Genomic DNA, 45,635 nt, shown 5'->3' with positions numbered 1-45,635 from the left:
TGGCACGACCAACAAACTAAAAAACTATAACCATAAACTATCAAACCATAACCAAAAACTAACAACCAAAAACTAAAGATCATGGCACAAATATTAACAAAACCAGTAATTCAAAAAAAACGATATACTATTAAAGATTATCAATTGCTTGACGAAGGAGCGCCCTATCAACTCATAAACGGAGAATTAATTATGACACCATCACCCACTACACCACATCAGGAAAGATCTGTAGATATAATATATCAGATCAGGCATTTCCTGAAAGCAAATCCAATTGGAAAAGTATTTAGCGCACCTACAGATGTCTATTTTGATGAGCATAATGCACTTCAACCTGATATTATTTATATTTCCAGGGAAAGAATAGATATTATTAAAAAGGCTGGTATTTATGGCGCACCAGATATGATTATTGAAATCCAATCCCCTTCTACCGGCTATTATGATACCAATTCAAAGAAAAAAATATATGAAAGATATGGAGTAAAGGAATACTGGCTCATTGATCCTGCCGATAATGAAGTGATTGGATATGAACTGGTAAAAGGAAAATATAAGGAATTTTACAGAGGTACAGGTAAATTTACCTCTAAAGTATTAAAACTTGATATTTCTGTTAATTTGTAATAAAACAACATAAAAATCATGCCACTAACAACTACAAAACCACCCATCAATAAAACAGTTGCAGATCCAAATGGGTTGGACAAAAGACAGCGGTTGAATGTCCGGAAAACCTATAAGATTTACATTGGCGGAAAATTTCCCCGAACCGAATCAGGCAGATATTATACCTTGAAATCAGGAACCGGCCAGCCGCTTACAAATATCTGCAGGTGCAGCCGCAAAGATTTTAGGGAGGCAGTTGTTGCAGCCAGGACTGCTTTCAAAGACTGGTCTGGCAGGACTGCTTTTAACAGGGGCCAGATATTATACCGAATGGCTGAAATGCTGGAAAGCAGGAGAGCGCAATTTCTTGCCGAAATTACCTGGCAGGGAGCTACTTCATATCAAGCTGAAAAAGAGGTGAATGCAGCCATTGACCGCCTGGTCTATTATGCTGGCTGGTGCGATAAATTTCAACAGATTTTCAGCAGTGTAAATCCGGTAAGTGATCCTTATTTTAATTTTTCTGTACCCGAACCAACGGGAATAGTCTCCATCATTGCCCCCGAAGACAGCTCTTTGATCGGTTTGGTATCGTCCATTGCACCGGTGATCGCGGGCGGAAACAGTTGTGTTGTCCTGGCTTCCGGATCAAAACCGCTGTGTGCTGTTACTTTTGCCGAGGCGCTCAACTCCTCAGACCTGCCGGGAGGCGTTGTGAATATCTTAACAGGATATAAAAAAGAACTGATCGCTCATTTTTCTTCCCACATGGATGTAAATGCTGTGATGTATTGGGATGATGATACAAAAACAATTCAGGAAATTCAATCCAACGCTACGGTGAATGTAAAACGGGTTATATTACACAAAGGAAAAGACTGGATGAGTAAAAATGCGCAGAGTCCTTATATGATCATGGATACACAGGAGATCAAGACTACGTGGCATCCAGTAGGAATATAAAAAATTGTAACTATGAAAAATCTTATAATAATAACTTGTATATCCGCTTTGATGATAAAAGCGAATGTTTCATTTTCTCAGAGGAACCTGAATCAAAAGGATTTTAAAAGTAAGTCCAGTGTTGATTATAGAGAACAAAAACAATCAAATTATAACGAATTGAATGCACAACATTTATTTGATATGGATAAGAGTTATCAACGAACTGATCTTCTGGGAATCAAACAATATGTCAGAAACAACGAGATGATTTTTGAAGTGCGCACTCTCATGAATGTAAAAGCAGACCGTTTTTTGGTTGTTTTCAATTTAACCCAGATTGGTGAAACCGCTGCTGGAACAGACGAACTTATCAATTCCAGAATTGAGGGTTTTACTAATGCTATCAAACAGTTAGGAATTACTGATAAAGATATTTATATTGACATGATCTATCTGATCCCAACCTTTGAATTTGAAGTTGAGAAAAAGCTTTTCAGTAAAACCTTTAACGAGGTACCCACTGGATTTGAAATGCAAAAGAATATTCACATCTCGTTTGCAGACATTGATAAAGTTGATGACTTGGTTACACTCGCTGCAAAGAATGAGATCTACGATCTCGTTAAGCTCGATTTTTTTGTGGATAATACCGGAACCGTGAATGATAGCATAAGAAATAAGTCTGTAGAATATTTGAATAAAAAGCTGGCGTCATTTAAAAAACTCAATTTGACCTTGAAAGACAAATACCACGTTGTTCGGGAAGCATCACATGCCATATATCCTGAAACACAGTACTCGGATTATGATGCTTTTGTAAGTCAATCTATCGATGCCGTGAGGATGAAATCAGGAGTGACTAAGATAAGAAAACCAAAAACAGTAGCTTACGATCAAATACCTTACAATGAGTTTAGTATTATTATTAATCCGGTTATACTGGAACCGGTTGTACAATATGTTTACATACTACAAGTAAAATACACACTCGATAAACCAGAAGAAAAAAACAAGAACAATTATATGTTAATCACTCCAAATGGAGACATCAAAAAACTTGATATTCAAGAGTAAATGTAATTATTATTTAGCCGTTAAGGGTTCTACTGTTACAAATGATCTGTTTTTCCTCCCTTTTTTAAATTGTACGGTACCATCAATCAAGGCAAAGAGTGTATGGTCTTTGCCCAAACCAACATTTTGAGCTGGATTGTGTTTGGTACCTCTTTGACGTACAATAATATTCCCGGCTTTGGCAAATTGTCCACCAAATATTTTCACACCTAATCGTTTACTGTGTGATTCTCTTCCGTTGTCGGAACTGCCGGCTCCTTTTTTGTGTGCCATGATTTATTTAGTGATTTATTGTCTAGTACTAAGTTTCATAATAAAGAGTATTTAAACAATAATTCAGTTAATATTGGTTAATATTGGTTAATAGACGATTAATAACGGTTACTTTTTGAAACGGGTTTTCCATAATACTATTTTTTTATCTCTTTGATAATTTCATTTATAGATATGGCATAAACTTCTGTTTTTACCATAGAGTCAGCAGGAAGTCCAAAAGACATTAATCCAATTAGTTTATTTTGAGAAATTAGTGGCCCTCCCGACATCCCAACATTAGCAATAAAGGATGGTTGAATGAAGGTTTTATCTGTAATTCTGAGGTCATTAGAGTTGACAGTAACTTTTTTAACAGACAATATTTGTCCTTTTTTATCAGACTTGCTACTTTTTAAACTATAATCATCAATTATTAATTTGCTTCCCCAATGAGCTTTTGTAATTGGCATATTAATAATATGTCCATAATTAAAAACTAAGTCATTTATTTTTATTACTTGTTCAGTTACTTTAAAATCGCATTTTATCTTCTCATACAATTTTATGAGAGTTGTTTCAATATTCTGCAATGGTTTTAAATCCTCTTTTTTTAGCTCTATGATTTTTTTTGTTCCACGTTTCACTAACCAAAATTGTACATGCTTGAATCCTGGATTTGGTAAATAATTGGTATTATTTAAAACATGATTTGCAGTTATTGCTGTTGAATCATTTATAAGAAAAGCGGTGCCACATATTCCTCCTTCTACAGGAGTTTCGCCCACTTTATTATATGAAATTTTCACAATTGCAAAAACTGAATTCTCTAACTTTAGTTGACAGTCTTGCATGTATATTCCACATGCTTGTGTCAAAATAAATAATATTAGAGAAGAAAGTAAAATAGTTAATTTGGAAATCATCTCTTTAGAAGTGTTAAATAATTGCCACCAACAGTCGGTAATAAAAATGCCAGCTTGCACATAACAAAAAGATAACACCAGTTAACAGTCGGTTAATATCGGTTGCGGCAGCATCATTCATTTGAAAATGTCATGTTTTTATTTTAGTATCTTTTTTAGCTACTTTTTTCTTAGTGCCGCTTTGTTTAGCTTGTGATTTAGTCTCTGCTTTTGTTGGTATTTTCTTTGCAGCTGCTTTATCTACTTGTACTTCTTTGGTTTCAGCCTTCTCCTTAGCATCTGCTTTAGACATTCCATCAGCTTTCAACTGTATTTTTTCAATTAATATTTTTGTGAAATCCTGACGATGTCCATTCTTTACCTGGTAACCCTTTCTTCTCTTTTTCTTAAAAACGATTATCTTATCACCTTTTTCATGGGATAATACTTTAGCCGATACCAGCGCACCCTTAATAATGGGCTGCCCTATCGTAACTTTTCCTTTATCGTCTATTAAAAGGATTTGATCAAACTCAACCTTTGCTCCTTCTTTTTCCTGGAGCTTGTTGGTATAAATAGATTTGTCTTTTTCTACTTTATATTGTTTGCCTGCTATTTCTGCTATTGCGTACATAGTAATTAATTTATTGCTGTTTAACGGCTCTATGAATGTAGGGCTTTAGAACTTCGTCAGTGTCCACCATCAAGAAGTTTATTGAAAGCAACAAACTCTCTGCAACCCTTGTCAGCCCTATGTTTTTTATATTTTGTTGTGAGCAGGCTGTTTTCTACTTCTTTTAAACTCATCTGCAATAGCCTTTAAGTCTGCAAAGTACTTTTCTTTATTTTTATGATACTGATCTGTCATTTTTTTTCGAACAGTTCTCATAAATTCAACAGCCTTGAAATTGTCAATTGTCGTTATCTTCATATGTGATTTCTTTTGGTGTTCTGATATCTATTGTTGAATATCCGTATTTTAGATTTATTGAGTTATACTGTCTTATTTTAAAAAAGTTTACCATATGCCTGAAGTTCCAGCTAACCAGAGAATCTACTTTTAAAATTGTTGCTATAGCAATATGTTGTGCATCTGTATAGGATTTTTCTGTCAGGGCACCTTCTGCAATATATTTGTTTGCTAACTCATCTTGCTCTTTTGTTATTTCAATAAAGTCTAAAAAGTCAACAGGAATTTCATTGGGTAGTTCTCTGACTTTTTCCGGAGCGTCTTGAAGTTCCCCTAAAGTAATGTTTGATAAAATCGCAGTAAATCTACCTTCTTTAATTTGAGTGATAAATGGTACTGTCCATTCGCTGAATTCCTTATCATAATATCCACCCCAAACAGAGGTGTCAACATAAAATTTCATTTTTCAAATTTACAATATAATTTTAAACTTTTTAGATTGCACATAGATTAGGTTTCCTCATTACTTTTTCGTAACACAGAATATGCAAATTTAATTAAAGTGCAAAATTACCATCTTTTCCATTAAAAACAAATAACAGGCTCAAAAATATATTGGTCATTTATTATAAAAGATTGAGTCAATTTTTAATGCAAGGTCAATATCATCTGTTTGAATAAAATCAGGATTAATTGATATTGCTTCTAAAAGATCATCTTCTGAATTTACCGTCCACAATTGGATTTTGAGTCCTTTTTTTCTAAGCAAACTGATATGATCAGAACTGATTTCCTCATTGAATTTGTATTTAAAAGATATGCCTGAATAACCTTTCTGTAAAGCTATGCCCATACCTCTTTCAAAATCACCGAAAGTTGCTAAATAGGATTCAATCCCATTACTATTCTTTTTCAAATAGCTCAAAAATGTGGCGGTTTCAGATTCAACCATTACATTATTTATCTTATACATGTCAACAAGGTCAATAATTTCATCAGCAATATCATTTAATATTCCTAATGCTGATAAACTATTCTCTGAAGCCTTTACATCTAATGAAATATATTTTTCAGGGTAATATTCAGCGATATACTGAAAAATGTCTTTAAGCATTGAGTAATCCAGACTGTCTCCCTTACAACTATCTATTTCAATTATTACCATGTCAGTTGTTTCTGCAAATAAACCAGGATCAATAATACCACATTTTTCTAAGCTGGCGCTATGAGATAACCATATAGTTCCGTCTTTACTTAATTGAATATCTACTTCTACTCCATTAAGTTTATTTAAACCATATTTCACAGCATTTAAGGTATTTTCGGGCTGAATTGAACTACCTCCACCCTTATGAGCTAAAAACATTGTCTTAACATCTTTATAAGGTTTATCCGGATGGTAATTTATTTTTTTACATCCGGATAATAAAAGTAATAATATCAATACCTTTATATATTTCATTTTATATTATAAAATAATTCTATTCTAAAGTTAGGCATAATTTTATAAGGCCAACCTACTTCTTCAAAGGTTTTTCTTTTATTGTAAAGAACAAGATTAAATAATGGTCCTATATCAATTAGACTACCAATTTTATCAGTAAAATAAATGTATTTACCTAAACATGGAGACCATGATAAAACTTTCCAGAGGTAGTATTTATCCTCTAAGTTCCAATATATTATTTTATTAATAAAAAACCAATTATTTATCTTATTATTGTTATTAAATATTGATCTATCATATTCTAATTCTATTGCATAATATTTTTCATTATTAAGTAAATGAAAGTTTGAACCAATTGATAGACCAATTATATTATGTTGATCAATGATATGTTTCATTCCAATATTAATTGCTTCATAAAATCCATATCCAAAATAGATTTGTTTATTTTTTAATACTTGAGCATTACCTAAATTAATGCTAAAAAGAATGATTACTATATACAATAGAATTTTCATGTTGAATAATTTTTTATAAGTCATCAAAAAAGATCACGAATTTACTACCAGTTATATTAAAAAGCAAATTATCCCCTATCAGATTTTTATAAAGGTCAAAATAAATTTTATTATAAAAAAGATTATTAGGTTTCAAATAAATTGTTGTATATTTGTGCCCCATATAATGCAGTATAAATTCCAACAGCCTCTTGCAATTTTCTGCATTAGTTTTTACAATATCATCCCAACCCCGGGTACTCGGGGGGACAGGGCAGACAAGTTCTTTTTTTAACCCTAAAAATAACTAAGAATTATGAGCACAGAAACCATGACCCTTGTTGAAGAACCATTGTTAAAGGAAAACCCGAACAGGTTCGTATTATTTCCCATAGAACATAATGACATCTGGGAAATGTATAAAAAAGAAGAAGCAAGCTTCTGGACAGCAGAAGAAATAGACCTCAACCAGGATATTTCTGACTGGAAAAAGCTAAATGACGGTGAAAAACACTTTATTTCACACGTACTTGCTTTTTTTGCTGCCAGTGATGGCATTGTGAATGAAAACCTTGCTGTGAATTTTATGAAAGAAGTACAGTACCCCGAAGCAAAATGCTTCTACGGGTTTCAGATCATGATGGAAAATATCCATTCTGAGACCTATTCTCTATTAATTGATACCTACATTAAAGACCCAAAGGAAAAAAACAGGTTATTAAACGCGCTGGAAACCGTACCCTGCGTCAAGAAAAAAGGGGAATGGGCTATCAGGTGGATCGAAAGCGGTGACTTTATAGAAAGACTTATTGCCTTTGCAGTCGTTGAGGGTATCTTCTTTTCGGGCAGTTTCTGTTCTATTTTCTGGCTCAAAAAAAGAGGGTTAATGCCGGGTTTGAGCTTCTCCAATGAATTAATATCCCGCGATGAAGGTATGCATTGTGATTTTGCCTGCCTGCTTTATACCAAATACATTAAAAATAAACTTTCTAAAGAAAGAGTTTATCAACTTATTGAAGACGCAGTAAAAATTGAACAAGAGTTCGTAGTTGATGCACTTCCCGTTAAACTGATTGGTATGAACTCAAAATTGATGTCACAGTATATTGAGTTTGTAGCTGACAGGCTGCTGGTTGCGTTGGGTTATCCAAAAATATATAATTCAACCAACCCATTTGACTTTATGGAAATGATCTCGCTGCAGGGTAAAACCAATTTCTTTGAAAAAAGAGTAGGAGAGTACCAAAAAGCAGGCGTGATTGGTGAAAAAGAAAGTCAGAAGTTTAGCTTGAATGAGGAGTTTTGAACTCAGTAGGCAGTTGACAGTAGACAATGAAATTCAAAAAAAAAATTATAACTTGCAAAAAAGTTTTAAAACCATAGGGCATCTCTAAAAACTACATATTTTTTAAAACACACCCCTTGCCCCTCTTGATAGAGGGGAATGTATGGTGTAGTTTTTAGAGATGCCCTATAGATACTTAAGGTGTGCGTGCTAAGACTTGAATTATTTTATCTAAATACTAAAATATCAATACTCAATACTTTTAAACCATGTACGTAATCAAAAGAGACGGCAGACATGAATCTGTCAAATTCGACAAGATCACAGCACGGATTGAGAAGCTGTGCTATGGGTTGAACATGGAATATGTTGAATCCGTTGATATCGCTAAAAAAGTCATTGAAGGCATCTATGAGGGGGTAACTACCGTAGAGCTTGACCAGCTTGCTGCCGAAACTGCCGCTTCTTTGACCACCAGGCATCCTGATTATGCTAAATTGTCCGCCAGGATCGCTGTCTCTAACCTGCATAAACGCACCAGTAAGTCCTTTTCAAACACGATGAAAAGGCTCTATACCCATGTAAATCCTGAAACCGGTGAAAATGCGCCTATGATCGCTAAAGATGTCTATGAAGTTATACGCAAAAATGCCGCCTTGCTTGATTCTACTATCATTTACGACAGAGATTTTCATTATGATTATTTTGGCTTCAAAACTTTAGAACGATCTTACCTCTTAAGAATGGATGGCAAAGTTGTAGAACGTCCCCAGCACATGCTCATGCGTGTGGCTCTGGGTATTCATAAGGCTGATATTGATACTGCTATTGAGACTTATGAATTGCTATCTGAAAAATGGTTTACGCATGCTACGCCTACCTTATTCAATGCAGGTACTCCTAAATCTCAGCTCTCTTCGTGCTTCCTGCTTACGATGAAAGAAGACAGTATTGAAGGTATTTATGACACGCTGAAACAATGCGCCAAAATCTCGCAATCTGCTGGCGGCATCGGGTTGAGTGTTCATAATATCAGGGCAACCGGATCATATATCAAGGGTACGGGGGGCACATCGGATGGCTTGGTGCCAATGCTAAAAGTGTTTAATGATACGGCAAGATATGTTGACCAGGGCGGTGGAAAAAGAAAGGGCGCTTTTGCCATATACCTGGAGCCATGGCATTCTGATATTTTTGAATTCCTGGATCTGAGAAAAAATGTAGGCAAAGAAGAGCTCAGAGCAAGAGACCTGTTTTATGCTCTCTGGATTCCTGACCTCTTCATGAAAAGAGTTGAAGATAATGAAGAATGGTCATTGTTTTGCCCTAATGAAGCGCCAGGACTGACAGAATGCTATGGTGAAAAGTTTGAAAAGCTGTATGAAAAATATGAGCGCGAAGGCAAACCGAGAAAAGTTGTGAAAGCACAGGAACTCTGGTTTGAAATATTGCAAGCTCAAATCGAAACCGGTACTCCTTACATGCTCTATAAAGATGCGTGTAATCTAAAATCAAATCAAAAGAACCTGGGTACTATTAAATCCAGCAATCTTTGCACTGAAATTGTAGAATATACCTCACCTGATGAAGTTGCTGTCTGTAATTTGGCTTCCATTTCATTACCAAAATATGTGATTGATGGCAAATTTGATCATCAGAAATTATATGATGTGACTTATATAGTTACTAAAAACCTCAACAAGATCATCGATATTAATTATTACCCTGTTGAAGAAGCCAGGCGGTCAAATCTGCGTCACAGACCCATCGGTATCGGTGTTCAGGGGCTGGCTGATACTTTCATCATGCTCAAAATGCCCTTTGATTCAGAGGAGTCAAGGGGGATAAACAAAGACATATTTGAAACAATGTACTTTGCTGCAATGACAGCATCCAATGACCTGGCAAAAAAAGATGGCTCCTACGAAACTTACGAAGGTTCTCCTGTTTCACAAGGTATTTTCCAGTTTGATATGTGGGATGTTAAACCAGCTTCCGGAAGGTGGGATTGGGATAAGCTTAAAAAACAAGTTAAGAAGTATGGTGTAAGAAACTCACTTCTCTTAGCGCCAATGCCTACTGCCTCAACTTCCCAGATCATGGGGAATAATGAATGTTTTGAACCCTACACCTCAAACATCTATACAAGAAGAGTGCTTTCCGGTGAGTTTGTGGTAGTAAATAAACACCTGCTAAAAGATCTGATCAACTTGAATGTCTGGAATAATGAGATGAAGAATAAGATCATTGAGTTAAACGGGTCTATCCAGGATATTAAGGAAATCCCTCAAAATATCAAAGACCTTTATAAGACAGTCTGGGAGATCAAACAAAAAGCGATCATAGATATGGCTGCCGACAGAGGCGCCTATATTTGTCAAAGCCAGAGCCTGAATATCCACATTCAAGACCCTAATTTTGGCAAGCTTACTTCAATGCACTTCTATGCCTGGAAAAAAGGACTTAAAACAGGCATGTATTACCTGAGATCCAAATCAGCGGTGGATGCGATCAAATTTACTGTGGAGAAACAACCTGAAGCAGTATTAGAGACTGTTGAAACCAATAAAGAGAACCGGTCTGTCAATCCTCAGAAATCCTCCGGAACCAAATCAGCAAAGTTGAAGCTTCATAAAGAGTCAGTGAAAGTGAAAATCAGCGATATGCAATGCTCATTGGATGATCCTGATGAGTGTGAATCTTGTGGAAGCTAATCCAGTTGACAGTAGACAATTGACAGTTGACAATATTGCCTACTGTCAATTGTTAACTCTTGAATATAATTGCAGATTTCTTCTTGAGGGGAAATTTCATATCATAATCCACTTCCACATTCCCTTTGCTGATATTTAATAGCTTGCTTTTCAATACCCGCTTCTGCAAACCGGACAGGTGGTCGGTAAATAAGACCCCTTCAAGATGGTCGTATTCATGAAGAATGATCCTTGCTTTTACCCCTTCAAATTCTTCTTCATGCTCATTCCAGTTTTCATCAAAGTAATGTACTCTCACAATTCTTTGCCTGGTAATTTCCTCTCTTATAGTGGGAATGCTCAGACATCCTTCAACATAACCCCATGCTTCTCCATTTTCGGATAAGATCTCCGGGTTTACAAAAACCTTTTTAAATTCAGCGATTTCTTCTTCTTCGGCAGCATTTTTACCGTCAACTACAAACAATCTTATACCCATATCTATTTGAGGAGCTGCCAGTCCTACACCAAACGCATTGTTCATGGTCTCAAACATATCTTCTGAAAGCTTCTTAATATCAATTGACCCTTCTTCAATCTCTTTTGTGACTTTCTTAAGAATAGGATCTCCGTATGCTACAATGGGGTAAATCATGGAATTGAAAATTAATAGTGCAGGGCCCCGCCACAGGCGGGGCTCTGCTCTATGCTCTATGCTTCCTGCTTTCTAAATAAGATTGCAAAATGATGGTTGCACTTATTTTATCCACGTTTGCTTTATTTTGCCTGTCCTTTTTTTTCATTCCCCCTTCCAACATAGCTTGTTGAGCTATTTTTGAGGTAAATCGCTCGTCACATAAATGAATTTTTTTGCCGGGGAATTTTTTTCCTAACTGCCTGACAAACATCCTGACAGGTTTTGTTGCGTGGGTGTCCGTGTTATTTAACTTTTTGGGAAGACCCACTACAAAACTTTTTATATTTTCTTTCTCATTATATATTTTTAAAAACTCAAGAATATCTTTTGAATGAATTGTTTCTAATGGTGTTGCAATAATTTCAGAAGGATCGGTAACAGCTATTCCCACCCGTTTAGTACCATAGTCCAGAGCTAATATTCTTCCCATTTATATTTAGTGATTTTATAATTTCATTTTTAATAAGCACATTCAACCTTAAAGTGCAGAGCAAAGTTAATAAAAAAGTTTTAATATGAACAAAACTATAAGAGAGCATTGCAAAACCAATTAGTTAATATTAAATTTGCAGCCTGGAAGCTAATAAAGCCAAACCATATGAAAAGTCTTTTAACTGTTTTAGTGATCATTATTAACATTGCCTTGCAAAGTTATGCCCAATCCAACCCCAATTCTTTTTATAAAAGCGGGATTGATAAGATCAATAAAAAAGATTATATCAAAGCAATCGGAGATTTTACCAGTGCAATAAGTACTAAACCCGGCTATGCAGATGCGTATTATCAAAGAGCCAGGGCAAAAAAGCTCCTGGCAGAAAGTGTAGGATTTCATAATAACGAACCTTGTTATGACCTGGTGGAGGCGTTAACTTTTGGAAATACCCCTGCTTTCACAATGCTTGAAAGTGATTGTATGAGCGAATGTTTTCATTTACTATCAGCTTTCTTTGAACCTGAAATAGTGTTTTGTGCAGACTTTAGCTCAAAAATTTTGTATGACCTGCCGGAAAACTCAAAGAAGATGATAAACATATTAAAGCTAAATTTATATAATAATAAACTTGCTCAGTTACCCGAAGCTATTTCTAATTTCAAAAATCTCATTTTTATGGACCTTAGCAGCAATAAATTAACTTCGCTTAGCCAGGCAATTGGAAATAACACTAAAATTAAAGGACTAAACCTTAACAAAAACCAGCTAACCACACTGCCTGATGAAATTGGTAAATTAACACACCTGCAGCATCTTTTTCTGCGGAATAACGACTTAAAAAATATCCCTGCCTCAATTGGCAATTTACACTCATTGGTTGAATTAGACCTTGCATTTAATGAACTTACTTCTATGCCTGGCGAAATAATAACTTTAAAAAAATTAACCACACTTAATCTTGTCGGAAATCCACTGAATCATGTGGAAAAAAAGAAAATTAAGGATTCACTGCCTGGTTGTACGATATACTTTTGATAGTAATTCAATGGTAATTCAATGGTAATTCAATGGTAATTCAATGGTAATTCAATAGTAATTCAATAGTAATTCAATGGTAATTCAATGGTAATTCAATGGTAATTTGTTGGTAATTCAATGGTAATTCAATGGTAATTCAACCGAATTACAACCGAATTACAACTGATTGACAAGGTATAAATTACAAACCATCCAAGTTATGAATAAGAAAAATCACGAACTTATCAGATCAGAGAAAGCCCCGGAACCAGTTGGACTTTATCCCCATGCACGCAGGGTTGACAACTTACTATTTTTGTCAGGAGTAGGGCCAAGAGTGCGTGGCTCAAAAGATATACCGGGAGTTAAATTAGATAAAAATGGAAATATAATTGATCATGATATTGCCAGGCAATGCCACGCTGTTTTTAAAAACGTAAGGCAGATATTAGAAGATGCCGGCTCGGGTTGGGATAAATTAATAGATGTTACAGTATTTCTTACCAATATGAAAGATGATTTTGAAATTTACAATAAGATCTATGGGGAATATTTCAAAGACAACCAGCCATGCAGAACAACCGTAGAAGTGAAAAGCCTCCCTACGCCTATAGCCATTGAGCTGAAATGTATTGCGCATAGCGCATAGCGTAGAGACGCCCAATTTGGACGTCTCTACGCTATGCGCTATGCGCATTTAAATTGCTACTCTCTTAAACCCGGAAACTGTCAACCCCTTTTGAACGCTATCCAGCAATTGAGCTACAGTTTTTGAAGGGTCTTTTACGAACTTCTGGTTTAATAAAGTATTATCCTGGTAGAACTTATTGAGCTTACCACGGGCAATTTTTTCCTGAAGATCATCCGGCTTTCCTTCTGCTTTTGCCTGCTCTTTGCCAATTTCTATTTCCTTTTCTATTATTTTGGGATCAATATCATCTTTATCAACAGCAATAGGATTCATGGATGCAATTTGCAAAGCGACATCCTTACCTACTTCAGTTGTATCAACACTATTTATACCTTTTAAGGCTACCAACACGCCAAGCTTAGCGTTAGTATGCACATACCCGACAACTTTTTCAGCTTTCACTTTTTCATAAGTACTGATATAAACTTTTTCACCGATCTTTCCCATGAGGTCGGTAAGATACTCATTAACGCTTTTATTATCAACAGAAAGTTCTAACAGTTTTTCAATGTTATCAGGGTTCTTTTCATGAGCAGCATCAGCAATTGTTTCACCTGATTTGATGAATTCCTGATTGCGGGCAACAAAATCAGTTTCACAATTCAATGCTAATATTATACCTTCTGTAGCGCTGGTATTGGTTCTGATAAAAACAGCTCCTTCATAGGCTTCTTTGTCTGCCCTGGCAGCAGAAACTTTCTGTCCTCTTTTTCTCAGGATATCAATTGCTGCTTCAAAATTCCCTTCAGATTCAATGAGCGCCTTTTTACAATCCATCATTCCGGCACCGGTCATCTGCCGCAGCTTATTAACTTCATTGGCTGTAATTGTCATCATTTTGAATGTGTTCATGTGTTCAAGAGAGATAGTGTAGCAACAATTTAATTACGCAATATTGTAATCATAAAATATATTATTACAAATTAATGTTGCAAAACTAAATTGTTGCTACAGATAGCATTAACACACGAATACCTGAACACGTTGAATTTATACTTTCACAGGTTCTTTCTTTGCTTTTTCGTTTTTCCCAGCTTCTTTTTTTGCTTTCTTTTTTATTGTTTTAGTTCCTTTGCTATCACTTGTTGCTTGTGTGGAGCCAGCCGAAACAGGCTTTCTTATTCTCTTAGGTTTTTCTTTTCCGGGAGTTTCATTTTTTACTGCCTTCTTTTCAACTTCTCCACCTGCCTGCACTAAGGTTTTGTCTCCCGGGTGAGAGGGGGAATTTTTTTCTTTTTTGAAGGCGGGATCGTGCGTACCAGTCCCGAATACCCGGGATTGTTTTACTTCTGAGCCTTCATTGTCTGTTTGTACCTTTATGGCTTCCTGATCTTTCCGACTTGCAGCGCTGGACAGGTCGTCAGGCTGGCTTTCCCCGGTATCATCAGATCCTTCAGTCTGCCCTTCCCTGGATTTATGTTCTTCTTCCCTAATCTTCTTCCTTTCTTCCAGTCCTTCTTCAATTGCTTTACCGAATATAGAGGTTATAACAGCAATTGCTTTTGATGCATCATCGTTAGATGGGATAGCAAATTGAATTTGCTCAGGATTGGAGTTCGTATCTACCATCCCATATACCGGGATATTCAATTTAGTAGCTTCATTAACGGCAATAAATTCTTTTTTCACATCTACTACAAATAATGCTGTAGGGAGCCGGTTGAGTTCACTGATGCCACCTAAAACTCTTTCGATTTTTTCCTTTTTTCTTGTCTTCATCAAACGCTCTTTTTTTGTAAAGTTCTTATAGGTATCTTCCTTCATCATCCTATCCAAAGCAGTCATTTTTTTAATGGATTTCCTTATAGTAGCAAAATTTGTAAGCATTCCCCCAAGCCATCTTTCAGTTACATAAGGCATCCTCAGCCTTTTTGCTTCCTCCTGGATAGCACCTTTTGCCTGTTTTTTAGTTGCTACAAAAAGGATCTTTCTGCCAGTTCGGGCTACATTTTTAATTGATGTTGTGGCTTCCTTTAAACATTCAATGGTTTTATTCAGATCAATGATGTGTATCCCATTTCGCTCCATAAAAATATAGGGAGCCATCCTGGGATCCCATTTTCTTGCCAAATGACCAAAATGAACCCCTGCGTCTAATAATTCTTTGTGACCGATATTGTTGGACATAGATTTGTAATTTATAATTTATAGTATCGAAATCTCAATGTTTTTAAACATTTGTACTTCAATTTATCTTTCTTGTTTTTAATAATCAGGTTCTGGGTACTTGGTTCTGGGTTGTCGATATTCATTGTCACTTCGTTTTCCGAGTACCCAGTGCCAAGCACCCAGTAGCTTTATATAATTTTTACTTTGTTCAATTTTTAGTAATTTTATTTTTTAATCAACTTGCGAATTTATGTTCTAACGTTTACACCACTGGAAACTCCTCCTGGCTTTTCTTTTACCGTATTTCTTACGCTCAACCATCCTGGGGTCTCTTTTCAGAAAACCTTCCTTCTTTAGTGTTGGGCGGTATTCTGAATTTACTTCGCATAGCGCCCTGGCAACAGCCATTCTAACTGCTTCTGCCTGGCTGTTAACTCCCCCGCCTTTAACATTGATCTTTATATCGTATTTGTCTTTTTCTTCTACAGCATTCATTGGTTGATCTATAACATGCTGAAGCAAAAAAGTAGGAAAGTATTGTTTATAATCTTTTTTATTTATGAGAATTTCACCATTGCCTGGTTTCAAATAAATTCTTGCTATTGATGTTTTTCTTCTGCCTACTGTGTTTATTGATTTCATGGTTTACTTAGTAATTAAAATTTTAGTTCTTTCGGTTGCTGAATGTCGTGAGGATGCTTACTGCCTTCATAAACATATAAGTTCTTAAATAATTTTCTCCCTAACCTGTTTTTGGGCAACATCCCTTTTACGGCTCTCTCAATGAGTTTTGGCGGAGACTTTGCTACCAATTGTCGCGGAGTTGTTCTTTTTTGGCTCCCAGGATAGCCTGAATGAGAAAAATACTCTCTTTTATCCCATTTCCTTCCTGTAAGCCGCACCTTTTCTGCATTGATCACAATCACTTTGTCTCCACAATCTACATGCGGTGTGAAATAGGTTTTATGTTTTCCCCTGATCATACTTGCAACCCTGCTTGATAACCTGCCTAAAATCGCACCATCGGCATTTACAATAAACCAATTCTTTTTTACGGTTGCTTTATTTGCCGAAATAGTTTTATAACTTAGATAATCCATTAAAAAAATAGTTGGTCCCGCCTCAGGCGGGAGCAAAAGGCAGTTGGCAATTAGAGCTCAAATTGCCAATTGCCAATTGCCAACTTTTTTAGTGTTACTTCAAACACGCTGTAAAAAGGGTGGCAAATATAAGTAATTCATTTATAATGCAAAAGAAATAGTGTTAATTTTTTTTAATATAATTTTTACATCAATACCGGCTTATCATTATTTTTGTATTTTTGCATTCTTTCAATACATTAACTGCAACAAGGATCCTGAATTTTCCACAGAGAGTACCTAGGGAAAAGGCTGGACAAGTTGTTACGTTACTTATGATCAAACGAAAAACAGCATTTTTGTTCATTTCACTATTAATAATTTTTTGGAATATTTCCAAAGCTCAGGAAGCTTCAATAAAGTTGGGAAAAAATAACATCGCCTCCAATGAAATGTTTACAATCACGATCACTGTAAAAAATCAGGGCCTGAAAAAATACAGCCCGTTTCCTGATATTCCGGGGTTTATTAAAAGAGGTACTTCTTCCTCTCAAACTACAAATATCATCAGCGGAAAGATCACTTCTTCACAAAGCATCACTCAAAATTATTTGCCTGAGAGGGAAGGCACACTTCCGTTAAAGCCATTTACAATGGTAATTAATGAGAAAAAAGTCACTTCAAACGGAACTATCATCAAGGTAGGACCCCCAAAACAACAAAAACAACATGATCCGTTCGCTTTTGATCCCTTTGGTCGCTTTTTCGGTAAAAAAAGTCAACCTGAAGAATTTATTAATGTGAAGGAAGATGCTTTTTTTGCACTCACCACCAATAAAGATGAAGTTTACGTAGGTGAAGGTGTGACTACCTCACTGGCTCTGTACGTTTCAGCCAGGAACAGAGCGGAAATGCACTTTTATGAGCTGGGTAAACAACTTACTGATATGATAAAAAAAATAAAGCCGGAAAACTGCTGGGAAGAAAATTTCGGTATTGAACAAGTGCAGCCTGAGCCTGTCAAAATAAACAATAAGCCATATACGAGGTACAGGATTTATGAATCTGCTTTTTTCCCGCTCAATACAGAACCCCTGCAGTTCCCTTCGGTTGGTCTGAAAATGATAAAGTACAAGGTAGCAAAAAATCCTTCTTTCTTCGGTAACAACAAGAAACAGGATTTTAAAACCTTCTGGACCAAACCCAAAATAATCAATGTCAAAGAGCTCCCTCCCCATCCCTTGAAAGATATTGTTTCTGTGGGTATTTACAGGCTGGAAGAAGAAACAGGAGCTAAAGAAATTAATACCGGTGAAAGTTTTACTTACAATTTTAAGGTTGTAGGTGAAGGAAATATTTCAGCGGTAAACAACCCTGAAATACCTAAAGATATCAGGATTGAATTTTATCCGCCCAATATCAGGCAGAGCATCAGGCGAAGCTATGGACGCGTGGTGGGTGAAAAGTTGTTTAGCTATTATGCTATTCCCAAAGAGCCGGGTGAATATAACCTGGGTAACTATTTTAGCTGGATATACTTTAATCCCTGGAAAGAGCAGTATGATACGCTACGCTCAGATATTAAAATAAATGTTACGGGGGAGAGCTTTAAGAATACTTATATCAGCTCTAATGATCTTGGAAGCTTTTATAATAATATTCCTTTTGAAGACAATACACTCATCAGTTTGAATAGTAACGGGTATATTAACCTGATAGTGAATGTGCTGATATTGCTCATGGTAGTGGTTACTGCGATTTTTATGTTTAAGAAATGATACTAATAAAAAAATGCTAATCCCGCAAATATGCGGGACTAATGATACTAATAATGAAATCTATATTAAGAAGCAGAGTAAAAATATTCGTATAATTAGTCCCGAGTACTCGGGATTAGCATTATAAATAATTATATTGGCATCAGAGAATTAATATGAGCAACTCCTACGGAAAAATCTTCAAAATCACCACTTACGGAGAATCACACGGCAAAGCAATCGGGGTAGTAATAGATGGCTGCCCTGCGGGTATTAAAATTGATCTTTCATTTATACAAAAAGAGCTGGATAGAAGAAAACCCGGCCAATCCAGCATAACGTCTCACCGTAAAGAAGGGGATGAAGTACAAATCCTTTCAGGAATTTTTGAGTGTACTACTTTGGGTACACCCATTTCTATGCTGATCCGGAATAAAGATGCAAAATCTCAGGACTATGCTCATATTGCGGATAAATTCCGCCCTTCCCATGCAGATTATGTTTACCAGGAAAAGTATGGCATAAGAGACTATAGAGGTGGGGGACGCAGCTCTGCACGCGAAACTGCTGTAAGAGTAGCTGCCGGGGCTGTTGCTAAACAGTTGTTATCTGAAATTGATATGAATATTCGTGCTTTTGTTTCGCAGGTGGGTCCGATAGAATTAACAAAAGATTATAAAGCATTGGATTTGTCGCAAACAGAACGTAACATGGTAAGATGCCCTGATAAAGAAACCGCAGATCTGATGGTTGGCTACATTGAAAAAACCAGGAAAAGCAGGGATACTACCGGCGGTGTAATAACTTGCGTCATCCAGGGCGTACCAACCGGGCTAGGAGAGCCGGTGTTTGATAAGCTTCAGGCCGAATTAGCCAAAGCTATGCTCAGCATCAATGCCGTAAAAGGTTTTGAATATGGCAGCGGTTTTGAGGGAGTAAGGATGTACGGTTCAGAGCATAATGACGCTTTTTATACAGAAAATGGCAAGGTTAAAACCAAAACAAATTTTTCAGGAGGTATCCAGGGAGGCATCTCCAATGGCCAGGATATTTATTTCAGGGTTGCCTTCAAGCCTGTGGCTACCATTATGAAAGACCAGGAAAGTATTGATGAGAAAGGGAACAAAGTTATTATAGAAGGTAAAGGCAGGCACGACCCCTGTGTGGTGCCGAGAGCTGTGCCTATTGTAGAGGCAATGGCGGCAATTGTATTGGCGGATTTTTATTTGAGGAATAAAATTTCTAAAATTGAAAACTTATTATAATTTTAAAAGTAAGCTTATTTGTCATTTGGCAAATAAATAATAATTGTTTACCTTTGTATCTATCTTCAATAAAATTAAGAAAAAATGAGCATCCAATACCTTATCGATAATAAGGGCAAAACAACTGCCGTAGTGCTGCCAATTAAAGAATGGCAGACTATTCAAAAGCAATTAAATAACGCTTTGGATGAAGAAGAATATAAGGAGCCTACCAAAGAAGAAATTTTAGAAAACATTAGACAAGGGCTTAAAGAAGTTCAACTTATTGAACAAGGTAAGCTGAAATCCAGACCTGCTAAAGATTTTATAAATAGTGATTACCAAAGTTAAAATTGTTAAACAAACCGTCTATATGTTTTCTATTTATAGTAAGGGCGAAAAAGATGATATTTCTGATAAAGAGCTTAAGGAATTTCTAAGTGAGATACCTGAATAAGAATTCCACCTAATTTATGAAAAAAATAGCAATACACTGGAAAATCCTCATTGGCCTGGTGCTTGGAATAATATGGGGCCTGGCAGCAATTTCATTCGGCTGGACTGAATTTACAAAATTATGGATCAAGCCCTTTGGAACCATCTTTATCAACCTGCTGATGCTCATTGCTGTTCCTTTGGTATTAGCATCCCTGATAAAAGGAGTATCTAGTCTGAGTGATGTAGCAAAGCTCTCCAGGATTGGCGGAAAAACCATTGGACTTTACCTTGTCACAACGGTTGTGGCTGTAGGCATCGGTCTTTTACTTGTAAACACGATCAGGCCCGGTGATACTTTTTCTGAAGAAAAAAAAGAGCAGCTTAAGGAACAGTATGCATCAAAAGCTTTTGAAAAACAGCAAACGGCTGACCAATATAAAGAAAGGGGTCCGCTTGATTTTTTTGTTGATATTGTTCCCAAAAATATATTTTTCTCTTTTCAGGACAACAAAAATATGCTCCAGGTCATTTTCTTTGCTATCCTGTTTGGATTTGCACTGGTGCTAATACCTGAAAATAAGGCAGGCCCCGTCATAGATTTCTTTGATGGGGTGTTTGAGGCGATTATAAAAGTAGTAGAAATAGTTATGAAAGCCGCACCGATTGGCGTATTTGCATTATTAGCAGGCATCATCGTAGATTTTTCCGGGGATGTATTAGAGCTTCTAACAGCATTATTGATCTACTCCTTTACAGTAATAATCGGTTTGGTATTCCTGGCTTATATCCTTTATCCTTCTGTTCTCCGGGTCTTCACAAAAATGAAATATGGAACTTTTTTTAAAGGCATCATACCTGCTCAATTGGTAGCTTTTTCTACAAGCTCCAGCGCTGCAACCCTGCCCGTAACGATGAAACAATGTGAAGAAGATCTGGGAGTTTCTAAAGAAATAACCAGCTTTGCTTTACCATTGGGAGCTACCATTAATATGGATGGTACCAGCCTATACCAGTCCATTGCTGCTGTATTTATTGCCCAGGCATTTGGGCATGACTTAACCATTGCTCATCAACTGACCATTGTTTTAACTGCTACTTTGGCTTCCATCGGAGCTGCTGCTGTACCTGGTGCCGGAACAGTAATGCTGGTGATCGTATTGCAGGCTATCGGCATTGATCCTGCCGGGATCGCCTTGATATTTGCCATGGACAGACCCCTGGATATGTGCAGAACAGTGGTTAACATTACCGGAGATGCTACGGTAGCGTCAATTGTTGCAAGTACGGAAGGACAGCTTGACATTAATAAATCTTCTTAGTAACTTAGTTTTCAATGAAAACATTGGAATTTCGATACAAAAATATAGGAGTCAACATTATCTTATTTTCTGCTATTCTTGCCACTTTTACCCATTGCTCCAAAAACAGAAATGAATATGTAATGGCAACTTCCTCACCTGGGGCAACCTACAATAATATCGGAAAAAGCATTGCCGAAATATGGGAAATGGACGGGCTGGGTAAAATTAAAGTGCTCGAAGGTAAAGAACTCAATTCCAAAACCAACTGCCTGCTATTAATAGATAGAAAAGCTGACTTTGCCTTTGTTCAGAATGATACAAGGGTTGAAGAGTTTGTCACAGCTAACGTAGTTGATTCTAAAATAAGAACTATGCTGCCGGTATATCCTGAAATTCTGTTTATCGTCTATCATGACAGCTTAAAGCCAAAGTCTCTCAAAGATCTGGTATTGGGTAGAAATGTTGCAATAGGCCCGACAACAAGCGGCACTGCCCGATTCATGAAAATCCTTTTTAATGCATTTGACATTGATACCAACGGGTTTAATATGATCTATTGCACTTTTGGTGAAAACCTGATAGGTGATTCGATTAATGTAAGCTGTTCGATCACCGGTTTTAACAATTCCCGAATTTTTAATATGGTTTCAAACCTTAACGGTGTTATTTACAGCTTTGATAACTTTGAATTGGCAGGCAAAGGCTCAACGGTGGAAGGTTTTAATATGAGCTATCCAAGGGCAAGGCATTTTATTATACCCAAAAATACTTACGGCAGCAGTGGTCCGCGCCAACCCGTTTTAACAATAGCTATAGATTGTGTGCTGCTCACTCATGATGATATGGATCCGTATATAATAAAAGATTTTGTTGAATCAATTTTTAATAATGCGCCTATTCTTAGTAATAACAATCCGTTGCTTGGTAGTCTTTCTGAAAACTTTAGTTCCGGTACAGTAAATTTTCCGCTTCACGAAGGAGTAAAGATGTATCTTGAACGTAACGAGCCTTCTTTTTTTGAAAGGTATGCAGAAATGATAGGAGTTTTTTTTTCGATCTTTATAGTACTGGCAGGAGGTATTCCAAGCCTGGTAAGATGGAATAAGCACAGGAAGAAAGACAGAATTGATAAATATTACATTCGGCTTCTCGAAATTGAGCAAAATGTGGAGAATTTTAAAACTACTGATGAATGTGAAAGATATTTAAAAGAGATCACTGAACTGCGTAGAAATGCCTTCAAGCAGTTAATAAATGAAAAATTGATCGCAGATGAGAGTTTTAGGATTTTTATTAACCTTGCTGAAAGTACAATCGAACTACTTAATAATAAAATGATTTCTTTGAAGAGATGAAATTTATCGTGCGCCCTGTAAAAGCTTCAGAGACCAGACAATTACGCCAGCAAATAAACAAGAATAATGAAATCATACACAGAACATCTTTGGTTTGGCACAGAGGAAAGAATCGAATTTGTAAATATTACAGATAAGGTTGAAAGTGCGGTTAAAAAAAGTGGGGTCAGGGAAGGCTTCGTTTTAGTGAATGCCATGCACATAACCGCTTCAGTTTACATTAATGATGCGGAATCAGGCTTAATAGCAGATTATAAAAATTGGCTGCATGAATTGGTGGATGTAAACAAAAGTTACAAGCATAATTTAACCGGGGAAGATAATGCCTATGCACACTTAATGAGAACCATTATGGGTAGAGAAGTGGTGGTGGCAATAACCGATGGTAATTTAGATTTTGGCCCCTGGGAGCAGATCTATTATGCAGAATTTGATGGAATGAGGAAAAAAAGGGTTATGGTGAAAATTATTGGAGACTAAGTGCGCAAAGCGCATAGAGCATAGCGCATGGCGTTCAACGCTTTAGCCATTGCTTCAAGCTTTGTACTATGCGCTTTGCGCTACCCGCTATTCAATCCAAACTTCCAATTCATCAGCAATATTTCTATCATTTGCCAATCTCGGTACCTTGTTTTGACCGCCCAATTTACCTTTAGACTTCATATATTTTCTGAAAGCATTTTTTTTCATTTCCCTGATTTTCAGGGGTTTAAGTACGCTCCCGGTTATCAGGTCGTTGTAATATATATTTTTTTCACATAACCTTTCGTCTACTCTTTTAGCAAAAGCAGCAATATCCATGGGTGGATCATTAAATTCAATATACCATTCATGGTAAGGGGTCTCTCCGGCAGGAGGATTCACCTGTGGCGCAACCGTAAATTCTGTTATGCTTACACTTTCCTCTTTTGCGACAGCAAGCAAGGCCGCTTCTACTTCAGATGCTATTACATGTTCTCCAAAAGCTGAGATATAATGCTCGATTCTTCCGGTAACGATCAATCTATATGGGTTTTTTGAAACAAATTGCACCGTATCTCCAATCGAATAACCCCAAAGCCCTGCATTGGTGCTTAAGATAATAGCATAGTTTACACCAATTTCTACTTCTCCGATTGATAAACGGGTAGGATTTTTTGAAAAATATTCATTGGCAGGAATAAATTCATAAAAAATGCCGTTGTTTAAGAGCAATAACAAACCAACAGACCCAGCAGAGTCTCCTGAAAGGGACTCTGCAGTAAACGAATCCTGGTAGGCAATAAATCCTTCAGAGGCAGGATAGGTCTCAATCACATCAATGCTTTTGCCTATTGTATTTTCAATGCTTTTCTGGTAAGGCTGATAATTTACACCTCCATGAACAAAAAGAGAGAAATTTGGAAAGATCTCAGCTATGTTTTGCTTTCCTGATCTTTCGATCAATTTATCAAAATACATCTGAACCCAGGGAGGTATGCCGCTGATCAGCCTCATATCCTCCTTTAAGGTTTCCTCCACAATCGCATCCACTTTTGCCTCCCAATCTTCAATACAGTTGATGCTGTACGAAGGCATCCTGTTCTTTTGCAGCCAGACAGGAACATGATGAGCTACAATGCCCGAAAGCCTCCCAACCGGAATATTGCCTGTTTTATCCAACTCCGGATTGCCTTGCAGAAAGATCATTTTGCCATCGACAAAGCCGGTTTTACCCGTTTGGGCAATATATAACAGCAAAGCATCCCTGGCAGCGTTGAGGTGATTGCGCAATGACCCTTTAGTGATTGGGATGTATTTTGCCCCTGAGGTTGTTCCTGATGTTTTGCTCAAATAGATGGGCTTGCCTTTCCACAACACATTTTCCTGCCCTTCGATGATCTTATTGAAATAACCGGAAAGCGCTTCATAATTACGAACCGGAACCCTTTCTTTGAAATCCTGGTGATCTCTGATTGAACCAAAATCATGTTCCTGGCCGAAAAGGGTATCTTTTGCTGCGATAACTAATTTTTTAAAGACTTTATCCTGGGTTTCAACAGGTTTATTCGACCAGTTTTTTATGTTGCGGGCTATAAGGGAGGCAAAGGGTTTGCTTAAACAAGCTTTAATGCCCATAGTTGAATTGGTAAAAATAACAAGGAAATATATTTAGGCTAGTTTTGTTTCTTGAGTTGGTAATGACACCATTTCAAATGTTTTTAAATCAAGCTTTTCCGATGCATCCTGAATATCTATCCCTACAATATTACCATTCTCATCAAAATCAATAACAAGCCCATTAACAATTTCCTGTGAATCAACACCAGGTTTAGAGTTTAAATCTATATACAAAGAATCTGTATCTTTATAGTAATGTAATTTCATATTTGAGTACCCTCTAAAAAGTAAATAATTGTAAAGAAATAAATATTTTCTCGCAAAGCCGCAAAGTGAGCAAAGACCGCAAAGGTAATTTTTTTTATTTACTTTGCGTTCTTTGCTTCCTTTGCGTCTTGGCGAGAAACAAAAATACTTTTTAGAGTGGACTCATATTTATTTATAATATGCCGTCTCTGAATTTGTTATGAAGTTTGATGATATCTTTAGGGTAATGCATACGTACCAGGTTACCCATGTATAGCCACTTGAGCCGTAATTCGATAGGTTTTTTCTGGTAATTCTTTATCGTTTCATCGCTTAAATAATAGTCGAATCCTTTGATTTTATTTTGTTTCATTTTTTTAATCTTTTATGGATAAAATCCAGATCATAAGTCATCCTTGGGATACCATGAATGTTGATAGCCACACCCCCAACGACTATATATTTTATCCTTTTTCCATTTAATTCTTTACATATTGCAATATAGTCAAGCATTATCCTGAAAGAGAAGAGTTAAAAAAAAAATCCCTACTTAATCAATCAATATTATTTTTTTCCGAAATTTTCCCAATACTCTTTTGGTGAAATAATCTTAATATCTTTATACTCTTTAATTGTAAAATGTTTTGTGTTTCCAGTGATAATAAAATTTGCTTTTGAAAAAACTGCTAATTCAATGAACTTATTGTCAGATTTATCTTTAATCACATCTAATTCGATATCAGGAGTAAATTTTCTTCCTACTTTGTAAATGTTTGATAAAATAAAATCTGAATTAGTTTTAAAGTTTTTGAATTTGGTAAATTTAGGCCTTGAAAGAACTTTAATATATTCATCTAATATTGGGGTAGAAATGTGTAGGGTAATTTTCCTGGGGGCAATTAATTGGTAAAGGACCTTATTAGAATACCCGACATTAATTATGGATGAAATAACAACATTTGTATCTAAAACTACGTTATGCACCTTTTTTTACTTCCTCTATTTCTGCATTAATATCTTTTAAAGACATTTCTGATAGGCCAGTTTCTTTTGCAATTTTAAGAGACTTCTCAATTGACTTTTGAAAAATCTCTATCTCAATTTTGTCCCTGAATTCAGATAATGTCATTGTGTTATTTCTCAAACCATATTTAAGATAATCTTCTTCGTTGACTAATAATTGTATTGTTTTCATTTCCTTGTTTTTTTACAAAGTTAATAAAAATACTTAACTTATCTCATCAAAACAATTTCCCTGGTTAAAATACCTTCTTTAGTTTTAATTTTTACGTAATATATTCCATTTGGTTGATTAGAAAAATCCACTTTAAGTGATTCATTTGAATTTTTTTGTTGGGATAATTCGTAAATTAAATTGCCCATTAAGTTATAGATTTTAATTTCTAATTCTTATTGGTCAATAAATGTGAATTCAATTATAAATTCACTTATTGCCACTTGAGCCGTAATTCGATGGGCTTTTTCTGATAATTCTTTATCGTTTCATCGCTTAAATAATAGTCGAATCCTTTGATTTTATTTTTTTTCATTTTGTTTTTCCTCACTTATATTGTTCCCAATATTCTTTAGGGGAGACAATTTTTATCCCTTCATACTCACGCATTGTAAAGTCCTTTTTATTTCCTGTAATCACAAATTCAGCTTTTCCAGCAACTGCCAATTCCAAAAATTTATTATCAATGACGATTTTTTGCATTTTTTCTTACTGCTCTAATTTCGTCATTTATTTTCTTTAGAGTCATTTTTGACAGACCTGTTTTTTGGGCAATAGTTTGACATTTAATAAGTGCTTGTTTGGCGATCTCTATGCTGATTTTTTCTTTTAGTTCGGTAAAGGGGATTTTATCAGCATTAAACCCGAATTTCGCATAATCAAGTTCGTTTATAGGTACTTTTAAAGTTTTCATTTTCTTTTTTTATATGGATTAAATAATTAAATTTTTTTCTTACCTAATTAACACAATTTTATTAGTTACAATTCCATCTGTGGTTTTAATTTTTACGTAATATATTCCGTTAGGTTGATTAGAAAAATCCACTTTAAGTGATTCATTTGAATTTTTTTGTTGGGATAATTCGTAAATTAAATTGCCCATTAAGTTATAGATTTTAATTTCTAATTCTTATTGGTCAATAAATGTGAATTCAATTATAAATTTACTTATTGCCACTTGAGTCGTAATTCGATGGGCTTCTTCTGGTAATTCTTTATCGTTTCATCGCTTAAGTAATAGTCGAATCCTTTCATTTTATTTTTTTTCATTTAATTCTTTACATATTGCAACGGTTTTGAATAAACGCCTGTTTTAATGGCATTTATTTTTTGTTGCCGTGTAGTTATTTTTATTTTTTTTGTCATAGTAGTATACTCGTTCTACTTCAACTGGTGTCCCGTCATCTGTTTCAAGGTTCTCGCTCAATAGTATTTCATATTGTCCAGTTATGTTAAAGATTAACTTGTTTTTGGGTTCTCTCGCGTCCCAAGGATTTGCTGTTGTCTGGTCGGTGATAATTTCCAAATAGTCCAGATTCTCAAATTCTGTCCAGTCAACAAGCGATGGGTTTGTCGTGTCGTTGCCCCAATAAACCACAAAAAAGAACTTATCGTCTGGTGTTGTGATGGCAAAGTCCCTTGAATGCGGTGTCTTGAATTTAATTTTTAAGGTGTCGCTCTTGTATAGTGTGTCTGTAATTGATACTATTTTCTTTTCGTCTGGGTCTGTCACGAATTGTGGTTCAGGCAAATCTGAAAAGCCAAGATATTCGGTTTCGCCAATGATTACGCTGTCCTGTTTTGTGTTATTAGCACAAGATGTCAGTAGGGCAAAAAAAGTCAATATGTAGAGTGTCTGGTTCATAGCCCTTTTACAATGCATGCCAACTCTAGTATAAATGTATAAAACGCTTTGCGCTATGCGCCACGCACTTTGCGCTTTAAAGCATCACATTAATATTATGAGAAAATATCCTCATAATTCTCTTTTTTTCATATTCTGCGAGTTGATTATCTGAAAGGTCTAATCCATGGAGGTTTTGCAGCTCTCCTATTTTGGCAGGCAGCGTAATGAGCTTATTGCCTTTCAATTTGAGCCACTGAAGGTTTTCAAGCTTAACGATTTCATCCGGGAGTTTATGAATTTCATTGTTCATCAGGTCTAAGGTCTTAAGCTCTTCTAATTTGCTGATGTTTTTGTGAACTACTGATATTTTATTATTATGCAGATAGAGGGCTTTCAGGCTTTTTAACTTTTGGATATCCGATGGCACTTCTGTGAGCTGGTTATCATTTAATTCAAGCACCTCCAGGTCTGTAAACTTATATAAACCTTCGGGTAACAACGTAAGGTTGTTAGCGCCCAGGTCAATATTTTTCAGAGTTGAGAGTTTTGATAGCTTTTCTAAAGCATCATCAATATTCAAATTCGTGTTATTTGCAAGATTTATCGTTTGCAGGTTTTTTAATTTTGTTATACTTTCAGGAAGCGCTCTGATATTATTGTCAGCAATATTTAATCTCTGAATGTTTTTGAGCAACCCTGTTTCGGGAGGCAAAGCATCCAACCCGGTGCCATCCAGGTACAAATATTGCAGGTTTTTAAATTTTAAAATCGCAATAATGCTTACCTGATCTTTTAGCGGGTCAGACAGATGTAATTTATATACTTTTGATGGATCTTTCAGCGCATCGCTTAGATTGATATATTCTTTTAACATGGATAGCTCCATAGCAGATTTTAATTTGCCCTGGGCTTTTGAAGAAGTTGGCAGTAGGCACCAGGCAATAGGTAATATTGCAATTATTACTGTTCTTGTAATTTTTTTCATGTTTGATAACTAACTTAATTGATCTGGTTATTTATTTTTCTGCCGAAATTTATGAAATTTAATTCAATAAATAATACATTTAATCCCGTAAAATAAAAAATCGTAACCTGTATATATAAAATGTGGTACAATAAATGGTTTAATTCCCCATATTATCACCTTCTTTACAAACACAGAGATGAGGATGAGGCAAAATTGTTTATTGATAACCTGGAAGATTATTTACAACTCAAGCCCGGTGATAAGATCCTGGATATGCCATGCGGCAGGGGTCGCCATGCTGTTTATCTCAATAAGAAAGGATATGATGTTACTGGAATTGACCTGTCTGAAGAAAATATTAAATATGCAACCAGCCCCCCTAAATCCCCCCAAAGGGGGGACTTCCCGCCCCAATTGCCCAAAGGGAAAGGGGATGGCAAAGTCCCCCCTTTGGGGGGATTTAGGGGGGCTGGTGGGGGGGCTGGTGGAGCTGGTTTCTATGTACACGATATGCGGAATGTATATAAGTCTCATTATTATGATTATATTTTGAATTTGTTCACATCATTTGGCTATTTTGAGGAAGACACAGACAATGTAAAAGTAATAAAAAGTGCAGCACAGGCATTGGTCAGTGGAGGTAAGCTGATCATAGATTTTATGAATACAAACAGGGTGATAAATAGCCTGGTAACATCAGAAACAATAAAAGTGGAAAACATATCATTCAACCTGAAAAGAAATTTTGAAGATGGCTTTATTGTAAAAAAAATTAACTTTCAGGCAGACGGCAGAAAATACCAATTTGAAGAAAAAGTCAAAGCCATTACAAAAGACGAGTTTCTGTCTTATTTTAAACAGGTGGGATTGATGCTTGAAGACGTGTTTGGTGATTACCGGCTTAATGATTTTGATGAGAAGGGTTCTGATAGGATGATCTTTGTTTTAAGAAAATAATTTAGAATGCAATTTATGAATAAAATTTAGTTTGTATAAAATATTTAAAAAGTATTTTTTTACACCCACACCAAATTTAGTTGCTATATTTACAACCTTAAATACAAAGATTAAAAAAAATGTGTTCAGGTATTCAGGAGAATTTAAGTGAACACTTGAACACATGAACACTATATTCAATGCTGATAATAACTTTCATTTCACTTTTTCTGGCAGCTATTCTGGGAGGGCTTGTCGTTTTTCTTATTCCTAAAGTTGATTTTCAAAAATTCAAGCTCATTTTAACTTTCAGTGGAGCATTTCTTTTTTCTATCACGGTTACTCATATTCTGCCCGAACTTTTATCCCTGCAACCCGGTACAAATCCAGCTAAAATTGGCATTTTTATTCTTGTAGGATTTTTCTTACAGTTGATCCTTGAATTTTTCTCTTACGGAATTGAGCATGGTCATATCCATCACAATAAAAGCGACCATCACAACAACCTGGTTCCCTATATATTATTGATATCTTTGAGTGTTCATTCACTGTTAGAAGGCGCCATACTTATTAATCCGGCTTCTGTAAACACACCTGATCTCTTTACATTCTGGCAAATGGAGCAAAGCGACATCCCGCCTGTCCCCCCGAGTTACTCGGGGGAGATTCATATCGGGATAGATATGAACACTGTATTGTATGGCATTATACTCCATAAAATACCTGCTGCTTTTGCACTTATGTCGGTTCTTTTATACCGGCTTGCCAATGTTACCTTTGCGATCATTCTTTTAAGTATATTTGCTTTAGCATCTCCAATAGGAATGGCTGTTAGCAATCTGCTCATTGATCTGATCTCGGGGAATACTTTTATTATTATTATGGCAATTGTTTCAGGCAGCTTTTTGCATATTTCCACCACCATTCTCTTTGAAGCCAGTCCCGATCACCGTTTTAATTGGGTAAGGCTTTTGTTTGCTGTATTGGGGGCTATGATGGCAATTTTTACTTTGTTTATTTTGTGATAGTAAAGTATATCACCTAAAAATCTAAATTGAAAAACCGGAATTACCTATAGAACGCGGATGACACTGATTTAGCTGATTTGCGCTGATTTTTTATCTGTGATTATCCGTTTTATCAGCGTCATCAGCGTTCTATTTATAAGATGCTTTGTGAAATACAAGTGTTAATTTTTTCACCCAAAGAGTGATGGTTTAAAGTTTTAATTTTTTACTTTTATTGTACTAAATTAAGGAAGTATCATAACATTTACATCACTTTTCTTTCTTTTTAATTTAGATTTTTAGGTATCATTTTACTATCGAATTACCAACAAATTACCACCGAATTACTAACAAATGACTATGAAACAACGAACCATTCTCACCGCATTGGTTTTTGCTCTTAATTTTGCAGCATACCTGCCTGCCGACCTGTCCCGTGCCGAAGGCCGGGAAGCTTTAGCGCAGGCAGGCAGCCAGCCTAAAACCGACAGCTTAATAGCTGCCCTCAAAACCGCCACCCACGGTACCACAAAAATAAATCTCCTCAACGACATCGCCTGGCAATTAAAATACTCCCACCCCGACTCAGCCCTCACCTATGCCCGTAAAGCGCTCTCCATCATCACTGTCATTGCGAGCGGAGAGAAAGGTTCCTTTGATATGAAAGGTTGGCTCCAAAAGAGCAAAGCCAAAGTCCTCTCAACGATCGGGGCACTATATTACTTAAAAGGTAATTACCCCAAAGCGATTGACCATTATCAGCGCTCATTAAAAATTGCTGAAGCTACTACCGATAAAAAAGGTGAAGCCCGCAGCTTAAACAATCTCGGATTGGTTTATTACAGCCAGGGTGATTATCCAAAGGCCATTGATCATCATCAGCGCTCATTAAAAATTGCCGAAGTCATAGGTGATAAAAACGGTGAAGCCCACAGCTTAAACAATCTCGGAAATGTTTTTGCTGATCAAGGTGATTATCCAAAGGCCATTGATCATTATCAACGCTCATTAAAAATAAAAGAAGCTTTAGGCGATAAGAACGGTGAAGCCCGCAGCTTAATGAATCTCGGAAATGTTTATTACCGCCAGGGTGATTATCCAAAGGCCATTGATCATCATCAGCGCTCATTAAAAATTGCCGAAGCCACTGCCGATAAGAACGGTGAAGCCCGCAGCTTAAACAATCTCGGAAATGTTTATTACCGCCAGGGCGATTATCCAAAGGCCATTGACCATTATCAGCACGCATTAAAAATAAAAGAAGCCATAGGCGATAAGGAAGGTGAAGCCAGCAGCCTAACCAACCTAGGCATCTTGTATTCAGAAACGGGTAATACAACTGCAGCAACAGAATACTGCCTTAAAAGCTTAGCCATTGCCCGTGAGATAGGCGCCTTGTTCGTAGAAATGGAAACCTGCCAGTGTCTTTCGGAGGCGTATGAGAAGAGGAGCCATCCTAAATCCACAGCCCCCCTAAATCCCCCCAAAGGGGGGACTATTCCATCGCTTTTGCCAGCCCCTTTCCCTTTGGGAAGTGTGGTGGGAAAGTCCCCCCTTTGGGGGGATTTAGGGGGGCTGGTAGGTGGGGACTTGTCACCGCTTGAAGCCATGAGAAAAGCTTTGGAGTATCACAAGCTCTGGGCAATAGCCAAAGACTCTCTTTTCAACAAAGAAAAAACCAAAGAGATCACCCGGCTTGTCACCCGCTACGAGATGGAGAAACGCTGGGCTTTAGAAAAACGGGCAGAAGAAGAAAAAGTAAAGGCAGAAGCAGAAAAAAAAGCAAGAAGCAGCTTAGTGCAGCTCTCCGTCATCGGCCTTGTGCTCGGGCTGGTGTTGATAGCCATACTCTTTTCGGGCAGGTTTGCCATCCCTGTAGCAGCGGCAAAGGTGGTGGTTTTTGTGTTCATCGTCTTTTTGTTTGAATTCATCCTGGTGCTTTTAGACCCTTTTATAGCAAAAATTTCCGGAGGCAATCCAGCCATACAATTATTGTGCAATGGCGCAGTAGCGCTGTTAGTCTTCCCGTTGTTTAACTTTTTGCTCAACAGGCTCACGCAAAAGGTGGCGAAGGTTGGCGTAGCGAGGAGGAAGGTTAAGAGAAAAGAAGGAAATAAGGGAATAGGGTAAAAAAAGTAAAAAGTAAAAAGTAAAAAGTAAAAAGTAAAAATGCAAAAGTAAAGGGAAATAAGGAAATAAGGGTTGGCCATCATCGGATGACTCTCCGGGTTGTGCGTTGGGGTCATCCGATGAATTTGCTGGGGGATACACACCCCAATCCCGATTAAAATCGGGATGTCCCCTCTCAAGAGGGGAATTATATCGCGTTAAGGGGGGAATACCAAATTCCCCTCTGAAGATGTGTCTAATTCCCCTCTTGAGAGGGGATGTCATGCTTTAGTATGACGGGGGTGTGTTACAATATTAGCCGGCTTTAGTTTAATATAGCGTGTTAAACTGTATCTTAGCTCTGTAAATGTACACGAAATTGATAAAATCTGCAGTCGGCAATCGGCAGTCGGCAAAAAAGCAAAAAACAATTGTCGATTGTGGACTGCCGACTGCCGATTGTAGACTGCCGACTGCCGACTGGAGACTGCCGACTTAAAGGTATTCAATGTGATTTTGAAAAATTATACATTTTGCAACGTTAGTTTAAACTAAAGCCTATTAGCCATATAACCATCTTTAAAATGAAACACTTATTTTTAATCGCCAACTGCCTACTGCTACTGCAACTGTCAGCTTCTTCACAAAATGCAGGCGAGCTGCAATTAGCATTAAAAAAATTGACCGTGTTAGGGAGCGTGCTTTATATTGCCGCCCATCCGGATGATGAGAATACAAGGCTCATTGCCTGGTTCGCCAATGAAAAGTCCGTAAGAACTGCGTATCTTTCAATCACCAGGGGGGATGGAGGCCAAAATCTCATCGGAAACGAAAAAGGGCCCCTCATGGGAGTTTTAAGAACAAACGAATTGCTTGAAGCCAGGAAAATAGATGGTGGGCAGCAATTTTTTACACGGGCCGTTGATTTCGGTTATTCAAAATCATCAGAGGAAACTTTTCAAAAATGGGAAAAAGATAAGATCCTGTCCGATGTAGTATGGACGATCAGAAAATTTAAGCCGGATGTAATTATTACAAGGTTTCCAGCTACTGAATATGCCGGCCATGGCCACCACGGTGCATCAGCCATGCTTGCTGAGGAGGCATTTGAAAAAGCTGCCGATCCTGAAGCTTACCCGGAACAGTTGAAATACGTTGATGTATGGCAAGCTAAAAGACTTCTGTTCAATACAAGCACCTGGTGGATCAAAGACCTGGCGGAAAAAGCCAAAGGTTCAGATGATTACATCATGATAGATGTTGGTACTTTTAATCCGGTTCTTGGGAAATCTTATTCGGAATTAGCCTCTGAAAGCAGGACCATGCACAAAAGCCAGGGATTCGGTTCATCTAAAAGACGAGGTTCAAAAATTGAATATCTTGAACATGTATATGGGGCCAGAGCCAAAGGAAATATATTAGACGGAATAGATACCACCTGGAATCGTGTTAAGGAAGGGAAAGAAATTGGCAAATTATTAACTGAAGTACTCAACCAATTTGACCATTACAACCCGGATAAAAGCATACCTCAACTCGCTAAAGCATACAAATTGATCAACAATATTTCTGATCCTTTTTGGAAAGCTGTAAAGCTTAAAGAAATTAAAGGAATTATTATTGCCTGTGCAGGGATTTGGATGGAAGCCGTTGCTGATGATTATAGCGCTTCAAGCAGTGATGATGTGATAGTCACGGCATCTATTGTTAACAGAAGCAATACAAAGATTATATTGGATGATCTGAACTTTAATGGAAAAGACACCATCATTAACAGCAACCTGGATTATAATGTATTAAACCAATATACTACAGTCATTAAAGCCCCGGAAAATGTTAGTACAAACCCGTATTGGTTAAACCACAGCTTTGAGGGAGTTTATCATGTGGATGATCAAATGTTAAGGGGGACGCCTGAAAACAAGCCAGCAATAATGATTAGCTTCAGGTTAAAATACGAGGATATTGAGTTTACCGTTGAAAGGCCTTTGATGTATAAATGGACAGACCGGGTTGACGGGGAACTTTACAGGCCTTTTGTGGTGCTTCCGAAGGTCACTGCCAATATCAGGGAAAAGGTCTATATCTTTTCATCCAATGAGCCGGAGAATATTAACTTAACCCTCAAATCTCACAGCAACGATGTATCCGGAAATATTTTCCTTGAACTTCCGGAGGGATGGAAAACAGAACCTGCCTCTATATCTTTTAACCTGCCAAATAAAAATACAGAGAAGGATATTTCCTTTAAAGTTATGCCTCCGGACAATGTTAGTACCGGAGAAGTGAAAGCGATCATTGATATGAGCCCCCCTCTCCCCCTCCCACAATCCTGGCCCGATGTCCACCGGACATCGTCCTCCCCAAAGGGGGGACAGAAGAGTAAAAAGCAAGCCAAAAGCCTTGTTACGATTAAATATCCTCACATATTGACGCAAACTCTTTTGCCGGAAGCCAGGTCAAAGATTGTGAAATTAGACGTAAAAATAAAAGGTACTTCAATCGGGTATGTTCCCGGGCCGGGAGACGAGGTCCCTGCAAGCCTTGAGCAATTGGGATACCAGGTAACCATGCTAAATGAGACTTTCATTAAGGAGTCAGACCTATCCAAATTTGATGCGATCATTACCGGGGTCAGGGCTTTTAACACGCGTAAATATCTAAAGCATGTCAATTACAAATTACTGGAGTATGTTAAAAATGGAGGTACTTATATCGTACAGTATAATACAAGACACGGATTGGTTACCAAAGATATAGGGCCCTATGAAATAAAGATCTCAAGGGACCGGGTAACTGTTGAAGAAGCGCCTGTAACTTTCCTTGAGCCAAACCACCCTTTGCTGAATACGCCAAATAAGATAACAGAAAATGATTTTAATGGATGGGTACAAGAGCGGGGATTATATTTTCCTGACGAATGGGATGAGAAATTCACGCCCATACTTGCGTGGAATGATCCCGGTGAGGATCCTAAAAAGGGAAGTATTATTGTGGCAAAATATGGCAAAGGATATTTCATATATACCGGTATTTCGTTTTTCAGAGAACTCCCTGCCGGAGTACCGGGCGCCTTCAGGCTTTTTGCCAACATGATTTCAATTGGGAGATAATTGAAGATGGAAAATGGAGAAAAATATCTCGCAAAGATGCAAAGGACGCAAAGTTTTAATCTGTTTTTCCTTTGCGTCCTTTGCGTCTTTGCGAGAAACATTTACTTTATAGACAGACACTAATTTATGACAGATAAAAAAACCATCCCGGATATTAAGGAGAAAACGGATACTCCTCCTTATTTCAAAACCTGGAACCGCTTGTATGCATTCGTTATGTTATTTCTTGGTTTTCTTATCCTGCTGTTTGTATTGTTGTCCAGATTGTAGGACATAGTTTCGTAAAATAATTTAAAAAAATGCCACTAAATCACTAAAACACAAAATCCCACAAAAAAAGCGTTACAAAATAATTTAGTGGGATTTAGTGCTTTTGAGTTTTAGTGGCAAAAGAAAACATTGAAATTCCGATACAATAAATTATGAGCACACTTGATTGGAGCATTCTTTTGGGAACACTCGGGTTTATTGTAATATATGGCGCCTGGAAAACCCGGGAAAGCAAAAATATTGAAAGCTATCTGCTCGGTGGAAGAGAAATGAAGTGGGGCACCATTGGTCTTTCAGTAATGGCCACACAAGCAAGCGCCATCACCTTTATTTCCACACCCGGACAAGCGTACGAATCAGGGATGGGGTTTGTACAAAACTATTTTGGTTTGCCTTTAGCGCTGATTATCGTTTCAGCCGTATTTATTCCTATATACTACAAACTAAAGGTCTTCACAGCTTATGAATATCTTGAAACCAGGTTTGGACTAAACAGCCGGCTGTTTACGGCATTTTTATTTCTTCTGCAAAGGGGCCTTGCTGCCGGAATAACTATTTACGCACCAGCTATCATTTTATCCACAGCGCTGGGATGGAACTTATCGCTGACAATCCTATTGGTTGGAATTCTTGTAATTATTTACACCGTTTCCGGTGGTACTAAGGCGGTAAGCCTTACTCAGAAATGGCAAATGGCGATTATCATGATTGGAATGTTTGTAGCGTTTTTCATGATAATTTATAAACTTCCGGAATATGTTTCATTTGGAGATGCTGTAAGAGTAGCAGGAATAATGGGCAAACTCGAAGTAGTAAACTTTTCATTTGACCTCAATGAACGATATACTTTCTGGTCAGGAATTACCGGTGGACTTTTTCTTGCATTATCCTATTTCGGGACAGACCAATCCCAGGTGCAACGCTACCTGGGAGGCCTGTCTATCAGAGAGAGCAGGCTGGGCCTGATGTTCAACGCATTGCTAAAAGTTCCTATGCAGTTTTTTATACTTTTTACAGGCGTAATGGTATTTATATTTTTTCAGTTCGAAAAGCATCCGGTATTATTTAATACTTCCGTTACGCAAAAGATATATAATACCGTGTATGCTGACGACTTCAAGCAAATTGAGTCAGCACATTATGCGGCTTTTGAAATAAAACAACATGCAGTTAGGGCGGTTATTGATAATTTCGACAACAATCATCAGGCAGCGTTAAAAGAATCAGTAAATGAATTAATAAAAGCTGATGAACAATCGAAGTTGATCAGAGATAAAGCAAAAGCGCTGATCGACAAATCTGTTCCGGAGCACAAATCGAAAGATTCTGACTACGTATTTCTGACGTTCATCATGAATTATCTGCCGGTTGGGATCATCGGGTTGCTGCTTGCAGTGATTTTCTCCGCAGCCATGTCTTCTACTTCGGGAGAATTAAATGCCCTTGCCTCTACCACTATCATTGACTTTTATAAAAGACTGATCAAAACGAATGGCAGTGAAAAGCACTACCTGGTAGTTTCAAAACTGCTAACAGCAGTTTGGGGAATGATTGCCATCAGCTTTGCTCTTTTTGCTCATTTGGTAGAAAATCTTATTGAGGCTGTCAATATCCTGGGATCTATCTTTTACGGAACCATACTTGGCGTTTTCCTGGTGGCATTTTTTATTAAACAGGTAAAAGGGAATGCAACTTTTTATTCCGCTGTTTTAACCCAGGTCATTGTAATTATACTCTATATTTATTATGAAGACGTTGTGGCCTATTTGTGGTTCAACGTAATTGGTTGCGGGCTGGTGATCATATTCGCCCTGGCTTTTCAATATTTTCACCGCAAAGATGCAAAGAAATGAAACCACTAATTACACGAATTACACTAATTAATAATTACACTAATTTAATTTGTGTAATTCGTGTAATTTATATATCTTTTACCCCATGCTGTTTTTAAATATTTTTCACGTCTTGTTGCATCTTGCTGATTTAAGCAACCTTCAAAATATATCAATTCCAAAGGCATTCTGTTTCTTGTAGACTGAACTTTTCCAAAATTGTGAACATCTAATCTTTTTTCCAGATTTTCAGTATAACCAACATAATTATTATTATCCTTCTTACTTCTTAAAACATAAACATAATAAAACATATCTCACGGGGTAAATAGTTAAAAAGCCCTAACCGCACGAACTGACAAGGTACTAGTCTTAGAGTTGAGGGTCGCGTTTCCATTGAAGAAACCGAAGTGGATCGCATTGGTCGTATTAAACTCCGTACTACTCCAATAGTTAGCTGTATTTGAGAGTAAAGTAAAGCCACCAGTATTTAATGCTTTGTTGGCATAAAAACGGTTGTGCCATAGTAAACTTAACTCATCAATGCTTGGTAAGTACCAATCGGTAAAGCCACCACTTGTTAACCCATTTACATACGTTGCTGCGGCACTACTTGTCATTGAATCTGTATTAAAAACACCATCCCAACTACGTATAGCATTAGTGGTTGTTCCTGTTGCTTGCCATACTGCCGTGCTTTCTGTTTTGTTCACAATTAAACCGTGTTGCAGCCCATCACTACCAATGTACAGGTTGTAAATAATACCGCCAAGGGTATCTTGTCCTAAGTAAAATGAGCTTGAAGCGCCTCCAGCAATAAAACCCATATTCGCTATTGCTGTAGAGTCTACATGTGCTCCAGCTACAAAACCTAAAGCAGCTACTCCAGTAGAATCTAAATGTGTATCGGTATCAACTGTGTGTGCATTCCAATTGGCTGTATCTGCTACAGTAATACCACCTGCTACTGATGAGCCAAATACTGGGTCGGTTTCTGTAACAATTTCTGCTGTTTTTGCATGAAGCGCATAAGGCACCGAAAGCAGTTGGGAAGTTCCCATCATAGCATAAGTGGCCCCACCAGTAGCGTCCATTTTTACTTGTATAAAGTAATCATCGTTTGCCCAATCAATCGTTGTAAAATCGCCAGTTGTAACTGTACCTTTGCCAATTTCCAAGTTCACCAATCCAAATTGGTTGGTGGTATCAGTGTGTGTTTCAATATATACTGCTATGCCTGTTGCAGTAGTTTTTAAAATGCTGATTTGAAAACCGACTGCCTGATTAGCCAAAATGTTACCACTAATATCTCTTGCTACGGCTTGGTATTTAAAAGATTGCGGTGCTTGCGCGAAACATAGATTACCACCGAGAAATCGGGGCAGGCACAGATTTAAAAAGATTATACAGATAAGTGTAGTTACGAATGTTATAGTTAATTTTTTCATAATAATTTTTGTTTTGTTAACCCGTCAACTGACGGATTGGTGGTTAATTTTAGAAATTGTTAATTGATTTTTTGAATTTTATATGAATTGATTAGTTGTTCTTTTTCGTTGGTTATTCTTAAAAAATAACTACCCGTGGCATATTCTCTCATATTGAGTTGATAGGTAATAATAGCACCGGCAATTTTTTCATCTATCAATATTTTTCCTGTTATGTCCATTAATTCGATTTTAAGGGTTGAATTATCAACAGTACCGTTAATGTTTACTTGTAAAGTATTGTTGACAGGATTTGGATATACCTTAATATTATCGGCACTTTTAATACTTGTAATTCCCGTTACAGGGGGTGGTGTATAGGTGAGCAGGAATGCACGGTTACTTACCGCTTGTCCCGGCAGCATACCACCGGCAATGATATATTGATTAGAATCAATTTGAGTAATATTTCTCAAATCCATTACACTGAATGGGGTTGCAGTATCAACTTCCCATGTTTGTGATTTTGCATGATAGGCCATTATTCTATCTAATGGATCTACACCACCGGTACCGTCATAGGCGATACCATCGTAATTATAAGAATTACCCGCTCCTCCAATCCAAAAACCTGTATTTCCATACACTACGGCTCCCATTCTGTATCCTTTATCGCCCGGATTGGTTGCAGGATTAGTCCAGGTTATGTCACTCGGGTCAACGGGATTAATTACACCTTTACGCAGAAAATTTACATTTTTCCAGGTTGAATGTTCAACCCCGCCACAATAATAAATAGTATCACCAATTATTACTCCGGAAGCGCCAAAAGCTTTATACAGATTATTATTAGGTACCGGAGTTCCCTGCATTATAGTATCTAAGGCAGGATTATAGATTTGAACACTGCTTACATTTCCTGTATTACTCCACCCTGTAATGATAAATATAAGGCTGTCTCTCCATACAACCTGCACCTGGTCGTCAATGGCTACCGGAAGGTTTACACCCTGAGAATAACTGTCACTTTGAGGATCATAAATAAATATTTTATTGGAAGATACTTCACTATTATTTGCATATACATGATATCCTCCAATAATGTATATTTTGTTCTTTACAGTGTTGGCAGAAGCAGCGATCCTGGTAAGATTATCAGGAACAGGTGCGATGGTATCCCAGACGTTGGTTTGCGTGTTATAACGAAATGCTTTAAGATGGATGCCTGACCAGAGTTTTGTTGAGTCAATCCCCATGAAAGAATAAACGTAGGTAACACTGTCTTTGACTGCAGCAGCAACGGCATTGTTGCTTACCTTCTCAGGCATCGGGTTTAATTCCTGCCAGGTCCAGGAGTTTTGGGCGTAGATTGGTGCTATAAATATTAGCAGAAATAATATTGTAGAAGTTAATAGAATTTTCATTGTGATATTAATTTAATAAAGAGAAAAATGATAGTCCTTAATTAAAATAGTTGGAGAAAGATTAAGCCTTTCCGTCAACTTTCTAATCATATCAACAGTCAGTTTTCTTTTTCTGTTTAGAACTTCAGAAACATGGCTTTTTCCGCCAATTTCAGGAATCAAATCAACTTGTTTTAATTGCATTTCTTCCATTCTAATTTTAATTGCTTCAATTGGGTCTGGAGCATCTATTGGATAATTAACCTTTTCATATTCGTCAATTAGTAAACCAAGTACGTCAGCTTCGTCACTTTCAGGAGTTCCAATAGGAGCATCAAAAATAGCATCTAGTTTAGCTAAAGCATTTTGATAGTCGTTTTCTGTTTTAATGGGTTTTATATCCATAATAAATAAGTTTAAATATTATTTGCATCTACTTTGTCATATTGAGAATGAGTGCCAATAAATCTGATAAATGCCCATTGTTTCTCAAAATTGAATTTAACAATCAAACGGTATGAATTACCTTTTATGTTAAACACAATTCGGCTATTTCTCAAAATACTAGCATTCGCATAAATTTTTTTCACGTCATTGGGTACTTTCCAGTTAGAATTCATAGCAGTATCGTACCATGTTTTCAAGTACTGTTCTGAATCTGCATGGTTTTCCCAAAACGTTCTTAATGTACTTTTTGCAAATATTCTTTTCATTCTCTATATCAATATACTTGCAAAGATAATAAAAGTTCCCAAATATAGAACTTATTTTTTTTTGGTGTGCAACGTAAGTATAAGCGTAGCGCGGGTTTCGGAGCAGTTCTCTGTCAACCTACAGGACCCCCCGCTATGCGCCATGCGCCATGCGCTATGCGTCCTGCGCATTACTTCCAACCTTCGATGGCTTTATCAAGCTGTTTCCTATAGGTGAATTCTTTATCTTTCTTTTCAGCATCGGCTTCTCCAAGCTTAATTGCTTTTTTAGCGCTTGCGATAGCCTCTTTTTTATTTCCAAAAGCTGCCTGTACATCTGCTTTAACCCAATAGCTATACCATGATTCATGGAGCTCTATTGACTCATTGATCCATTCCATCCCTTTATCCAGGTTGGTATTGTTATCAGCGCAATAATTAGCCGCACTTCTCAATACCCTCCATTTTCCACTTGCATCTTCAATGGCCTTCTCAATATTTTCCATGGCTTTTTTCTCAAATTCTACTTCAATTTTTAATACGATCTTTATCTTTTCCCAGGCTAAAACCAAATCAGCAGAATTATCTTTGATATTCTCAAGAGTAAAGCGCATGGATTCTACCATTTCATTAACTTCAGGCTTTACAGTTAAAGTTAACGCGTCATTTTCTGTTTTGTACCCGCTGGTTCCCCAGGATTTAGTTTCCGTGTTAAAATAAACAGTCCACTCGGCCTTGGTTGGTTTTGTATAGAAAGCATAGCTGCCGGCAGTCAGGTCTTTCCCGTTTACTTTTACGTCATGGCTAAAGGTTAGCACAGTAGCTGCATTGGCTCCCGTTCTCCACTTTTCATCATACGGAACCAACTCTCCCCATATTGTTCTTTCCTTTACTCCTGGTCTTGAATAAGTGACGCTTACATCCGTAAGGCCTATTCTTTGTTCCACTTTTGCCAAAGGGCTGGGACGTGGAAGATCCTGGGCAACGATAGTACTAACATTTAAAGTAAAAGCAGTTGCCATTAACCAAATGATTTTCAGATTTTTTTTCATAATATGTTTTATTTTTTATTAGTTGATTAACAATTGCGGCAAATATAAAAATAAAAAATCAAAATTCTTTACCCCGTTGGATATTTACTTTATTCCAGTTCACCATTGCTTAACGGCATTATCCTACGGGGTGAACCCCGTTGGATTTTAACTATGCGAATATATTATTTCTTTAATAACAACAAGGCAGTTAAAAAAAATTAGGATGGTATTATTTTTTGTTTTTTATTTGCACTGGCAATTCAATTTTTAGAACTGCCCTAAAATGATTTTCCCCATTAAATCATACAGTATCACTTTCACAATATCTAGTACCTTCAATATATAATTTTAAAACTAAATGATAGTCAAGTCCCTAATTTTATTATTAAGCTTTTTACCTGCTTTTTGGCTAAAAGCTCTATCACAAGGGTTTTCCGAAGTAAGCATATCTGCCGGAATAAACCATCAGCATATCAATACAGAAAGAATGGGAGGGGGCGGTGCCTTCTTTGATTATGACAACGATGGCTATCCGGATATATATTTGACAGGCGGAGAAATACGGGATATGCTTTATCATAATAATGGCAACGGTACATTCACAGAAGTAGGAGTTGCTGCAGGGTTAAGCCTTACCGACAGCATAAGTACCATGGGCGTGATTACAGGAGATATTGATAACGATGGCTACCGCGATATTTTTGTAACAACCTGGGTAGACGAGCACAATTTATTATTTAAAAACAACGGTGATGGTACATTCCAGGAAATATCAGCATCAGCAGGTATATCTGATACTGCATGGAGCACGGCAGCATCTTTTGGGGATTTTAACCTTGACGGTTTCCCCGACATATATGTTGTAAACTATGTTGACCCTTCAAAACCAACAACTGATGATTCAGGATTTTATTATGTATGCTCTCCCAACTATCTGTATATGAACAATGGCAATGAAACTTTTAGTGAAGTAGCATCACTATATGGTGTTGCTGACACGGGGTGTGGGCTGGCTATAGCATTCACCAACTGTGACCAGGATAGTGATGTGGATATATACATTGCCAATGATTTTGGAGCGTGGGTCTTGCCCAATAGCTTATATCAAAATAATTTTCCCTCACCTGATTTCAGTAATGTAAGTGTAAGTTCATCTATGAATGATGCTATATACGGAATGGGCATTGCTATAGGAGACTATGATGAAGACGGAGACCTGGATTATTACGTTACCAATCTCGGAAGAAATGTTCTGAGAAATAACCAGGGTAACGGGCTCTTTATTGACCTGACCGATTCCGCAGGCGTTACAAATACCTATACTGATAGTAATTTGTTTGCAGTTGGCTGGGGTACTGCTTTCTTAGATTATGACAATGATACTTACCTTGATCTTTTTGTAGCAAACGGCCATATCCCTGCAGATTCCATTATTGCCAATGCTCCTTCAAATCCGGATGTTTTGTATAAAAATAATGGGGATGCAACATTTACAGATGTATCAGTTTTATTAGACGTAGATGATACAAGTATGGCAAGGGGATTTGCTTACGGAGATTATGACAATGATGGAGACCTTGATCTTTTGATAATGGTAGCAGATACAGGTTTGACGTCTTCTCATGCACTTTTATACCAAAATAATAATTCAAACAATAATCATTGGTTAAAAGTAAAACTTCAGGGTACAACAAATAACAGGGATGCTTACGGATCACTTGTAAGGATTATTTCAAATGGCCGCAACTGGATACGGGAAATAGATGGCGGCTCAAGTCATCTTTCACACCACAGCACCATCGCTCATTTTGGCCTGGGAATATACACGGCCGTTGATACTATTGAAGTCACCTGGCCCGATGGCAAAAGCCAGTTTTTGTCAAATATCGGTGTTGATACGACAATCCTGATAGTTGAAGATACTGCTATTACCGGCCACACCACCCAAATCCGAAATCTGCAATTCGAAATTGATTGTTATCCCAACCCGTTTACAAAACATATTACCATAAGCTACCATTTAAACGAAAATACCCATATTAAACTGCTGGTATATGATATAATGGGTAAAAAAATAAAAAGTTTGGCAGATGAATTTCAAAGTGCCGGGGACCATATTATTAAATGGGAAGGAACAAACGATAAGGGAATAAATATTAGACCCGGTTTTTATACCTGCAGAATAGAGACAAATGGGATGATAATAAACAAGAAAATAATATTTTTACTTCGATAATTTTTTAATCTGCTTATAAAGCTTATTCTCATCCCCCTTTGAATAGGAACTGTGTTGGTATAAGATGTCACCTGCGTCATTTACTAAATAAGTGCCTGGTATATTGATGATCTTTAATGCCTGTTTCAGCTCTTTTTTATCATCTATATACATTTCAAACTCCCACCCCTTTTTTTGAACCAATGCTTTGATTTTTTCTTTAAGCCTCGGCTCATCCACTGATACCAAAGCGATCTTTACACCCGTTTCTTCTCTCCAATTCGGATAGTGCTCATGATAAGTCTTGAGTTCCAAAAAACAGGGTTTACACCAGGTTGCCCAAATGCCAATTATTGTTAGTTTCCCATTGTTTTGGTGAATCTCTTTGGAATTAATGGTTTGTCCATCTAATGTCTTGACGTCAATAGCGGGGAACTTCTTGAGTCCTGGTGGCCTGAAGGAAAACAGACATATAAGCAACAAGAATACAACGGTAGTTTTTAATGTGGTTTTCATGATATTTTAATATTTAGTTATTAAATTAAATTTGTACTGAATTTAGAGAAACCGGATTTAATTAATGTTTGATCTCTATCAGGACCTAAAGATACAAAATTAATAGATAATTTTAAATATTCTTCTAAAAATAAAATATATTTCTTTATTTGAGTTGGCAGATCATCATATTCTTTTAATTCACTCA

General features: G+C 36.9%; 49 protein-coding genes. 19 read left to right on the top strand and 30 right to left on the bottom strand.

Annotated features, from left to right (window positions below):
- Positions 1-81: 81 nt before the first annotated feature.
- Genes FVQ77_08675 through FVQ77_08665 form a run of 3 tightly spaced genes read left to right on the top strand, consistent with a single transcriptional unit; the run spans position 82 to position 2,631 of the window.
- Positions 82-630 (top strand): Uma2 family endonuclease, encoded by a 549-nt coding sequence (locus FVQ77_08675; GenBank protein ID MBW8050395.1) that lies wholly within the window; start codon positions 82-84, stop codon positions 628-630.
- A gap of 18 nt (positions 631-648) precedes the next feature.
- Positions 649-1,575, top strand: a complete 927-nt coding sequence (locus FVQ77_08670) for an aldehyde dehydrogenase (protein ID MBW8050394.1) — start codon at positions 649-651, stop codon at positions 1,573-1,575.
- 12 nt (positions 1,576-1,587) lie between these two features.
- Positions 1,588-2,631 carry a DUF541 domain-containing protein gene (locus FVQ77_08665; protein ID MBW8050393.1) on the top strand — a complete coding sequence of 348 codons (1,044 nt, stop codon included), beginning with the start codon at positions 1,588-1,590 and terminating at the stop codon, positions 2,629-2,631.
- A gap of 9 nt (positions 2,632-2,640) precedes the next feature.
- Here FVQ77_08665 and FVQ77_08660 read toward each other — a convergent pair whose 3' ends face one another.
- From FVQ77_08660 to FVQ77_08635, 6 genes are all read right to left on the bottom strand, one after another.
- A complete protein-coding gene (locus tag FVQ77_08660; GenBank protein MBW8050392.1) occupies positions 2,641-2,904 on the bottom strand; it encodes a 50S ribosomal protein L27 in 264 nt (87 codons plus the stop codon).
- 137 nt (positions 2,905-3,041) lie between these two features.
- Positions 3,042-3,809, bottom strand: coding sequence for a S1 family peptidase (locus FVQ77_08655; GenBank protein ID MBW8050391.1), 768 nt, complete (start codon positions 3,807-3,809; stop codon positions 3,042-3,044).
- Positions 3,810-3,939: 130 nt separating this feature from the next.
- The gene (gene rplU / locus FVQ77_08650; protein MBW8050390.1) at positions 3,940-4,422 is read right to left on the bottom strand and encodes a 50S ribosomal protein L21; all 483 of its coding nucleotides are present in this window, start codon (positions 4,420-4,422) and stop codon (positions 3,940-3,942) included.
- 277 nt (positions 4,423-4,699) lie between these two features.
- The gene (locus FVQ77_08645; GenBank protein ID MBW8050389.1) at positions 4,700-5,161 is read right to left on the bottom strand and encodes a type II toxin-antitoxin system VapC family toxin; all 462 of its coding nucleotides are present in this window, start codon (positions 5,159-5,161) and stop codon (positions 4,700-4,702) included.
- 156 nt (positions 5,162-5,317) lie between these two features.
- Entirely contained in the window at positions 5,318-6,160 is an 843-nt protein-coding gene (locus FVQ77_08640; protein MBW8050388.1) for a glycerophosphodiester phosphodiesterase, read from the bottom strand.
- Complete coding sequence (locus FVQ77_08635; protein ID MBW8050387.1) at positions 6,157-6,663, bottom strand: hypothetical protein; 507 nt, start codon at positions 6,661-6,663, stop codon at positions 6,157-6,159. The genes FVQ77_08640 and FVQ77_08635 overlap by 4 nt, the downstream gene beginning before the upstream one ends.
- A 310-nt stretch (positions 6,664-6,973) precedes the next feature.
- On the opposite strand from FVQ77_08635, the gene FVQ77_08630 reads away from it, so the two are divergent.
- Positions 6,974-7,948 (top strand): ribonucleoside-diphosphate reductase, encoded by a 975-nt coding sequence (locus FVQ77_08630; GenBank protein ID MBW8050386.1) that lies wholly within the window; start codon positions 6,974-6,976, stop codon positions 7,946-7,948.
- 248 nt (positions 7,949-8,196) lie between these two features.
- Entirely contained in the window at positions 8,197-10,641 is a 2,445-nt protein-coding gene (locus FVQ77_08625) for a ribonucleoside-diphosphate reductase subunit alpha (protein MBW8050385.1), read from the top strand.
- Between the two features lie 52 nt (positions 10,642-10,693).
- On the opposite strand, the gene FVQ77_08620 is transcribed toward FVQ77_08625, so the two are convergent.
- Positions 10,694-11,275, bottom strand: a complete 582-nt coding sequence (locus FVQ77_08620) for a peptide deformylase (protein MBW8050384.1) — start codon at positions 11,273-11,275, stop codon at positions 10,694-10,696.
- Positions 11,276-11,324: 49 nt separating this feature from the next.
- A complete protein-coding gene (ruvX, locus tag FVQ77_08615) occupies positions 11,325-11,747 on the bottom strand; it encodes a Holliday junction resolvase RuvX (protein ID MBW8050383.1) in 423 nt (140 codons plus the stop codon).
- Positions 11,748-11,915: 168 nt separating this feature from the next.
- On the opposite strand from ruvX, the gene FVQ77_08610 reads away from it, so the two are divergent.
- Both FVQ77_08610 and FVQ77_08605 read left to right on the top strand, forming a co-directional pair.
- Complete coding sequence (locus FVQ77_08610) at positions 11,916-12,785, top strand: leucine-rich repeat domain-containing protein (protein MBW8050382.1); 870 nt, start codon at positions 11,916-11,918, stop codon at positions 12,783-12,785.
- A gap of 202 nt (positions 12,786-12,987) precedes the next feature.
- Positions 12,988-13,416, top strand: a complete 429-nt coding sequence (locus tag FVQ77_08605) for a RidA family protein (protein MBW8050381.1) — start codon at positions 12,988-12,990, stop codon at positions 13,414-13,416.
- Positions 13,417-13,464: 48 nt separating this feature from the next.
- On the opposite strand, the gene FVQ77_08600 is transcribed toward FVQ77_08605, so the two are convergent.
- The 4 genes from FVQ77_08600 to rplM form a co-directional block, all read right to left on the bottom strand.
- Positions 13,465-14,292 (bottom strand): elongation factor Ts, encoded by an 828-nt coding sequence (locus FVQ77_08600; protein ID MBW8050380.1) that lies wholly within the window; start codon positions 14,290-14,292, stop codon positions 13,465-13,467.
- Positions 14,293-14,448: 156 nt separating this feature from the next.
- On the bottom strand, positions 14,449-15,585 hold the full coding sequence (gene rpsB, locus FVQ77_08595; GenBank protein MBW8050379.1) for a 30S ribosomal protein S2: 1,137 nt from the start codon (positions 15,583-15,585) through the stop codon (positions 14,449-14,451).
- A 237-nt stretch (positions 15,586-15,822) separates the two neighbouring features.
- Positions 15,823-16,209, bottom strand: a complete 387-nt coding sequence (gene rpsI / locus FVQ77_08590) for a 30S ribosomal protein S9 (protein MBW8050378.1) — start codon at positions 16,207-16,209, stop codon at positions 15,823-15,825.
- A 14-nt stretch (positions 16,210-16,223) separates the two neighbouring features.
- Positions 16,224-16,667: a 50S ribosomal protein L13 gene (gene rplM / locus FVQ77_08585; GenBank protein ID MBW8050377.1), complete on the bottom strand. Its 444-nt coding sequence runs from the start codon at positions 16,665-16,667 to the stop codon at positions 16,224-16,226.
- A 314-nt stretch (positions 16,668-16,981) separates the two neighbouring features.
- On the opposite strand from rplM, the gene FVQ77_08580 reads away from it, so the two are divergent.
- The 6 genes from FVQ77_08580 (at position 16,982) to FVQ77_08555 (ending at position 23,221) form a co-directional block, all read left to right on the top strand.
- Positions 16,982-18,424, top strand: coding sequence for a protein BatD (locus FVQ77_08580; GenBank protein ID MBW8050376.1), 1,443 nt, complete (start codon positions 16,982-16,984; stop codon positions 18,422-18,424).
- 155 nt (positions 18,425-18,579) lie between these two features.
- Entirely contained in the window at positions 18,580-19,668 is a 1,089-nt protein-coding gene (gene aroC, locus FVQ77_08575; GenBank protein ID MBW8050375.1) for a chorismate synthase, read from the top strand.
- A gap of 84 nt (positions 19,669-19,752) precedes the next feature.
- Positions 19,753-19,998, top strand: a complete 246-nt coding sequence (locus FVQ77_08570; GenBank protein MBW8050374.1) for a hypothetical protein — start codon at positions 19,753-19,755, stop codon at positions 19,996-19,998.
- A gap of 122 nt (positions 19,999-20,120) precedes the next feature.
- A complete protein-coding gene (locus FVQ77_08565; protein ID MBW8050373.1) occupies positions 20,121-21,404 on the top strand; it encodes a dicarboxylate/amino acid:cation symporter in 1,284 nt (427 codons plus the stop codon).
- Positions 21,405-21,418: 14 nt separating this feature from the next.
- Positions 21,419-22,741, top strand: coding sequence for a TAXI family TRAP transporter solute-binding subunit (locus FVQ77_08560; GenBank protein MBW8050372.1), 1,323 nt, complete (start codon positions 21,419-21,421; stop codon positions 22,739-22,741).
- Between the two features lie 66 nt (positions 22,742-22,807).
- Positions 22,808-23,221 (top strand): YjbQ family protein, encoded by a 414-nt coding sequence (locus tag FVQ77_08555; GenBank protein ID MBW8050371.1) that lies wholly within the window; start codon positions 22,808-22,810, stop codon positions 23,219-23,221.
- Between the two features lie 87 nt (positions 23,222-23,308).
- Here the strand turns inward: FVQ77_08555 and FVQ77_08550 are convergent, their stop codons facing one another.
- The 10 genes from FVQ77_08550 to FVQ77_08505 all read right to left on the bottom strand — a co-directional run bounded on the left by FVQ77_08550 (position 23,309) and on the right by FVQ77_08505 (position 28,912).
- Positions 23,309-24,838, bottom strand: a complete 1,530-nt coding sequence (locus FVQ77_08550; GenBank protein ID MBW8050370.1) for a GH3 auxin-responsive promoter family protein — start codon at positions 24,836-24,838, stop codon at positions 23,309-23,311.
- A 33-nt stretch (positions 24,839-24,871) separates the two neighbouring features.
- Positions 24,872-25,087 carry a DUF2283 domain-containing protein gene (locus tag FVQ77_08545; GenBank protein ID MBW8050369.1) on the bottom strand — a complete coding sequence of 72 codons (216 nt, stop codon included), beginning with the start codon at positions 25,085-25,087 and terminating at the stop codon, positions 24,872-24,874.
- A gap of 172 nt (positions 25,088-25,259) precedes the next feature.
- Positions 25,260-25,439 carry a hypothetical protein gene (locus FVQ77_08540; protein ID MBW8050368.1) on the bottom strand — a complete coding sequence of 60 codons (180 nt, stop codon included), beginning with the start codon at positions 25,437-25,439 and terminating at the stop codon, positions 25,260-25,262.
- A 191-nt stretch (positions 25,440-25,630) separates the two neighbouring features.
- A complete protein-coding gene (locus tag FVQ77_08535; GenBank protein MBW8050367.1) occupies positions 25,631-26,050 on the bottom strand; it encodes a putative toxin-antitoxin system toxin component, PIN family in 420 nt (139 codons plus the stop codon).
- Entirely contained in the window at positions 26,043-26,261 is a 219-nt protein-coding gene (locus tag FVQ77_08530) for a hypothetical protein (GenBank protein MBW8050366.1), read from the bottom strand. Before FVQ77_08530 ends, FVQ77_08535 begins: the two co-directional genes overlap by 8 nt.
- A gap of 38 nt (positions 26,262-26,299) precedes the next feature.
- Positions 26,300-26,449: a T9SS type A sorting domain-containing protein gene (locus FVQ77_08525; GenBank protein MBW8050365.1), complete on the bottom strand. Its 150-nt coding sequence runs from the start codon at positions 26,447-26,449 to the stop codon at positions 26,300-26,302.
- 314 nt (positions 26,450-26,763) lie between these two features.
- Positions 26,764-26,994, bottom strand: coding sequence for a hypothetical protein (locus FVQ77_08520; GenBank protein ID MBW8050364.1), 231 nt, complete (start codon positions 26,992-26,994; stop codon positions 26,764-26,766).
- A 39-nt stretch (positions 26,995-27,033) separates the two neighbouring features.
- Positions 27,034-27,183 (bottom strand): T9SS type A sorting domain-containing protein, encoded by a 150-nt coding sequence (locus FVQ77_08515; protein ID MBW8050363.1) that lies wholly within the window; start codon positions 27,181-27,183, stop codon positions 27,034-27,036.
- A 210-nt stretch (positions 27,184-27,393) separates the two neighbouring features.
- Positions 27,394-27,945, bottom strand: a complete 552-nt coding sequence (locus FVQ77_08510) for a hypothetical protein (protein ID MBW8050362.1) — start codon at positions 27,943-27,945, stop codon at positions 27,394-27,396.
- A 76-nt stretch (positions 27,946-28,021) separates the two neighbouring features.
- On the bottom strand, positions 28,022-28,912 hold the full coding sequence (locus FVQ77_08505) for a leucine-rich repeat domain-containing protein (GenBank protein MBW8050361.1): 891 nt from the start codon (positions 28,910-28,912) through the stop codon (positions 28,022-28,024).
- Positions 28,913-29,032: 120 nt separating this feature from the next.
- Here FVQ77_08505 and FVQ77_08500 point away from each other — a divergent pair, with 120 nt between their 5' ends.
- The 5 genes from FVQ77_08500 to FVQ77_08480 all read left to right on the top strand — a co-directional run bounded on the left by FVQ77_08500 (position 29,033) and on the right by FVQ77_08480 (position 38,182).
- The gene (locus FVQ77_08500) at positions 29,033-29,851 is read left to right on the top strand and encodes a methyltransferase domain-containing protein (GenBank protein ID MBW8050360.1); all 819 of its coding nucleotides are present in this window, start codon (positions 29,033-29,035) and stop codon (positions 29,849-29,851) included.
- 179 nt (positions 29,852-30,030) lie between these two features.
- Positions 30,031-30,855: a zinc permease gene (locus FVQ77_08495; protein ID MBW8050359.1), complete on the top strand. Its 825-nt coding sequence runs from the start codon at positions 30,031-30,033 to the stop codon at positions 30,853-30,855.
- 336 nt (positions 30,856-31,191) lie between these two features.
- Positions 31,192-32,967, top strand: a complete 1,776-nt coding sequence (locus FVQ77_08490; GenBank protein MBW8050358.1) for a tetratricopeptide repeat protein — start codon at positions 31,192-31,194, stop codon at positions 32,965-32,967.
- 563 nt (positions 32,968-33,530) lie between these two features.
- Positions 33,531-36,059, top strand: coding sequence for a PIG-L family deacetylase (locus FVQ77_08485; protein ID MBW8050357.1), 2,529 nt, complete (start codon positions 33,531-33,533; stop codon positions 36,057-36,059).
- A 422-nt stretch (positions 36,060-36,481) separates the two neighbouring features.
- Positions 36,482-38,182, top strand: coding sequence for a sodium:solute symporter (locus tag FVQ77_08480; GenBank protein MBW8050356.1), 1,701 nt, complete (start codon positions 36,482-36,484; stop codon positions 38,180-38,182).
- Between the two features lie 44 nt (positions 38,183-38,226).
- Here the strand turns inward: FVQ77_08480 and FVQ77_08475 are convergent, their stop codons facing one another.
- The 6 genes from FVQ77_08475 to FVQ77_08450 form a co-directional block, all read right to left on the bottom strand.
- On the bottom strand, positions 38,227-38,475 hold the full coding sequence (locus FVQ77_08475) for a GIY-YIG nuclease family protein (GenBank protein ID MBW8050355.1): 249 nt from the start codon (positions 38,473-38,475) through the stop codon (positions 38,227-38,229).
- Positions 38,476-38,493: 18 nt separating this feature from the next.
- Positions 38,494-39,609 carry a DUF1566 domain-containing protein gene (locus tag FVQ77_08470; protein MBW8050354.1) on the bottom strand — a complete coding sequence of 372 codons (1,116 nt, stop codon included), beginning with the start codon at positions 39,607-39,609 and terminating at the stop codon, positions 38,494-38,496.
- Positions 39,610-39,668: 59 nt separating this feature from the next.
- Complete coding sequence (locus FVQ77_08465) at positions 39,669-41,012, bottom strand: T9SS type A sorting domain-containing protein (protein MBW8050353.1); 1,344 nt, start codon at positions 41,010-41,012, stop codon at positions 39,669-39,671.
- A 12-nt stretch (positions 41,013-41,024) separates the two neighbouring features.
- Positions 41,025-41,396: a transcriptional regulator gene (locus FVQ77_08460; protein MBW8050352.1), complete on the bottom strand. Its 372-nt coding sequence runs from the start codon at positions 41,394-41,396 to the stop codon at positions 41,025-41,027.
- An 11-nt stretch (positions 41,397-41,407) separates the two neighbouring features.
- The gene (locus FVQ77_08455) at positions 41,408-41,704 is read right to left on the bottom strand and encodes a type II toxin-antitoxin system HigB family toxin (GenBank protein MBW8050351.1); all 297 of its coding nucleotides are present in this window, start codon (positions 41,702-41,704) and stop codon (positions 41,408-41,410) included.
- Positions 41,705-41,874: 170 nt separating this feature from the next.
- A complete protein-coding gene (locus tag FVQ77_08450; GenBank protein MBW8050350.1) occupies positions 41,875-42,735 on the bottom strand; it encodes a DUF2911 domain-containing protein in 861 nt (286 codons plus the stop codon).
- Between the two features lie 340 nt (positions 42,736-43,075).
- On the opposite strand from FVQ77_08450, the gene FVQ77_08445 reads away from it, so the two are divergent.
- The gene (locus tag FVQ77_08445) at positions 43,076-44,953 is read left to right on the top strand and encodes a T9SS type A sorting domain-containing protein (protein ID MBW8050349.1); all 1,878 of its coding nucleotides are present in this window, start codon (positions 43,076-43,078) and stop codon (positions 44,951-44,953) included.
- Here the strand turns inward: FVQ77_08445 and FVQ77_08440 are convergent.
- Positions 44,942-45,448 carry a TlpA family protein disulfide reductase gene (locus FVQ77_08440; GenBank protein MBW8050348.1) on the bottom strand — a complete coding sequence of 169 codons (507 nt, stop codon included), beginning with the start codon at positions 45,446-45,448 and terminating at the stop codon, positions 44,942-44,944. The two genes, FVQ77_08445 and FVQ77_08440, sit on opposite strands and share 12 nt — an antisense overlap.
- Positions 45,449-45,468: 20 nt before the next feature.
- The coding region (locus FVQ77_08435) for an adenylosuccinate synthase (GenBank protein ID MBW8050347.1) at positions 45,469-45,635 on the bottom strand (167 nt) is incomplete at its 5' end.

It is taken from the genome of Cytophagales bacterium, from assembly GCA_019456305.1.
In the GTDB taxonomy this organism is placed as follows: domain Bacteria; phylum Bacteroidota; class Bacteroidia; order Cytophagales; family VRUD01; genus VRUD01.
Note: the sequence above shows the minus strand (reverse complement) of the source record. Positions and strands in the feature narration are given on the sequence as shown.

Excerpts from the sequence above, each read along its gene's own strand:
- FVQ77_08675 (MBW8050395.1), top strand. The coding sequence starts at position 82 with ATGGCACAAATATTAACAAAACCAGTAATTCAAAAAAAACGATATACT.
- FVQ77_08670 (MBW8050394.1), top strand. The coding sequence starts at position 649 with ATGCCACTAACAACTACAAAACCACCCATCAATAAAACAGTTGCAGAT.
- FVQ77_08665 (MBW8050393.1), top strand. The coding sequence starts at position 1,588 with ATGAAAAATCTTATAATAATAACTTGTATATCCGCTTTGATGATAAAA.
- FVQ77_08660 (MBW8050392.1), bottom strand. The coding sequence starts at position 2,904 with ATGGCACACAAAAAAGGAGCCGGCAGTTCCGACAACGGAAGAGAATCA.
- FVQ77_08655 (MBW8050391.1), bottom strand. The coding sequence starts at position 3,809 with ATGATTTCCAAATTAACTATTTTACTTTCTTCTCTAATATTATTTATT.
- rplU (MBW8050390.1), bottom strand. The coding sequence starts at position 4,422 with ATGTACGCAATAGCAGAAATAGCAGGCAAACAATATAAAGTAGAAAAA.
- FVQ77_08645 (MBW8050389.1), bottom strand. The coding sequence starts at position 5,161 with ATGAAATTTTATGTTGACACCTCTGTTTGGGGTGGATATTATGATAAG.
- FVQ77_08640 (MBW8050388.1), bottom strand. The coding sequence starts at position 6,160 with ATGAAATATATAAAGGTATTGATATTATTACTTTTATTATCCGGATGT.
- FVQ77_08635 (MBW8050387.1), bottom strand. The coding sequence starts at position 6,663 with ATGAAAATTCTATTGTATATAGTAATCATTCTTTTTAGCATTAATTTA.
- FVQ77_08630 (MBW8050386.1), top strand. The coding sequence starts at position 6,974 with ATGACCCTTGTTGAAGAACCATTGTTAAAGGAAAACCCGAACAGGTTC.
- FVQ77_08625 (MBW8050385.1), top strand. The coding sequence starts at position 8,197 with ATGTACGTAATCAAAAGAGACGGCAGACATGAATCTGTCAAATTCGAC.
- FVQ77_08620 (MBW8050384.1), bottom strand. The coding sequence starts at position 11,275 with ATGATTTACCCCATTGTAGCATACGGAGATCCTATTCTTAAGAAAGTC.
- ruvX (MBW8050383.1), bottom strand. The coding sequence starts at position 11,747 with ATGGGAAGAATATTAGCTCTGGACTATGGTACTAAACGGGTGGGAATA.
- FVQ77_08610 (MBW8050382.1), top strand. The coding sequence starts at position 11,916 with ATGAAAAGTCTTTTAACTGTTTTAGTGATCATTATTAACATTGCCTTG.
- FVQ77_08605 (MBW8050381.1), top strand. The coding sequence starts at position 12,988 with ATGAATAAGAAAAATCACGAACTTATCAGATCAGAGAAAGCCCCGGAA.
- FVQ77_08600 (MBW8050380.1), bottom strand. The coding sequence starts at position 14,292 with ATGACAATTACAGCCAATGAAGTTAATAAGCTGCGGCAGATGACCGGT.
- rpsB (MBW8050379.1), bottom strand. The coding sequence starts at position 15,585 with ATGTCCAACAATATCGGTCACAAAGAATTATTAGACGCAGGGGTTCAT.
- rpsI (MBW8050378.1), bottom strand. The coding sequence starts at position 16,209 with ATGAAATCAATAAACACAGTAGGCAGAAGAAAAACATCAATAGCAAGA.
- rplM (MBW8050377.1), bottom strand. The coding sequence starts at position 16,667 with ATGGATTATCTAAGTTATAAAACTATTTCGGCAAATAAAGCAACCGTA.
- FVQ77_08580 (MBW8050376.1), top strand. The coding sequence starts at position 16,982 with ATGATCAAACGAAAAACAGCATTTTTGTTCATTTCACTATTAATAATT.
- aroC (MBW8050375.1), top strand. The coding sequence starts at position 18,580 with ATGAGCAACTCCTACGGAAAAATCTTCAAAATCACCACTTACGGAGAA.
- FVQ77_08570 (MBW8050374.1), top strand. The coding sequence starts at position 19,753 with ATGAGCATCCAATACCTTATCGATAATAAGGGCAAAACAACTGCCGTA.
- FVQ77_08565 (MBW8050373.1), top strand. The coding sequence starts at position 20,121 with ATGAAAAAAATAGCAATACACTGGAAAATCCTCATTGGCCTGGTGCTT.
- FVQ77_08560 (MBW8050372.1), top strand. The coding sequence starts at position 21,419 with ATGAAAACATTGGAATTTCGATACAAAAATATAGGAGTCAACATTATC.
- FVQ77_08555 (MBW8050371.1), top strand. The coding sequence starts at position 22,808 with ATGAAATCATACACAGAACATCTTTGGTTTGGCACAGAGGAAAGAATC.
- FVQ77_08550 (MBW8050370.1), bottom strand. The coding sequence starts at position 24,838 with ATGGGCATTAAAGCTTGTTTAAGCAAACCCTTTGCCTCCCTTATAGCC.
- FVQ77_08545 (MBW8050369.1), bottom strand. The coding sequence starts at position 25,087 with ATGAAATTACATTACTATAAAGATACAGATTCTTTGTATATAGATTTA.
- FVQ77_08540 (MBW8050368.1), bottom strand. The coding sequence starts at position 25,439 with ATGAAACAAAATAAAATCAAAGGATTCGACTATTATTTAAGCGATGAA.
- FVQ77_08530 (MBW8050366.1), bottom strand. The coding sequence starts at position 26,261 with ATGAAAACAATACAATTATTAGTCAACGAAGAAGATTATCTTAAATAT.
- FVQ77_08525 (MBW8050365.1), bottom strand. The coding sequence starts at position 26,449 with ATGGGCAATTTAATTTACGAATTATCCCAACAAAAAAATTCAAATGAA.
- FVQ77_08520 (MBW8050364.1), bottom strand. The coding sequence starts at position 26,994 with ATGAAAACTTTAAAAGTACCTATAAACGAACTTGATTATGCGAAATTC.
- FVQ77_08515 (MBW8050363.1), bottom strand. The coding sequence starts at position 27,183 with ATGGGCAATTTAATTTACGAATTATCCCAACAAAAAAATTCAAATGAA.
- FVQ77_08510 (MBW8050362.1), bottom strand. The coding sequence starts at position 27,945 with ATGAACCAGACACTCTACATATTGACTTTTTTTGCCCTACTGACATCT.
- FVQ77_08505 (MBW8050361.1), bottom strand. The coding sequence starts at position 28,912 with ATGAAAAAAATTACAAGAACAGTAATAATTGCAATATTACCTATTGCC.
- FVQ77_08500 (MBW8050360.1), top strand. The coding sequence starts at position 29,033 with ATGTGGTACAATAAATGGTTTAATTCCCCATATTATCACCTTCTTTAC.
- FVQ77_08495 (MBW8050359.1), top strand. The coding sequence starts at position 30,031 with ATGCTGATAATAACTTTCATTTCACTTTTTCTGGCAGCTATTCTGGGA.
- FVQ77_08490 (MBW8050358.1), top strand. The coding sequence starts at position 31,192 with ATGACTATGAAACAACGAACCATTCTCACCGCATTGGTTTTTGCTCTT.
- FVQ77_08485 (MBW8050357.1), top strand. The coding sequence starts at position 33,531 with ATGAAACACTTATTTTTAATCGCCAACTGCCTACTGCTACTGCAACTG.
- FVQ77_08480 (MBW8050356.1), top strand. The coding sequence starts at position 36,482 with ATGAGCACACTTGATTGGAGCATTCTTTTGGGAACACTCGGGTTTATT.
- FVQ77_08475 (MBW8050355.1), bottom strand. The coding sequence starts at position 38,475 with ATGTTTTATTATGTTTATGTTTTAAGAAGTAAGAAGGATAATAATAAT.
- FVQ77_08470 (MBW8050354.1), bottom strand. The coding sequence starts at position 39,609 with ATGAAAAAATTAACTATAACATTCGTAACTACACTTATCTGTATAATC.
- FVQ77_08465 (MBW8050353.1), bottom strand. The coding sequence starts at position 41,012 with ATGAAAATTCTATTAACTTCTACAATATTATTTCTGCTAATATTTATA.
- FVQ77_08460 (MBW8050352.1), bottom strand. The coding sequence starts at position 41,396 with ATGGATATAAAACCCATTAAAACAGAAAACGACTATCAAAATGCTTTA.
- FVQ77_08455 (MBW8050351.1), bottom strand. The coding sequence starts at position 41,704 with ATGAAAAGAATATTTGCAAAAAGTACATTAAGAACGTTTTGGGAAAAC.
- FVQ77_08450 (MBW8050350.1), bottom strand. The coding sequence starts at position 42,735 with ATGAAAAAAAATCTGAAAATCATTTGGTTAATGGCAACTGCTTTTACT.
- FVQ77_08445 (MBW8050349.1), top strand. The coding sequence starts at position 43,076 with ATGATAGTCAAGTCCCTAATTTTATTATTAAGCTTTTTACCTGCTTTT.
- FVQ77_08440 (MBW8050348.1), bottom strand. The coding sequence starts at position 45,448 with ATGAAAACCACATTAAAAACTACCGTTGTATTCTTGTTGCTTATATGT.